The sequence below is a fragment of the Lysinibacillus sp. NPDC093190 genome (assembly GCF_050280425.1).
Taxonomy (GTDB): Bacteria; Bacillota; Bacilli; order Bacillales_A; family Planococcaceae; genus Lysinibacillus.
Window position 1 is genome coordinate 1 of sequence record NZ_JBNNVG010000038.1, and the last position, 44205, is coordinate 44205.

30 protein-coding genes and 1 pseudogene are annotated in these 44205 nt (G+C 31.8%); 16 read left to right on the forward strand and 15 right to left on the reverse strand.

The features are described from left to right. Positions 1-682 precede the first annotated feature (682 nt). Positions 683-1393 carry a CPBP family intramembrane glutamic endopeptidase gene (locus ACQKOF_RS21965; protein ID WP_427561720.1) on the forward strand — a complete coding sequence of 237 codons (711 nt, stop codon included), beginning with the start codon at positions 683-685 and terminating at the stop codon, positions 1391-1393. A gap of 535 nt (positions 1394-1928) precedes the next feature. Next, positions 1929-5327, forward strand: a complete 3399-nt coding sequence (locus ACQKOF_RS21970; protein WP_427561723.1) for a S8 family peptidase — start codon at positions 1929-1931, stop codon at positions 5325-5327. Positions 5328-6967: 1640 nt separating this feature from the next. On the opposite strand, the gene ACQKOF_RS21975 is transcribed toward ACQKOF_RS21970, so the two are convergent. Continuing rightward, positions 6968-7096, reverse strand: coding sequence for a hypothetical protein (locus ACQKOF_RS21975; protein ID WP_427561726.1), 129 nt, complete (start codon positions 7094-7096; stop codon positions 6968-6970). Positions 7097-7196: 100 nt separating this feature from the next. Between ACQKOF_RS21975 and ACQKOF_RS21980 the strand changes: the two genes are divergently transcribed. From ACQKOF_RS21980 to ACQKOF_RS21995, 4 genes are all read left to right on the forward strand, one after another. Then, positions 7197-7898 (forward strand): response regulator transcription factor, encoded by a 702-nt coding sequence (locus ACQKOF_RS21980; RefSeq protein ID WP_427561728.1) that lies wholly within the window; start codon positions 7197-7199, stop codon positions 7896-7898. Then, complete coding sequence (locus ACQKOF_RS21985) at positions 7895-9535, forward strand: sensor histidine kinase (protein WP_427561731.1); 1641 nt, start codon at positions 7895-7897, stop codon at positions 9533-9535. Before ACQKOF_RS21980 ends, ACQKOF_RS21985 begins: the two co-directional genes overlap by 4 nt. Before the next feature lie 515 nt (positions 9536-10050). Next, positions 10051-10317 (forward strand): hypothetical protein, encoded by a 267-nt coding sequence (locus ACQKOF_RS21990; RefSeq protein WP_427561734.1) that lies wholly within the window; start codon positions 10051-10053, stop codon positions 10315-10317. Positions 10318-10392: 75 nt separating this feature from the next. After that, complete coding sequence (locus tag ACQKOF_RS21995; RefSeq protein WP_427561736.1) at positions 10393-10551, forward strand: hypothetical protein; 159 nt, start codon at positions 10393-10395, stop codon at positions 10549-10551. A 146-nt stretch (positions 10552-10697) separates the two neighbouring features. Here ACQKOF_RS21995 and ACQKOF_RS22000 read toward each other — a convergent pair whose 3' ends face one another. The 8 genes and pseudogenes from ACQKOF_RS22000 to ACQKOF_RS22035 form a co-directional block, all read right to left on the reverse strand. Continuing rightward, positions 10698-10835, reverse strand: a complete 138-nt coding sequence (locus ACQKOF_RS22000; protein WP_427561739.1) for a hypothetical protein — start codon at positions 10833-10835, stop codon at positions 10698-10700. A 202-nt stretch (positions 10836-11037) separates the two neighbouring features. Beyond that, positions 11038-11238: pseudogene (locus ACQKOF_RS22005) on the reverse strand (IS4 family transposase); the annotation flags it as partial. 108 nt (positions 11239-11346) lie between these two features. Continuing rightward, entirely contained in the window at positions 11347-11514 is a 168-nt protein-coding gene (locus tag ACQKOF_RS22010) for a hypothetical protein (RefSeq protein ID WP_427561742.1), read from the reverse strand. A gap of 153 nt (positions 11515-11667) precedes the next feature. Then, positions 11668-11982, reverse strand: a complete 315-nt coding sequence (locus ACQKOF_RS22015) for a hypothetical protein (protein ID WP_427561744.1) — start codon at positions 11980-11982, stop codon at positions 11668-11670. A 65-nt stretch (positions 11983-12047) separates the two neighbouring features. Then, positions 12048-12638 (reverse strand): hypothetical protein, encoded by a 591-nt coding sequence (locus tag ACQKOF_RS22020; RefSeq protein ID WP_427561747.1) that lies wholly within the window; start codon positions 12636-12638, stop codon positions 12048-12050. Positions 12639-12651: 13 nt separating this feature from the next. After that, the gene (locus ACQKOF_RS22025) at positions 12652-13020 is read right to left on the reverse strand and encodes an RNase A-like domain-containing protein (RefSeq protein WP_427561750.1); all 369 of its coding nucleotides are present in this window, start codon (positions 13018-13020) and stop codon (positions 12652-12654) included. A gap of 69 nt (positions 13021-13089) precedes the next feature. Next, on the reverse strand, positions 13090-13620 hold the full coding sequence (locus ACQKOF_RS22030) for an RNase A-like domain-containing protein (protein ID WP_427561753.1): 531 nt from the start codon (positions 13618-13620) through the stop codon (positions 13090-13092). Positions 13621-13643: 23 nt separating this feature from the next. Continuing rightward, positions 13644-14219 carry a hypothetical protein gene (locus ACQKOF_RS22035; protein ID WP_427561756.1) on the reverse strand — a complete coding sequence of 192 codons (576 nt, stop codon included), beginning with the start codon at positions 14217-14219 and terminating at the stop codon, positions 13644-13646. Between the two features lie 903 nt (positions 14220-15122). Between ACQKOF_RS22035 and ACQKOF_RS22040 the strand changes: the two genes are divergently transcribed. Further along, positions 15123-16589 carry a DUF7309 domain-containing protein gene (locus tag ACQKOF_RS22040; protein ID WP_427561759.1) on the forward strand — a complete coding sequence of 489 codons (1467 nt, stop codon included), beginning with the start codon at positions 15123-15125 and terminating at the stop codon, positions 16587-16589. A 428-nt stretch (positions 16590-17017) separates the two neighbouring features. Here the strand turns inward: ACQKOF_RS22040 and ACQKOF_RS22045 are convergent, their stop codons facing one another. Further along, positions 17018-18301 carry an MFS transporter gene (locus ACQKOF_RS22045; RefSeq protein ID WP_427561762.1) on the reverse strand — a complete coding sequence of 428 codons (1284 nt, stop codon included), beginning with the start codon at positions 18299-18301 and terminating at the stop codon, positions 17018-17020. An 18-nt stretch (positions 18302-18319) separates the two neighbouring features. Next, a complete protein-coding gene (locus ACQKOF_RS22050; RefSeq protein ID WP_427561765.1) occupies positions 18320-18907 on the reverse strand; it encodes an ArsR/SmtB family transcription factor in 588 nt (195 codons plus the stop codon). Between the two features lie 267 nt (positions 18908-19174). On the opposite strand from ACQKOF_RS22050, the gene ACQKOF_RS22055 reads away from it, so the two are divergent. The 5 genes from ACQKOF_RS22055 (at position 19175) to ACQKOF_RS22075 (ending at position 37982) form a co-directional block, all read left to right on the forward strand. Beyond that, on the forward strand, positions 19175-22924 hold the full coding sequence (locus tag ACQKOF_RS22055; RefSeq protein ID WP_427561768.1) for an amino acid adenylation domain-containing protein: 3750 nt from the start codon (positions 19175-19177) through the stop codon (positions 22922-22924). 12 nt (positions 22925-22936) lie between these two features. Next, positions 22937-26119 (forward strand): non-ribosomal peptide synthetase, encoded by a 3183-nt coding sequence (locus tag ACQKOF_RS22060; protein ID WP_427561771.1) that lies wholly within the window; start codon positions 22937-22939, stop codon positions 26117-26119. A 12-nt stretch (positions 26120-26131) separates the two neighbouring features. Beyond that, a complete protein-coding gene (locus ACQKOF_RS22065; RefSeq protein WP_427561774.1) occupies positions 26132-29401 on the forward strand; it encodes a non-ribosomal peptide synthetase in 3270 nt (1089 codons plus the stop codon). 7 nt (positions 29402-29408) lie between these two features. After that, entirely contained in the window at positions 29409-37178 is a 7770-nt protein-coding gene (locus ACQKOF_RS22070; protein WP_427561777.1) for an amino acid adenylation domain-containing protein, read from the forward strand. Positions 37179-37247: 69 nt separating this feature from the next. After that, positions 37248-37982 (forward strand): 4'-phosphopantetheinyl transferase family protein, encoded by a 735-nt coding sequence (locus ACQKOF_RS22075; RefSeq protein WP_427561780.1) that lies wholly within the window; start codon positions 37248-37250, stop codon positions 37980-37982. Between the two features lie 358 nt (positions 37983-38340). On the opposite strand, the gene ACQKOF_RS22080 is transcribed toward ACQKOF_RS22075, so the two are convergent. From ACQKOF_RS22080 to ACQKOF_RS22090, 3 genes are all read right to left on the reverse strand, one after another. Further along, a complete protein-coding gene (locus ACQKOF_RS22080) occupies positions 38341-38781 on the reverse strand; it encodes a cell wall hydrolase (RefSeq protein WP_370042418.1) in 441 nt (146 codons plus the stop codon). A 202-nt stretch (positions 38782-38983) separates the two neighbouring features. Then, positions 38984-39301: a hypothetical protein gene (locus ACQKOF_RS22085; protein WP_427561782.1), complete on the reverse strand. Its 318-nt coding sequence runs from the start codon at positions 39299-39301 to the stop codon at positions 38984-38986. 165 nt (positions 39302-39466) lie between these two features. Further along, a complete protein-coding gene (locus ACQKOF_RS22090) occupies positions 39467-40018 on the reverse strand; it encodes an ECF transporter S component (RefSeq protein ID WP_427561785.1) in 552 nt (183 codons plus the stop codon). A gap of 191 nt (positions 40019-40209) precedes the next feature. Between ACQKOF_RS22090 and ACQKOF_RS22095 the strand changes: the two genes are divergently transcribed. The 4 genes from ACQKOF_RS22095 (at position 40210) to ACQKOF_RS22110 (ending at position 43632) form a co-directional block, all read left to right on the forward strand. Further along, positions 40210-41058: a pyridoxamine kinase gene (locus ACQKOF_RS22095; protein ID WP_427561787.1), complete on the forward strand. Its 849-nt coding sequence runs from the start codon at positions 40210-40212 to the stop codon at positions 41056-41058. A 104-nt stretch (positions 41059-41162) separates the two neighbouring features. Further along, a complete protein-coding gene (locus ACQKOF_RS22100; protein ID WP_427561790.1) occupies positions 41163-41456 on the forward strand; it encodes a hypothetical protein in 294 nt (97 codons plus the stop codon). A gap of 188 nt (positions 41457-41644) precedes the next feature. Continuing rightward, the gene (locus ACQKOF_RS22105) at positions 41645-42055 is read left to right on the forward strand and encodes a UPF0158 family protein (RefSeq protein WP_427561793.1); all 411 of its coding nucleotides are present in this window, start codon (positions 41645-41647) and stop codon (positions 42053-42055) included. A 383-nt stretch (positions 42056-42438) separates the two neighbouring features. Continuing rightward, positions 42439-43632, forward strand: coding sequence for an alpha/beta hydrolase fold domain-containing protein (locus tag ACQKOF_RS22110; RefSeq protein WP_427561795.1), 1194 nt, complete (start codon positions 42439-42441; stop codon positions 43630-43632). Positions 43633-43695: 63 nt separating this feature from the next. Here the strand turns inward: ACQKOF_RS22110 and ACQKOF_RS22115 are convergent, their stop codons facing one another. Next, complete coding sequence (locus ACQKOF_RS22115) at positions 43696-44031, reverse strand: CHY zinc finger protein (RefSeq protein ID WP_427561798.1); 336 nt, start codon at positions 44029-44031, stop codon at positions 43696-43698. Between the last annotated feature and the right edge of the window lie 174 nt (positions 44032-44205).

Here is a 44205-nt window from a genome sequence, read left to right on the forward strand (position 1 = left end):
GTTCACGTACGGTTCTGTGAGAGCCTTTGGGTGAAAGTCCTATTGGCTACTCGACTGAGAGGTCGGGAGTTAATCACTCCCTCCTACTCGATTATTTTAGGTAAGATTATACTTAAAAAAGTAAGCTTGTAATCAAATTATGTATATAAATAACTTGTCATCTCCGATACGATTGATAGATGAATCGAATGAAGGAACGTAATACAGATTATCGGATATTCTCTATCGAAAAAAGGACCGGGCGGTTTTTAGAAGACACTGAAAAAGTCGATTTATACCTAAAATTTAGGTATAAATCGACTTTTTAAATCCACGAATACAATTAATAAAAGAAACTCGTTTTATTCCCATTAATCTGTAATCTCACTATAACTCTCTTATTCAGTTTTTAAGATTTTATTAAGGAGCCCATTATTTTACTATAAGGTTATTCCAATATAGTATAGATGTGACTCACATTTAAACACTCAAGGAGGTAAAACAGTTTAAAGAACTGGGTTGCTAAAGTAGAATCTGCTGCACTAATGGTTCCTACTATTTCGGCCTTCGCTGAAGCACCGTTAGTGAAACTAGCTAGCAATAAGGATTAAACATTAAAGAATCAAAAATATGTAATCATTAAACATAGAATCCTAAAAGAATTTCTAATTATAAATACAAATATATAGAGGTGATTCTACATATGCAACCAGCTACACAACTTCCTTATGAACAGAAATACTCTATGTCATGGGGGGAATTTATTAGCTCAGTTTTATTTGCTTTTTTGGGGACTCAACTCGTTACTTTATTCCTAGCAATACCCTTAACTAATTATACAGACAGTTTAACTAATAAAAAACAAATTGCCATGTATGAATCTATGGCAAACACTGCCAGTATCGCATTACAACTAGCCATGGTGTTATTCTTCATATTTAAATTTGAACCAGCGGAAAGATTATTACTAAAATCTTTAAACTTTAAGGCGATTAAAGAATGGCGAACTTACGGATACTTACTTCTTTTTTTCACCCTAAACATTCTCAACTATATCTTGTTAAGTTCTGTATTCCAAGACGCAACAAAGCAGCAATCATCCGCACTAAACTTGGACGTTTTTAATCAATATCAAATAGTATCACTTATCAGCATTGTAATATTCACGCCTATTTTTGAAGAGCTCATTTTCCGCGGTTTTATACTTAGCTTCCTCTCCGAACGCTTTCCATTTTGGATTGCAGCAATTTTAACAAGCTTTTTCTTCGGAATTGCTCATTCATACTCACTTGGAGTAATGGTATTTACTTTCTTCATGGGACTTTTAATGGCGATTTTATGTAAAAAAACGAACTCTATTATTCCAGCTATGTTATTTCATATTATGAATAATATGTCGGCTTCATTATTTTAAGAATGGGCTGTCCCAAACGTCGGGGAAACGACTTTTGGGACAGCCTTATTCTTTTATTTGTGTTTTAAGCTTTTGAGTCTATTTAAAATACAGAGCATTAGATGTTTTATAGTGGTAAATATCGGTGGATGGATAATTAATAAGAAAAAAGCTAAACCCGCATTATCCATGCCCGGAGATGTTACGTTTGCACGGAAATCATAAATGTTTAAGTGGCTTCTATTAGCATATACATTGTCGGTTTTCTCTACATAGGTTGCTATTCCTTGGATTCCAAATTGAAAAATAAGTAAATTCTGGGGTAATATCCCAGCAAGCTGACCCACGCATAAAAACAATAATAGAAACTCGATTTATTCCCATTAATCTACTATAACTCTCATATCCAGTTTTTAAGATTTTGTTAAGGAGCCCATTATTTTACTATAAGGATATTCCAATATACTTACACTATATTGAATGAAAATCTATCATATCATTCATTCAATGTAGTACAGATGTGACTCACATTAAAACACTCAAGGAGGTAAAACAATTGAAGAACTGGGTTAAAAAATCAATTGCTTTAGTAGCAACTGCTGCACTAATGGTTCCTACTACTTCTGCCTTTGCTGAAGCACCACAAAAAACAGCGAAGAACCAAGAATTAGTGAAGCTAGCTAGCAATAAGGAACAAACATCGAAAAATCAAAAGGACTGGATTAGTAAGGATACTATTATAGTCAAACATTCAGGTCTTGATAAGAATGTACATAAACAGATTGGCTCAAAAGTGATCCGATCGATTCCTTCATTAGGATACGATGTTATCAAACTAAACAAAGGAACAACTTTAGAAAAAGCGGTTCCTTATTATGCCAAGCAAAAAGGAGTTAAAAGTGTATCCCCAAGTTACGTGTATCATTCCTTTGACACAGGAGTAGATCCAAAGAAAAAGGATATGTATCATTTGAATCTACTTCAAATTGATAAGGCCCTAGAATTAGCAGGCAACAATGAAGTAAAAGTAGCCGTTATCGATTCCGGTGTGGATTTCAAACATCCGGATTTAAAATCTCAAGTGCTTCCACCATATAATGCTGCAGCACCTGTCAATACATATTCTCCTGCTGGCCATGGAACGCACGTAGCAGGAATTATTGGCGCGGCAAAAGATAATGGTATTGGAGGACATGGGATTAATCCGAATGCTAAGATTCTTCCAATTGATGTATTCAATGGAGAAGAAATTGCCAATGATTTTGTCATTGCACAAGGCATCCTTTACGCTATTGAGCAAGGTGCTGATGTTATCAATATGAGCCTGGGCCTCTATAAAGATTCTACACTACTGAAGGAAGCTGTTCAGAAAGCAATTGAAAAAGGAGTTACCATTGTAGCTGCTGCTGGAAATGAAACGACAGATAATTACTTATTTCCTGCTTCTTACGAAGGCGTTATTGGTGTAGGTTCTACGAATGATAGAAATGAATTATCGGACTATTCAAACTACGGACCGTCAGTTGACGTAGTAGCTCCAGGGGAAGGTGTATACAGTACATTTTATGATGAGAAAAAAGGATCATCCTTTAAAGTAGATAGTGGGACATCTATGGCATCTCCTGTAGTTGCAGGTATAGCGTCTCTACTAAAATCAAAATATCCAAATTTAAAGCCTCATGAAATAGAAGCAATTCTTGAAATGACCGCAAAGGATTTAGGTAAGAAGGGCTATGATCTTACATTTGGACATGGTCTTGTCGATCCTGTAAAAGCATTGCAATTCGACTTAAATAATTTACCTAAACAGTATTCTGAAACAAAAGAAGAGCGTATGAAAAATGCAAAAGTCCTTAAAAAGAATACATTGAATACGGAAAAAGGTGAATTCAAGCAGCCGGACGAAAAGAAATGGTACAAGGTTGATTTAGAGGCAAGTCAATATGCTCAACTGACATTAAAAGGTGCAAACAAATACGATTATGCATTTGATTTGTACTTCTACCCTGAAGGTCACAACGAAGAAGTAGAACCCATTAACGTCAATGATGTTCGAGTAGGCGAGCAAGAAGGATACCTATATAAAGCAGATCAAAAGGGAACCCTTCTTATTGGAGTTAAAGATTATAATGGTGGCTATAGCACAAAGGGCGATTCTAACTACGTCTTCACAGCTCAAACGATTAAAAAATTGCCAATTGATTCATTAGATATGGAACATAAGGAGAAGATTCAAAAATTCCCATTCAGTACAGCGGGAAAAAACTATACCCTACTTTCTGAAGATCATCAAGGAGACCAAGATTATTTTACATTTACAGTAAATAAACCAACGACACTGAAATTTGATTTATCTGATATTCCAGGTGTTACAACAGCATCTTTGGAACTTTATCTAAAAGAGGACTTAGATAAAGACTTAAACGCCTATCCTATCCAAGGATCCTTCGGAACGGATAAAGGCAACGGAGTAAGCCTTGTTGTCGATGCTATTCCTAATAAAGAGTATGTAATAAGCGTAACTAATAGAAACCCTTTCAATACTCAACTTAAGATGTTCCTTAGTGGCGGCACTGAAGAAATTATAAGTGAATCCATCATTCCTTACACATTAAAAGGTGAAATCGTTACCATTCCTAAAGATGAAGATGGGTTTCCATTAAATAAAGAAGTGCTAGAAAATAACGAACAAAAGTCTCAATTACCTATAATGACTGATTTAATGAATAAGTTCTCGCCTCAAGATGGATCTGGAATTCCAGAAGACATGGATGTATTTGACGTGGATTTAATTATGGAAAAAGCGACTCGTTTTGATATTGGTAAAAATCAAAAAGCATACTTCCAAACAGAAGATGATGAAGATTACTTCTTATTTACAGCGAAAGAAGATGCCTTATATGGTTTCCAATTAAAAAAAGGTATGAACCAATCACCAGCTAGTACTTTATATGAATATGATGAGAAAACAAATGAATTTAGCCCAGTTACTTCATTAACTAATGGTTTGGGGCGTATCGATCAACTTCTTAGATCAACAAATAATGAAAATGATACAAAGCCAGTTGCATTGAAAAAGGGCAAAACCTATGTTGTAAAAGTAATAAATCTTGGTGAGCGTTCTTCTGAACCATATACGCTTAAAACAAGTAAAATAGCAGCTATTCCAGAAGCCTATAATAGAGATAATAAGACGCCAGAAGCACCTCAAATGATTCAACCGGGTATCACTTATAAAAATCATCTCATTTATCAAGAGGATATTGATTACTATTATTATAAACACCAGGGGAAAGATGAGGTCATGAGTATTCATGTTTCTTCCGTACCATTCACAAAGGAACAGCTAGATCAATTACCTAAAGAGCTTCAAAAGAACTTGGAACTTTCAGGCCGCCTTATTGAAGATACAAACGGCAATATGGGAATTGATGATAAAGAATGGGATGCAGCAATTCAGTTTGACAACTTAGATACCTCTTTTAAAGCTAAAAAGGATCACGGTTATTTTATTCTTGTTAAAGAAGCGTTTGGACAAGTATCAACTCAACCATATACTTTAACTTTGATTGATCATAAAAGAGTAGATGAAGATGCAGATTCTAAGCTAGTTAACGGTATACCGACAAAGCCAACTATACTTACGAAAAAAGACGATAAATGGGTTGCTACTCAATATTTAAATGTAGGTGTTCCATTTGGTGATAAGGACTATTTTGAATTTAACAATGACCGCAAACGCGATGTGTTCTTTTCTCTCCAAACAGAAAAAGCACTAGATGGCGTCATTCGTATTATTGACGCAAAAGGAAAAACAGTAGAGACTTTAGATCTTCACGGAGCTGGTGATGCTGAAGTAGGTACAGTCCAACTGGATGAAGGAACATACTATATTGAAGTAAGAGATTATTACGATAGAGCTAGTACACAACCATATACACTTGAAATAATATAAGATTAGGATAAAAGATAGTGTAGTAGAGGCACTATTTTAGTCCCCTAGATGATGAAAAATCTAGGGGACTTTCTTTTATAATCGAAATCAAATTGCTAAATTGAAGCGGAGATATTAAGTAACAATAAAGTTGTTTTACTTCTTTCAGCAAATATTTTTTATACCGAAAGTGTAGCGACGGGTATAGAGGTATTCACACATCTCAAATGGACCTCGCTTATTTTTTAAAAAGTAGAAAAAGCTCGCTACACAACTTCATTGGCGAAATAAAGGAAAGATTGAAAAGGACCAATTCTAGTATAGTAAATGAATGCATTATCACAAAATGAATGTAAGCAAGCCATAAGGTTTCTTACAAAAATAGTCGATTTTATTGGTCTTGCTTATGTTTTTGTCAAAGCCTCCCCTATCTATTTAATAGTCATATACCTTCTTATAAGACTTTAAAACCTCTTATTCAGCTTTTAAGGTTTTATTAAGGAGCCCATTATTTTACTATAAGGTAATTCCAATATACTTACATTATATCGAATGAATAGTACGGTTACATATTTGATAATAAAACGAGTTTCTTTTATTGATTGTATGTAAGGGTTTAGTTTACTTGGGATATTACTTGCAAATTTACTTATTTTCATTTTGGAATCATAGGAAAGTATATATTTTGAAATGTGTAGCGAGCTTTTTCTATTTGAAATAATATAAGCGATGTCCATTTGAACAGAATTTATATATCTGGATGTACAGAAGGAGGTTAATAGAATGCTGACGTATTTATATGTAGCACTTGCCGTCGTAATTGCTAACTTAATATATGCTATCTTAGTTAATATCTTTGGCAACATAAAAAGAAAAAAGAACCTCAACTAGAAAGACTCCAATGAAGTTGAACATCATAGAGGCCCTTTCGTCTAATAGCAACATAATGAATAGGGAAGTTACTTTTTGGGAAATAAAACGAGTTTCTTTTATTGATTGTATTTAGTTTACTTGGGATATTAATTTACTTATTTTCATTTTGGAATCATAGGAAAGTATATATTTTGAAATGTGTAGCGAGCTTTTTCTACTAAAAAAATAAGCAAGGTCCATTTGAACAGGTTACATATGTGGACGCACAGGGAGGATAGTAAAATGCTAACGTTTATATGTTATACATGTGCCTTTGTAATTGCTAATTTAATATTTGATATCTTAGCTAATATCTTTGGCAACATAAAAAGAAAAAAGAACCTCAACTAGAAAGAATCCAATGAAGTTGAACATCATAGGCCCTTGGTCTAATAGCAACATAATGAATAGAGAAGTTACTTTTTTGGAAATAAAACGAGTTTCTTTTATTGATTGTATTTAGTTTACTTGGGATATTACTTGCAAATTTACTTGTTTTTCATTTTGTAATCATAGGAAAGTATATTTTGAAATGTGTAGCTTTTTCTACTTTAAAAAATAAGCGATGTCCATTTGAACAGGTTTGACATATTTGGACGCACAGAAGGAGGATATTAAAATGCTGACGTTTTTATATTATACATTATATTTTACATGTGCCTTTATAATTGCTAACTTAATATATGCTATCTTAGCTAATATCTTTGGCAACATAAAAAGAAAAAAGAACCTCAACTAGAAAGACTCAATTACTTTAGCCTTTCTATCCAAAACATCGTCCCATCTACATCTATTATTTCAGCAAGTTCTCTCCCTTTAAAGATGGCAAATAAACTAACTAACCCTACGTCAATGAAGGTAACACGTTTTGTTTTCATTGCGTTTTACCTCCTTAATTGGTTATCGTATACATAGTAGTTGGTAAGGCTTATCGTAAAATAATGACTACTTTAAAGTAATCTTATAAGAGGTGATAGTATGCAAGATGCGTCAATTTTAGTGTTGGAGGATGAACGTGCAATTGCGGAAATGATTGAAATCATATTAAGAAAAGAAGGATTTTCAAACATTACACTGTGCTATACAATTCAAGAAGCAAAAAAGAAAATTAAAATGAAGGTTTTTGATTTTTATCTATTAGATATTATGCTTCCAGATGGTAGTGGTCTGGATATGTCGAATATTATTCGTGAGCAAAGTGAAGCGCCTATATTCTTTTTAACTGCAAAAAGTAGTGATGCAGATAAGCTTCGCGGTTTTATGAACGGTGCAGACGATTATATTACGAAGCCATTTAATCCACTTGAGCTCGTTGCGAGGGTAAAGGTACAGCTTACAAGACATATGAAGAAAAAGGTTGTGCCAGAAACCCGTTTATTTACATGTGATGAGTTTACATTTGATATTGATGCAGCAGAGATAACTGTAGATGGTATAAAGGAAATTATTAGTGGGCGATTATTTCACTTACTGAAGTATTTATGTGAAAACGTAGGGCAAGTATTATCAAAGGAGCAAATTTATGAGCGTGTATGGGGCGATTGTTTGTTCGATGATAATACAGTAATGGTACATATTCGAAAACTACGAGAAAAAATTGAAAAGAATCCAAGTAAACCAACTTACATTATAACTGTGAGGGGTATTGGTTATAAACTTGTTGGAGATGTTCTTTCATGAAGCCAGCTAGAAGATTAACACTTCGTTTTGTGTCTTATTTCAGCATTTTTTATTTACTAATCATTATAGGTTTTATTATTAGTTTTTTGCTTTTTTCGTTTTTTATCTATAAGAACTCCGGTGAAAATATTCATACAATGACTTACGATGAAATAAAAGATGAAATCATTGTAAAAAAAGGTGAATCCGTTGAAATTAGCGATGATTTAGTAAAGCGGGCTAAGGAGAATGCAGGGCAACTTTATTTGTTCAATCAATCGATGGACATTATTGATTACACAGGAGATACATGTGAACTATGTGGAAAGTCAGATACCGAAATAATGGCTCTTCAACGAATGGGGATGCATACGTGGGAGATTTCTAAATATTATTTGTTATTTCTCCCTATATCACCTGTCCAACCACTTTTTGAGGAATCACTACAAAATTGGAAGGCTACAGGGGAAATTTCAAACTTGGTACTCCAGCATTTACATGACAATAAGGCATCTGTTGAAATCTATAATGAGCAATGGGAATGTGTAGAAGTCATTGGTGAGCGTTATAAAAAGCTGCATAAGCCTCAGTTGCTAGAAGAAAAATACGATATTTTTGAGCAAAAAGAGTTTACAAAAAATGCTGCTTTGGAGGATGGCTCGACTCTAGTTGTACGGATGCCCAATCCATCATACAAGCCATTTGAGGATCCTTTTAATAAAGCGTTAATTGTATTTGTTTCTTCCTTCTTTGGACTTCATATTATATTGCTAATTGGGGTTATCTTTTTATCAATTAGCATTTCCCGACAGTTTGTTCGTCCTCTTGTTTATGTACTATCTCGTATTGAGCGACTTGCACAGTTTGATTACAGTGAAGTAAGAGAGAAGAAGGTACATCATCGAAAGACAGGTAAATTAAAAAGGAAATTTAAATTATTCCAGCCAGTTGATGAATCTCTCAATCACTTATCGGAACGTCTTGACTCTAATGAACGGCAAATTAAGCAAGCAGAGCAATTACGTGAGGAATGGATAACAGGCTTATCACATGATTTAAAGACACCGTTAAGCTCTATTTTTGGTTATTCAACTATGCTTGCTTCTGAAGATTATGAGTGGACAAAGGAAGAAATGCGCGTCTTTGCAACTACAATGCAGGAGAAGGCGACGTATATGGATGCTCTTATACAAGATTTAACATATACGTACCAATTAAAAAATAAAGCGATCCAGCTTGAAAAAGTGTTAATACCACTCAACATGTGGTTACCTCGATATGCAGATGAGCAGGTGTCTGTAAAGGTTTATGGTGATCTTATGCTCGAAGCTGACGAGCTTTTATTGAAGCGCATTTTAGATAATTTAATAACTAATGCTAAAAAATATACTCCTGATGGTACAAAGGTAAGTGTAGAAGCGCAAAATATCAGCAATGAAATTATGCTGACCATCGCCGATAAAGGTCCTGGAATCCCTCAGGAAGAGCTTGATAACCTCTTTGAGCGATATTATCGAGGGACTAATACTACAGACGATACAACTGGTACAGGTCTAGGATTGGCTATTACTAAACAGTTAATTGATTTGCACGATGGATCTATTAGTGTCCAATCGGGAGCAGAAGGTACAGTTTTTGTGTTGAAATTTAAACAATAAAATATTGTAGATTTGGGCAGTGCAGGTGAAGAATCATTCACTCTGTACTGCTATTTTTTTGTGAAATATCATTACTTATTTCAATCACACTCTTCACATTTAATCTAAGACTTTTTTGATGTTAATTTAATGAATAATTGTTTGAACATGCTCGTAACTAGAGAAAATTAGCAATGAAACATGTTTTTTAAAAATAATATAACATTTTTCGAGTTCTTTTTAAGCAACTACCACCAGAAGAACAAGATGCTGAAGAAATTGCAAAATGGTTATCAAACGAATCAGGTTTAACAATAACAGCTGAAGGAGAATATTTAAACTTTGGTTTAGTATCAGGTGACGAAAGTGTAGAGCAACTTGATGTAAGTGAGGTTCAAAATCCGTATATTGTATCTCGCTCGTACTCATTTACGGAAATAGCCGCATGTGTTGGAGCTCTTGGAGGACTTGTACCTGTAACAAAAATCCTCAAAATTAACAAAGTATTGAAATCTCTTGGTGGCGCTGCGAAGGTAATGGAACAAGTTCTTACAAATTATAAATATTATCGCAAAAACAAAGGGTACAGCCAATCAAAAGCTCTTAATCAAGCTCTAGAAGATTTTTCTGTAGGCAGTAAATTATCTTCAGGTTCAAAACAATTACTTTTAGATTTCTTTAATATAAATGTAATCATAGGATCTTGTGGACCTTTAATTTCATACGATAATGATAAACAAAATCTAAAAAATGAAGATGAAAACTACTTTTTTAACGAAAATGCTCTAAAAAATTTCGCTTAATAAGCACACGGGAAAAAGTGGGGATTTATTAATTCCACTTTTTTCCGATACTTAAGAGAAACAGGAGTTTAACAAATGCGGAGTTACTTACTTTACTTTTTATTACTAATAATAATTCTAATAGCAATGGTGGACACTTGGGGTGAAACCAATAAAACAATTATGTATGGAATTGCGATTATGAGTGTCATTAGCTTAATAATTATAAAATCAAAAGAAAGAAATAAAAAATAAAAAAAGCTCTAGTGCTCAGCCTTGGACTAGGAACTGAGCGCTGGGGCTTAAATAGTACTAAGAGTGCTGCATCTGCAACACACCTATAACACTCGTTTCATCACACATTGTTTTCATCTTTCAATAAAAACTTTTCAATGCATTTGTTAATCTTTTGTGAGAAGCATCTCATCAACATCTGTATTTACACCTAGTTTAAACGTATGCGTTAACCTTACGTTACCATAGTTATCTTTAGTTGCTTCTAGTTTAAAATCGTCATCCTCTAGCAATATGTGCTTCATGTACTATTCCTCCTCTTTTTACTTTCACGACGCTAAAAATAATTTATTCACAATTGATCACTACCGTCGCATGAATTTTGACCGAAATTTCAGATTTCTTTTTTCGCCTTTTTAGAGGAAAAACAAAGACATGTAAGCAGAGGTAGTAAACATCCATATTTTTACTATAACCTTTGACTAGGGCAATAGAACATAGAACCCTTTACGGGATGCTCTTTCCTTTGATTTTTCGAAGCCAAATATGTGCGGATTTCCACAAGGTCGCTTTTAGGAAACGGCTAATTTGTAAGTACGTTTGTGAACTGTTGGTAGCTAGCTGTGCCAACACGTTTAGGCAGTACACAATCATGGCTATGTACACTTGATTGTGTACTGCCTGTTCACTTTGGCCATAGAATTTTTTATTTCAATCCCATCATGAAAAGAATCATTCCGTTTTTTCTTATGTAGTTTACGGTTAACAGTGTAAGTAATCGTCGCTGTGCTTTGTTCTTCTGTGTGCTCAGATTCGTTAAAAGATAATGCGCTCATCTACGCCATTAAAGAAGGAAATTTCAGCGATAGTTGTTTTAATGATGCAGCCCGGCTCAGGAGAATTTTGTGGTGAAGTTGTTGATGAAGAGTTGTCAGTGATCGGATCTAGTGTCACAGGGACAATTGTTAGTTTGGTAGTTGACATAAAGAAGCACCTCCTCTAATTTGATACATTTATCGTACCGGAGGTGCCTGGTTGTTTATATGCGTTATTTGATTACGGGCTTACTCAATTCCAGCCTTAACTTTAAAGACCAAGATAGCTTAAATGCTGTCTTGGTTATTTTTTAATCCATGATTAAAATTTTACATAACCCTCATCGCTGTCTATGTCAAGAAAATAAAATTCCTGAACCCCATGTTCTTCCTGAAAATATTTCTTTATCATTTCTATATCTTCTCCAAAAAAAGGGTAAGGATTAGAAAAAAAAGAGATTTTATATTTTGATTCTTCATATATTTTTCCATCAAATATTTCATCGTTAAACTGAATATCAATATTATGACCACTGTAGGCTATGTCATATGTTCCATCTTCTTTCAGCCCACATTTGTCTTCAAACGGGATAAACTTAATTTTATAAGTTCTTTCATTTATAGTTAGTGTTTCCATGTTACGTTAACTCCTTGTTACTCGAATTAAAAACCTTCTCAGTTTTTAATTGGTTGAATTAATAATTATTGAGATAATTTTTCAAACATTTCTTGAATAAAAGAATCTCTGTATTCAGATTCTAAAATATAGACTCCTTTGTCATTGGCTATTTTCAGTAATTCTTTCTTTTTAGTTTCATCATTCTCGCTAAATGTTTTTTCTACATATTGCAAATCCTGCTTGAAATGTTGAATAAATGTATCTCCTTCTCTTTGAATATCAATAGCAATAAGGTCAAAAGATAAAAACATATTCGTTGGAATAATAATTGTATCAAACGTATAAGTTAGAGCTTTCAAAGGAACATAAGAAATGTCTTTTTTATATTCATATTTTTCGATAATAGGTAAAATCTCATTCACTAGTCTTTGTATTGCTCTAACATCAAATACTTGGGTATATTCCAAGTATTTGATATTAATAATATCTTGTATTTTATCATATTGATTTTGATTTAATAGTTGTTTAAGATATAGGATTTCTTCTTTGAATTTTAAGCGTTCTTTTCTAGATAGTTTCCTATGATCAATAACCGCATCTTCAAGTTGTTCCCACTCAACCTGTGGGGCAAAATAGACTTGTAAAAAATACTTAGTTTCATCAAGCTTTTCCATTCCGATAACTCCCTTATTGATTGTATTCTATTAATGGTGCTGTGAAAATAATGTAAAATCCTTCTTCAGAAAATCCTGATTTCTCTAAAAGGATATAACTTTTTGTTAGATCCGTATACTTTTGCTTTGTGCGCTGTGAAATACCGTAGCCAATAGGATATTCATGGTTTGATTCTAATCTAATACGTCTACGTGCTTCACTAGAGTCTTCCCATAGCCATTGAGCAATTTCTTGGCTATTCCTATTCAGTATTTCATTGACAACTCGGATCGCCATATCTCTGTTATAAAAGCAAGTAATATCATTAAAAGAAAGTCTTATTTTTCTTTCTAATTCTTCATTTGGCAAATCATAAAACATTATATCTCTTTTTGATTGCATTCTTTCAACCCCTTTAAAAGCTTATAAAAATTATGTTAATAAACCATAAACAAAACTTCAAGATTTTAATTATTTAACATATGGATATGCTGTTTTTACAATAAAACCATATTCATTACTATCATCTTTCTTTAGTACTACTATCCCTGTATCAAGTTTGTCAGATCTTTTATATTCATTCTTTTGTTTATTAAATTTGTATCCATATCCTAAAGGGGTTTTAGATTTGTGTTTTCTAGAAGTAAAATCATCTTTTTTGTCTGATTTTAACCATTTAGCAATATGATCAGCTTCGTCATCTAGAACATTATTAACAAATTCTTGCATGACTTTATGATTTGTAAATTTACTAGCCCCCGTTTTGTCTTTGGTTTTAGATCGGGCTTGTAATGCTTCATCAGTAATATTCATATGAGTAGCTAGTGTGTGTCCACGATCGTTACCTTTACCTTCAGATGAGTTAATAAGTTTTTTCGTATCATCTACACTCATTTTTTTGATTTTTTCAGCTGATGTTTTCACTAAAGCATCTTTTAATTTTTTTGAAGTTTTTTCATTTATACCAAATTTGTCTATAATTACATTAGCAAATTTGCTCAACTTTTTAAAACTTGGTCCAGGAACTAAGTCACTAAAGCCAATGCAATATCTGTAACCTTTGATTTAGGGTCTACGATTGTCTTATAAACATTATAAATGTCTTTTGCAGTACCGACTCCAGGGATAAAATCAGTTACAATATCAAAAACAGTTCCTGCAATATCCCAATATTTATCTTTTGAAGATTTAGCCACAAATAATTCTCTTGATTTCCCTGAAATTTCCACGGTATCTAACGATGCTGTTCTCACACCGTCCATACTATTGAGATTGTTAAGTGTAATCACTGAACTACCAAGGCTAGAGGAATCAACACTATAAAAAATTTGATAACCAGTATCTGATCTAATATTAGTTGGATTGTTCGAAATTGAATTAGATTGTCTGTTAGTAATTTGTGATCTTACACCATTTTCTAGTGCAGATTTTGATTTAGTTATAACTTGTTTAGGATTTTGTTTACTACCTTTAGAAGAATTACTAGTGTTTGAGTTTGATTTTTTTTCTAAGGCAATGTTCCTCATGACTTTTGCCATTTTGTTTGTGTCAATACCATATGTACTAATTTTTTTACTAGGACCGGGAATACTTCGAACCATATACAAAACCACCTATAATTTATTTTTTTACAATTTTATTGCAAAAATTAGTATATGTTACCAGAGTTGGTTAGCAAATTATTTTTGTGTATATAATTTTGTATATTAAGCAGATTTATTCTCTTTTGGGTACAAATGTTAAGAAATAAGAATATAGAAACTTTTGAGAAAATATGTAATTATATGACAAGTATAAGGACTTTTGGATATGGGTTAGAAATAAATAAGGAGTCTAATAGTGTGAAATTCTCTGTTAGACATCGTGACAAAGGATTTATTATTGATTTAATGAATAGGAATTTAAACCTTACATAATAATTGGTAGATAGTTCGTTGGTGCATAAATCCTAGGGATGAAAATACTTACATTTAAAATTGGATGTAAAATTCCAAAAAAGAATGCACATTATGATGCAATTATGCAACTACAACAATCGGGATGAATTAAAGCCGACGCAAAAAGGAAACTTCAATCTAATGATAGGGAATTGTTGGATTTTCATAAGAACGAAATAATAGAAAAGGAAATAGAATTCGAGTACGAGGATGAGTGGCTTTTTTAAAATACTATTAAATGACGAACAAAAATTCACAAAAACACCTTTCTATGTAATTTTTATAATCACAATAAAGCGCTGTTACTAGACAACTTAGGGTGTTTTTCACAAATTACACTGCAAGTATTGAGACGTGTAACAATTGATGAGGAATAGATCTAGAAGTATTGCACAACGGATAGGTTGTTAGTAAAGTGAATAGAAAGTGGTTCACTTTGAGTATAGCTACAAAGTAGAAATATTTAATGAAGAGATGGAGTAAGCGATTATTGCACATGTGGTGAATTTAAATTAAGCAGTAGCTTCATTAGCATCACTTGAACAAGTAGAAGAAGGAGGTTAAACAATGATACAGTTGCATATTGAAAGTAAGAAAAACCCAGAGATTTATCGAAAGTTAGTATTACCGAAGAACAGTAGTTTTTCCTTGCTAGATGAAATAATAATACTAAGCTTTGATTTAGATGGGGCGGACTATTTTAATTTTGAAATGGTTAAAAAAGATGGACGGGTATCTAAAGAAAAGATTTGTTTTTTACCTAAAAATGATACGGATTTAGATACAGATGAAGAGTTGGTTGACGAATGGCTTCGACAATCCGGTGATGAAGCCATTGCACATATAATTGATAATAGTGAATCGTTTGTTATTCGATTAGAGAGCAATGAGGATTTACCGACGAACTCTGAAACTCTTTTATGTATTGCGGGAGCAGGTAATATTCATACGGGTAAAATGGACAAGATTGATTTGGAGGAAATTAATGAACGGATAAGGGAGGATGAAGAGGCAAATAGTTTACTAGAAAACCTAGAGCCAGATTATCTTACTTTATTGGAGCTTACAAATTACCTGAAAAAGCTAAAGCCATGGCAATATTTTAGTGATGATGAAGTTGTAGGCATTCATTTTGCAGATGTAGATTACAAAGTACTTGTTTCTGTTATGGGAGCTGGTGGTGAAGAGTTTGGGTTAATGATTTTTGACATGGAGCTTGGCTATAATAGCTTAGAAAAAATTCTTTTTGAGAAAAATTTATCGAGCGATTTTTCCTATGGTTTAAATGCTTTAACTGTGAATTTTGTTGATAGAGAAGAATTAGATACAGCAGATTATCTGCTAATTAAAGATTATGGGCTGTCGTATAGAGGGAAGAAGAACTGGATTCAATTCCGTAGCTATCTGGAGGGAACGCATCCTGAAAGACCAAATTATCTTGAGGTAGAGCTTTTAATTGATGTTGTAAGTAGGATGATTAATCTTACAGAAGCTCGGAAGGATGGCTGGGAATATCCACAGCTAGCTGCACATCAATATCCAACGTTTAAAGTGCAAATGGATGGTGAGTTACAAGAAATCTATATTTTGCAAATAAATATGTCAAAGCCAACGTATGAGTGTTACGAGGAAATTTCGATGTTTGAAAAAGCAAAATATAAGAAAAAGCCTAAAAGCGCGTTACAAGTAGAATATGATGTATTTTACATGCCTTTTGGTGTAGAAATGGAAGAAACGGACCGCACTGTTTATCCGATTGCTGGTATACTTGTTGAACGAGGAAGCAATATGGTTATTGAACACGAGTTGTTCCCTATGCCTAAAACGCCACCAATTGCACAAGGCTTGTTATGGGCATTTTTACAAGGCTTAGAGGTAAGACCAAGTAAAATATTTGTCTCTAAGGAGTTAAGACCGATGCTTCAACCACTAGCAAAAGTTCTAGGGGTGGAACTTGTAGAAAGTGAACTTCCTGGCATTCGAGAAGTGAAAGAATTTATGAAAACCATGCCAATGGATTTATTTGAAGAATAGTGATTAGACTACACATTTCTGTGATTTTAGCATACATTCGATGCAAATCTTGTAAGTAATTAACACTTATAAAGTGGAGGGAATTTAAACCAGTTCGCCAACCACCCAAAACCCCACGGAAATTATTGACTTTTCGATGGGATTTTAAAAAATGAAAAAAGATTTATTAGAACTCCAATCTGAAAGTTTGAAAAAATAATTATCTATTTTAAAGAGATAATTACAAAGCTCAATAGATTTGGTAGGGATGACCAATACTATTGAGCTTTTTATATTCAGGGAATTTCTTTATTTTCATAGAACGATATTCTACATATATACAAAGGTAAAGTATAGATATTGAAATTGACAATTTTGGTGTTGAGAATATTATGCTGCCGTTTTCTCTGTGAATAGAGATTCTAATATGTGAAGAATTTAACCAAATATTAGTCATAATCCTTAATTGTTTTTGATTTGAGTATATACAGCATTGATATGATCCAAATTAAAATTCCGCAAAACAACATCATATGCGAAATTGAAAAGTTTATGAATAGTGATAATGAAACAAATGCATAGGATAATGGGACTAATCCATTAGATGAAGCATTGACAATACTCATCACACGCCCTATTTTATCTTCGTGGCTTTTCTCTTGAATTGATGTTATTAATAAAACATTAATCACCGAGGAAAAAATCCCCATTATTAATAATAAAATTACGCCTTGCCATACAGAGTTAATCTGACCTAATGTAGCTAAGGCTATGCCAAGAAGGCTAATCAGAATAAGTATGACTAACCCTTTTCTTTTAGTAAGGTTTAAGGTGCCAATTAATAAAGCACCTAACAACATTCCAATTTCATATGATCCCTGAAGAATGCTAAGGTCGATAGCTTCGCCAAATAGAACATTATTAACTAGAAGAGGTATGCCAATTAGCAAAGGACCAAAAAAGAAAAAATTAACAATTATTAAAATAACGATCAAATTTTTCAAAAAAGGCATGTTCCAAACATATTTAAAGCCTTCTTTTAACTCTTCTTTAGTAGAGGTGTGGTGTTTATTATTTATATTTATTTCTGGTTGTTTTTCTCTAATAAATGATGAAAATATAAATGTTATAAATAGGAAAACGGCTACTATTAAAAAAAGAACTTTGAAGGAAGCAGAAAGTGTTATTATTAGCCCACCAATCATAGGGCCTGAAAACATTGCAATTTGATTAGAACCCTGAATGAACGAATTAGCTCTTGTGAGTAAACTTTTTGAAACTACTATAGGTAAAAGAGAGGAATTAGCTGGAGAAAAGAAAGCATCTACGCATCCAAAGAGTACTGCAAAACAAATTAATGGCCATATTTGTAACCAGCTTAATTGTAAAAATAATATCATCATAAGCACTAAAATACATCTTGTTAAACTTGAAAATAACATAATCCTCGAACGTTTTATTCTGTCTGCCCATACTCCACCAATTGTCATTAAAAATATTCTAGGAATCATTGTAACCATCAATACAATCCCTAATACAGCCTCTTGTTTTAATTCCCTTACGATGTACCATTGTTCTGCAAAAAGATAAGTTGATAGCGCAAGAAAAGAAAAAGTACTTGAAAGCCAGAGAAAAAGGAAAGATCTATTAAGAAGTAAATGTTCATTTGGATTTACAGGCTCTTTAAGTTTTACTAATTTTTTAGGGATTAATGATATACCTTTACTTTCCATACTAACACCTCTATAATTCTATGATTTTTCAGAAAAAGCAAACTCGTCAATTTTAAAGGCTGTAATCATGACATAATAATTATTATTTTTTTCAGCTATTTCGTTATCCGTTACAAGCTCATCTACCAATTCTCTATACTTCTTTGTAAATTCCAAAAATTTTTCCTTAGTTACTGAAACCTCACTTTGTAATGATAAACTATCCCAGTCTTCAACTTCTGAAGAATTGATTTCAAATGATGAATTAGGAGCTGTTAATACTCGAGTTTTCGCTCGATTTAATACTTCTAAATAGGATTGTCGAGTAGCTTCTTGCGATTCTACGAAATTCAATAGATGATCTGCTGGAATAAAGCCTCTTGCAACCGCCTGGTAATATTTAAGAAGGTTCCCCCCTTGTTCGACTTTTTTCACTAATTTAATAAAATTATGTTTTTCAAGTTCGCGTAAATGATATAGGATTTTTGCACGCGTTAAATTTAATTCTTCAGCCAGTTGGTGACATGTATAAGGTCTCTCTACTAAATACATAAGTATTTTTGTGCGTAGGGGGTCACTTATTGCTTTTAATTGTTCATATGTTTGGATTATTTTTATAGTTTTCATCAAAAAACCCCTTTTTAACCAGTTAATTTTATTTAACCATACTACCAAAAAAAAGTAATTATGTAAATATGAGTATTTGTATTTTGTAATATTCTAAATTTTGATAGTCAAATGAATTTGTAAATTTTGGTAACGTCCAGATTGACAAATGTAAAAATATGTATCATATTAGAGTTGTACTAAATGTATTTTACTATTAAATCTAGTTTTTTGTTGTATTTATGTTTATTATTACCATTTATTCTATTTTGAAAAGGAGAGAAAATTTTGAATAAAATTTTAAATGAGTTTCAATTCCCGGAATTCTCTGTTAACTTTATTTCTGATTTTAAATCAAAAGAGAAAATTTTAATAAGTAAGGGGGAAGTGGATGATAAAGTAATTCTAACTGCTTGGATTGCTTTGATTTACAGATATACAAAACAAAAGGATATAGTTATTGTATGCGAAAATGAAAACAACGTTACTGAATTTTCATTAATAAAAATAACTATCGAAAAGTGTATGGCGATTAAGGATATTTTTAATAAAATAACTAGTGATTCAATGAATAATAAAACGGACATATCTAAAGAGAACTTTCTAAAAGAAATGGAAAAGGAAGAAAGTTATTTTGTAGGGTTCTTCCAAAAGGAACACTTGATACAAGCGAAAAGATTCTGTTATTTAACTTATGAAGAACCGTATTTATATAGTAATTTTATTAGAGATGAATATGCAAAACAAATATCAAGTCATTTGACTGAGTTGATAAAAAATTTTGAGATTAATAATAGTATTCAGATAGAAAAAGTAGACTTTTTGACAGAAGAAGAACGTAACGATATTTTTATTAAATTTAATAACACTTACAAGAATTATGAAAAAGCATGCATTCATTCTTTATTTGAAAAACAGGCTGCGAAAACACCTAATCTGATTGCTGCAAAATACGAAGGAGAAACATTAACATATAAAGAACTAAATGAAAAGTCTAATCAGCTGGCAAGATATCTTAAAAAAAATGGGGTTGGGATAGGTGATTTTGTTGCGATAAGTCTTGATAGATCGCTTGAAATGATTATAGGTCTACTTTCTATATTAAAAGCCGGAGCTGTCTATGTACCCGTTGATCCTAGTCTACCAGAAACTAAAATTAACTATATATTAGATGATACAAAAGCTTCAATCATTTTAATAAATAAAACGTGGAATTATAACTGTTTAGAGATTGATGCTCTATGTATTGACACTATAAATTACAGCGATGAGTCCATCTCCAATCTTGATTTACTAATAAATAGTGAAGATTTGATGTATGTTATTTACACATCAGGCTCTACTGGAAATCCTAAAGGAGTAATGGTTCAACATGGTGCGGTGGCGAACAGGTTAATATGGATGGGGGAATATTATGGGTTTAATTCTAAAGATATTATTTTACAAAAAACTCCATTCAGTTTTGATGTTTCAGTTTGGGAATTATTTTTACCTTTAATAGCTGGGGCAAGAGTTGTCTTTTCAAAGCCTGAAGGTCATAAAGATAGCCAATATTTAATAAGTACGATTAAAACGGAAGCTGTTACAACTGTACATTTTGTGCCCTCTATGCTGAATGCTTTTTTAGAAAACGAAGAAGTGGGAACGTGTATTACTTTAAAGAGAGTTTTTTGTAGTGGAGAGGAATTAACAAAAAATCAACAAAGAAAATTCCATCAACTGCTAAATAGTGAACTCCATAATCTTTATGGACCTACTGAAGCAGCTATAGATGTAACTCATTGGACTTGTCATAGTAACGATCATTATAACTATGTGCCTATTGGTAACCCAATAAGCAACATGCAAACTTTAATTTTAAATTCAGAGCTTACTCCAGAACCAAAAGGTGTAACAGGAGAGCTTTACTTAGCTGGTGTTGGATTAGCAAAAGGATACTTAAACAAACAAGAACTTACTGCTAAATCTTTTATCGAAAATCCATTCCCTGTTATATCGTCTAAGAAATTATATAAAACAGGAGACTTAGCTCGGGTAACTCTAGAAAATCATATAGAATATATCGGGAGAAATGATAGACAAGTTAAGATAAGAGGAAATCGAATTGAGTTAACAGAAATTGAAATGGCTCTAAGAAATATTTCTGATATTCAAGATGCTGTAGTTATGACAAAAGAGAGTAATAGTGGGAAAAAATTAGTTGCTCACATATTAAAAAACAAAAAAGCTCACTTGAATTCTGACTTTATTAGAGATCAATTAAAACAGTCTCTTGCTCAATATATGATCCCTTCTCTTTTCAATATTTTAGATGAATGGCCTAAAACCCATAATGGCAAATTAGACAGGAAAAAATTGATGAATTCTAGTCCTGCCTTTAATGAACAGCACATGGAAAAATGTTCTGAGACACTTTCAAAAAATGAAGTCCTTTGTCATATATGGAGTGAAGTATTAGACATACCAAAAGTAAATATAGATGATGATTTCTTTGAATTGGGCGGAGATTCTATTTTGGCTTTGCTTATTGTCGCCAAGGCTAAAAAAGAAGAAATTCACCTTGAATTGAATGATTTACTAGAGAAAAGAACTATAAAAAATATAGACACTAGCAAAAAAACAATAAACTTTGAGATTAGTCAAAATCAAATTACTGGGGAAATATTTAAAACGCCAATTCAAAATTGGTTCTTTAATAAGGATTTGAAAATACCAGAGCATTGGAATATGTCCTTAATATTGGATACGCCGACTCATATAAACATTGAAGTATTAGAGAAATCTATACAGAAAATTATACATCATCATGATGTTCTTCGAGCTAGGTTTTACAAACGAAAAAATGAGTACATTCCAAAAATAGAAGAAAATATTGATTTGTTATTTGAAGTAAAAGATTATGTGAAATTAACTATTAATGAGCAAAACGCAGAAATACAAAAGGATATAATTGAAGTTCAATCTAGTCTAAATTTGGAACAAAATTTACTAAAAGCATTATTTATAAAATTATCACCCACTCAGTCTAATAAATTAGTGTTGGTATTTCACCATTTAATTATGGACGGAGTATCTTGGAGAATTTTCATAGAAGATTTAACTCAAGTTTATAATCAATTAATTAATGATCAAGAAGTTGTCTTACCAGAAAAAACAACGTCATACAAAGAATGGGCTAAGAAACAACAAGACTTTTTCCACGAGCAAAAATTGAATATAGATAAATACTATTGGACTGAAAAGTTTGTTGCTAACGAAATGCATATTCCATTAACTCCTAATGAAGGAACGGAGAAACGAGCTGAAGTACTAGTAAAATTAAGTCCTATCGCCACTCGTAAACTTTTAAAAGATTCATTAAGGACGGGGCAATTTAAAATAAACGAAATATTATTAACACCTTTATATTTGGCTTTAAATAGTTGGAATGAAGATAACCATTTTCTTATAGATTTAGAGGGACATGGAAGGGAAAATATCGATGGTACTGTCGATTTATCTAGAACGATTGGCTGGTTTACAAGCATTTTCCCTGTTAGTTTTACAATAAATAATTTAGAAAATAAATCGAATATTGATGTATTAACCATAATAAGTGACAAGTTAAACGAAATACCACATAAAGGTGTGGGATTCGGTATTTTAAGAGATTTCTCAGATGAATATACGCAGTCACTGATTAAGACCCTAGCTAAACCGAAAATTAAATTTAATTATTTAGGACAATTTGATAATCAGAACAATAAATCAATTTTCAAAATTAATAACGATTTTTCTTTAAATGATACAAGTGTAATTGAAAATAGTGACTATATTTTAGATGTAGTGGCCAAGGTTATTAATGGGTGTTTGGAAGTTAGCTTTGAATATTACGAACATAATCTTGAGAAAAGTATAATTGAAAACATTGCGAATGGTTATCTGACTGAACTTAACAAATTATTATATGATTTGTCAAAAAAACAAGAAATAGAGAAAATAAAAGATTCTAATTTAAAAGAAGAAGACTTAAATAAAATTTATAGTTTATATAAATAGAGGAGTGTTTTCATGGAAAATATAGAATCAATATCAAAATTGTCTTCAGTTCAAGAAGGCATGCTATTTCATACTATTTATGAACCCGAAAAAAAATATTATATCGTGCAAAAAATACTTGATTTTGAGGGGAAGTTAAAGATAAATGCATTAAAAGAAAGTATTATCGCGGTTCAAGAAAAACATGATATTTTAAGGAGTACCTTTGAATGGGATAGACTTTCAGAACCTTTAAGAATTACTCATAAAAAAATTAAGATATCTTGGAAAGAGCACTTTTTAAAAGAAGAGATGAATAATAATTCAATAGAAGAAATTCTCAATAATGACATATCTGAAATTTCAGACTTGAGTAAAGAACCACCCCTAAGATGGTCACTTATTCATTTGAATGAAAATAAATATAAATTAGTTTTTACTCATCATCATATTATTTTAGATGGTTGGAGTTTAGAATTGCTATTTGAAGAAATAATGGAAATCTATAACCTTTTGAAAAAAGACAGAAAATTAAATAATATCATTGGAGAATCTTTTAATGAATATGTTGATTGGTTAAATCAAAAAGACTTATTAGCAGATGAACTTTTTTGGAAAGAAAATTTACGAGGATTTGATACTCCAACTCCTATTCAATTCTTTTATAATCATGAAACAAGAGAAAATGTTGGGAAAAATGAAAAAGTATTAACGGTAAGCAAAGAGTTAGTTGAACGTATAGAAAACGTTGGTAAAAAGAATCACCTCTCCGTTAATTCAATTCTTCAAGGAGCATGGGGGTTATTACTTCATAATTATACTAGTGCTGAAGAAGTGGTTTTTGGTTCAACTTTTTCTGGAAGATCCGCTGACTTAGATGGATTTGAACATAGAATTGGTATGTTTATAAACACATTACCAATTAGGGTCGATTTCAAGACACAAAGAACAATCGAATATTTAAAGAATATTCAAAGTTTATCACATAGTATTCAACAGCATCAGCATATATCGCCAATATCCTTAAAACAACTTAGTGAAATAAATCAAAAAGAGAATATGTTTAATAGCATATTGGTTTTTGAAAAATATCCCAAACTGTCTAAAGGAAACTGGGAGGATCTAATAATTCTAAATGATGAGATAAGAGAAAACTCTCATTATCCAATATCAATGATTGTTACTCCTGACAAAGATAATAATTGGTATTTAAAAATTAAGTATGATAGTTACTATCTATCAGATCAGAATGCTCAACGACTATTACAACATTATCAAACGCTAATACTTAATATAATCAGTAATCTTGATAAAAATTTAGAAGAATGTAGTTATATGTCTAATGACGAATTACTTTATATTATAAATGAATTGAGTAGAGGAAAAGATAGTAAAAAAGATATCAAACACATTTATGAGCTTTTTAAGGAGAACGTATATAAAAAACCTAATGCATACTCAGTGGTTGATGGGAATTCACAGTATACCTATAAACAGCTATTTGATAAAACAAATACTATTACGGCTTCGCTAAAGGAAAAAGGGATAAACTCTGGAGATGTGATAGGTATTTATATGGACAGGGAAATAAATTTACTAAGTTGTATATTTGCCATATGGAAATTAGGGGCATCCTTTGTTCCAATTGATACTGTTCTAGGAAAGGAAAGAATTCGTTACATTTTAGAAGATGCCCAAATACAGACAGTAATAATAGGTGATAACGGTTTATATGAAGATTTATCAGATATAAATGTCCATATCTATTCTATTAATGAATTATTATCAACAGAAATAATTAATGAGAGTAATGAAAATGAAAAAATAACGCTGCAAAATATGGCTTATACAATTTATACCTCAGGATCTACAGGACAACCAAAAGGAGTGATGATTAGTCACGAAAATTTTGGTAACTATATACAACATGCAGTTATTGATTATTTTAACGAAGGAGAAGGTGCTATTCTCCATAGTTCCATAGGGTTTGATTTAACTCTTACAAGTCTTCTAGTTCCTTTAGCTCAAGGGAAAACAGTATTCATTAGTCCATCTAAAGAAATTAATAATTTAAGCAAACAAATCAATATTAGAAAAGTAAGTTTCACTAAATTAACACCTTCACATCTAAAAATGCTCGAGTACGACCTAGATATTAACGAAGTATCCCATTATTGTGATAAATGGATTTTAGGTGGAGAGGCTTTAACTTACGAAACTATTAAACCATGGTTGCAAGCTTCTTCAAAGACTACGTTCATTAATGAGTATGGCCCTACTGAGGCGACCGTTGGATGCACTACTTATGAAGTGAAAAAAGACTACAGTAATCGACAAGATAGCATAATACCAATTGGAAAACCTATTAATAATACACAAGTTTATATACTGAATAACTATATGCGTCCTGTTCCTGTAGGGGTATTAGGGGAGATATACATTGCAGGTAAAGGAGTTGCCAAAGGGTATCTAAATAAGCCCCAACTCACTAAAGAGAAATTTCTAGATAACCCATTTTCTAATGATAACCAAAAAATATATAAAACGGGTGATGTTGGTTATTATTTAGATGATGGGAATATGGTTTATGTTGGGAGAAATGATGATCAAATAAAAATTAGGGGACATAGAATTGAACCTATAGAGATAGAGAAAATACTTGTTGAATTTGCAGGAATGAGCGAAGCAAAAGTTATTTCTTCAAAAGACAATTTAAATAGTGAACGCTTGATAGCATACGTTGTTGATAAGAGTACTGATAAATCTGGAAATCTAAAAAATATTTTAAGAAAACATCTTCCAGAGTACATGGTACCAAGTAAAATTATTCGTTTAGAATCGTTACCACTAACAGTAAATCTAAAAGTAGATATAAAAAAATTACCAGACCCTAACTGGAATTATGAAGAATCTGAAGTGGCTTCTGCAACAACAGCATTGGAAGAAAATGTATTAAAAATATGGAGAAGCGTACTTGATATTGAATATATCGGAGTGCAAGATGATTTTTTTGATATAGGTGGTCACTCTTTATTAGCTATAAAAGTTATTGCTGCATTGAGAGAACAATTAAATATTAACTTAAAGGTGAGTGATATATTTAAATATCCAACTATTTCAAAACTGTCAATGTATATTGAAAATTCTGAATACAGAGAGTCTGAGTGTGAAAATACAAGTATTAAACTTATACGTAAAAAAAGAGTTAAGAGATAGGGGGAATATTAATTGGATAATATAGTGTCATCTAACTTACCTTATATACCTAATGAGGAAGAGTATATTGCTAAAGCGTCATTTTCTCAGCAAAGAATGTGGTTTCTTAATCAAACATTTGAGCAAAAAGAGGCATATCATATTCCTTTTGTAATTAAATTACCAAATGATTTTAGAAAAGATTATTTAGAAAAAGCATTTAATGACATTATTTTACGCCATGATATCTTTAGGACTACATTTGAAATAGATAATGAAGAGTTAATTCAAGTAGTTCGTCCTTACTCTTATTATAATATCGAAACAGTGGAATACTTAGATATTAACAATAAAAATATGGAATCCATAGTATTTGACTTCTCAAATATAGAATTTGATTTAGAAAATGGTCCATGCTTTAGAGCAAAAATAGTTAATCTTAGCGATGGACAAAAAATTATGATTTTAGTTTTTCATCATATTATTTTTGATGGACATTCTTTGAAAATATTTTATAAGGAACTTTTAAAAAGATATGAAGCGTTATTAAATTGTCAGCTACCACCATTTTACGAGCTAAAAATACAATATGGGGATTACTCAGAATGGCAAAATGAATGGATTACTTCCGCTGATGCTCAGCGGCAAATGGAATTTTGGAAAAGTAAAAGCAATATTATTGGCACAGAAATAAAGCTCCCTACTACCTTAGAAAAAAAATCGAATGATGGAGTAGTAAAGAAAAAGATTTCAAATGAAATTTTGGATGATATTGACTTATTTTGCAGAGGTATTGGTATTACGCGATATATGTTTATGCTTACTTCATTCATTGTTCTTATTCAACGATATACTAGAAATGAAAATATGGTTGTTGGGATGCCTATAGCTAATCGGGATAAATTAGAGATAGAGGAACTAATAGGCTTATTATTAAATACAACTGTTTTACACGTTCAAATTGATGAGGGAATGACTTTTGAAGAGATATTGAAGATTGTCAAAAATAATTTAATAGAAGTATATGATAATTCGAACATTCCATTCGAAAAAATTATGGAATATTCAAAAAATAAAGAGTTATCGAAAGAAAATCCGTTTGATATTTTTATTAATTATGAGATGACTGATATAGAAAGCAATCAAGAGTTTGAATTAATTCAATTTGATGAGACTAATGCAAAATTTCCGATTTCTTTTTACATTGAAGATGGTGTAAATGACATGAAATTAAGAATTTCTTATCAATCTAATAAGTATTCAGACAGCATGATCGGAATTTTGTTACAGCAACTTGAAAATTTAATAAAAGATTTTTTAAAAAATCCAAATATGAAAATATATGAATATCGCTTAGTAAGTGAAGAAGATAAAAATGTATTACCTGATCCTACAGTGAAAATACAGGAACCTTGTCAAAAACTATTACCCCAATTATTACATGAAACTTTTAAACAAAACAGTGATTATATAGCTATTAGTCAAGGAGATAAACAATGGACTTATAGCACATTATACGAAAACGTTTCATTTATACAATCGGAAATTGCTGCCTCTAAATTAAAAAAAGGTACAGTTATCGGGGTATTTGGAGAAAGATCAATGGAATATATATGTACTATGCTAGCAATTATGTGTTCAGGTATGGTATTTGTTCCTATTGATAAAAAACTGCCAATCAAAAAAAGAGAGGAAATTTTCTCTCAGATTGATATTAAAAATATTTTCTATACAAATGACAGTTATAAAATTAGTGGGGAAACTTTCCATCACGAATTTACTGCAAAGGAAATTATCCAAAGAAATTCACATAATAAGAATCTAAATAAGGGAAAACTAGAATACTTATTCGATATAAATCCAGAGGATGTTGCCTATATCTATTTTACCTCAGGTACCACAGGTAAACCGAAGGGGATAATTGGAAAGCACAAAAGTTTAGCACACTTTTTAAACTGGCAAGTTACAGAATTTAATGTGAAAAGAGGTGATAGAGCCGCACAGTTAACTAATGTTTCTTTTGATGTTTTTTTAAGAGACAGTTTATTACCTTTAGTCTCTGGCGGAGAATTATGTATCCCTGATGATATTAATAATATGAGTGGGGAATACTTAATAAACTGGCTTATAGAAAATAAAATTACTATCATTCATTCGGTCCCCTCACTTGCTAATTCTTGGATACCCAAAAATGAAACATATGATTTAAAAGATTTAAGATTAATATTTTTTGCAGGTGAACCATTAACTAACCAAATAATTTATACACTAAGAAATAACCATTCCTATTCAGGGGAAATAATAAATTTTTATGGTCCTTCAGAAACTACCTTAGCTAAAAGCTTTTATAAAGTTCCTATTGTTACAAAACATGCTGTTCAACCTATTGGGTTTCCTATAAAAAACACTCAATTATTAATATTAAAAAATAGACAATTAATGTGTGGTATTGGGGAAATTGGAGAAATCGTAATTAGAACACCTTTTCTTACTAAAGGATACATTGATAAAGAAGCTTTTAAATTAAATCCTCATACTAGTCATGAAGACGATTATATATATTATACAGGAGATTTAGGTAGATATAACCAAGACGGATCTATTGAAATTTTAGGAAGAATCGATGATCAAATAAAGATTAATGGAATTAGAGTTGAACTTGCAGAAATAACAAATATAATCATGGGCCACCCTGTAATAGATGAAGCAATCGTAATTAAAAAAGAGAAAAAATCCAGAAATTATTTAGTGGCGTATTTTGTGAAAAATTCAAATGTATCAATTTCAGAAATAAAAGATTATTGTAGAAAATACTTGTCAACCTCTTTAATACCGTCAGTGTTTATTGAGTTAGATAAATTACCATTAAATAAAAATGGAAAAATTGATAAGAGTTTGTTACCAGAGCCTAAAGAAATCGATTCTAATACACAAAACTATATTCCTCCTATAACTTTTAATGAAAATAAATTGTGTAATATATTGGAATCTATTCTGTCAGTAAACGATATTGGTTTGAATGATGATTTCTTTGAACTTGGTGGTCATTCTTTATTAATTACTCAACTAATTAGTAGAATTTCAAATGAGTTTAATGTAAAGCCGACAATGAAGGATATTTTTAATAATTCTCGCATTAGTGAAATGATTTTAATCATTGAAAGTTTATTAAAGCAGCCAGAAAATCAATTGAATTCTGATTTAGATATCAATGAATACTATGAAAATAATTTTGATATAGAAGAATTATCTATTGAAGAAATGGAACTTTTGTTAGAACAAATGCTACTAAGAGAGGATTGAACCTATTATGACAAAATTAAAAAGTTTATCAGAAATAGAGAAAAAACGACTCCTAAAAAATATTATGGCTGGACAAAGTGATAATATCCAACTAGCTTCTCTGGGCCAGACACGTTTATGGTTATTGAACGAGCTGGATAATAGCTCCCAATATAATATAAATACAGCACTTCAAATAGAAGGGAAAATAGACAAAGAAGTTTTACAGTCTTCTATAACAGAAATAGTAAAACGTCATGATTCGTTAAGAACAACGTTACCGAATATTAATGGTAAACCACATCAAGTGGTTACACCTAGTGTTAAAAAAATAAGTGGGATTGATGAATATGACTACAGCAATCTAAGTATAGATTCTAATGATTATCTAAATGTTATTAAAAAAGAGGTAAATGTACCGTTTAATCTTCATGAAGGTCCTTTATTTAAAACAAAACTATTTAAATTCAAAAACAATCATTTTGTTTTGGTTTTTATAATGCATCATGCAATATCGGATGGATGGTCGACAGGTATTTTATTAAGAGATTTTATAGAAATTTATAATAAGAAAATAATTAATATTGATGCTTCATTGGATCAGTTGGATTGTAAATATACTGATTTTTCTAGATGGCAGCGTAAGGCTTTGCAACAGAGTAGTTATAAAGAAAAAATAGAATTTTGGAGAAAAAAGTTAAGTGGAGATCTACCAATTTTACAATTACCAACAGATTTTTCAAGACAGTTAAAACAGACTTATAATGGTAAGCAAATTGAATTTGTAATAGAAAAGGATACTTTTCAAAGGATTAGGAAGTATTGTCAAAACTATAATATTACTCTGTTTATGTTTTTACTCGGTGCATATAAAAGCATGCTTTATAAATATACAAATCAAGAAGATATCATAATAGGAATTCCGGTAGCTAATCGAGAAAAAACTGAGTTTGAGGAGATAATGGGCTATTTCGGCAACACAGTTGCTCTAAGATCAAAAATTCATGGAGATATGTGTTTTGAAGATATTTTAAAATTAGTTAAAGATACTAGTCTAGAGGCATTAGAAAATCAAGAAGTACCTTTTGAGAAAGTTGTAGAGATTGTAAAACCTGATAGAAATGATGCTTATCCACCAATTTTCCAATCAATGCTTGTATTACAGAATGATCCTATTAATATTGGCGAATTGAGAGACTTAAAATATGATATTTTAGACATTCATACAGATACTGCAAAATATGATATTACGTTAAATATGAGTGAGAAAAAAGGCTACTTGATAGGAAAGGTAGAGTATAATTCTGATTTATTTAAAGAAAGTAAAATTAAAACTTTTATTGATAACTACGTTAGACTTATTCAGGAGATTTTAAAAGATTCAACACAATTACTAAAATCATTCTCAATTTTAAACCAAAATGATATTAATGCCATTCAAGATAAACAGCACAATTTAACTGAATTCCCAAGAATGAAATCGGTTCAAGAAGTATTTTCAGACATAGTAAACATGTATGGTACTAGGACAGCCCTGCATTCTCAAGAAAGAACTTTAACTTATATAGAGTTGGAAGAACGAAGCAATAAATTAGCTAATTATTTAATAGAAAATGGAGCAAATCGCGGCCAGAAAATCGGAATGCTCTTAAATAGATCTAGTAATTCTATAGAAGCTATATTAGCTATCTTAAAAGTGGGATGTTGTTATGTACCTATTGATCCTGATTATCCAGAACAACGAATTAAATCTATGTTAGAAGATTCTGATGTAAATTTAGTCCTATCAGATTCAAATAGCGTAACTTATAACTCAGATGAAATATTGATAATTGATATGGATTTTAATGCTAGAGAAATAGCCTCTCAAACTTCTCAGCGCCCTAACATAAGTGTATCTGGTGAAGATATAGCTTATGTCATGTATACATCTGGCTCAACTGGTACCCCTAAAGGAGTAGAAATAACGCACAAATCAATTCTCCGACTTGTAAAAAATACTAATTATCATGATTTTTCCAAAGATGAAGTTTTTCTTTTATTTTCAACATTATCATTTGATGCATCCACATTCGAAATATTTGGTAGTTTATTGAATGGATGTAAGTTAGTAATTTTCCCACCTGAATTACCAACTTTAGATGATTTGTCTTTATTTATTAAAAATCAAAAAATTTCAACAATTTTTCTAACTGCTGGTCTATTTCAACAACTTAACGATGCTCATATAAATAATATGAAAGGCTTAAAAAAGCTTTTAACAGGTGGAGATGCCATCGCTTTAGCAGTTACAAAAAAATTTAAAGCCCTAGCTCCTGATACAATTTTGATGAATGTTTATGGACCGACAGAGAATACAACATTCTCAACATTTTATGAAGTTAGTAAAAATGAAGATTGGAATTCTCCACTTCCAATTGGGAAAGCAATTTCTAATACCACTTTATATGTTTTGGATAAGGATTTAAATTTGTTACCAGATAGGGTGCCAGGAGAACTTTATTTAGGTGGAGATGGGGTTTCGTATGGCTATTTAAAAAGAGAAGAACTAAACCAAGAAAAATTCATCAAAAATCCATTTGAAAATTCTGAAGATCCAATTCTATATAAGACGGGAGACAGAGTTCAAAGATTAGAAGATGGAAATATAGAGTTTTTAGGTAGAATAGACAACCAGGTAAAAATCCGTGGCTTTAGAGTAGAGTTAGGAGAAATAGAACATGTATTATCAAGACATAAAAATATCAAAGAAGTTGTCGTTACTATTAAACAGACTGTTAACTTAGGCAAGCAACTAATCGCTTACGTTGTTAGTGATATTACAGAGCAAACTATTAGAGAATATTTAGTTGAATCCGTTCCAAATTTCATGATTCCTTCTTATATTATTAATATTAATAAATTCCCTTTAAAAATTAATGGGAAAATTGATATAGAAGCATTACCTGAGCCGTCTATAGAATCAAAAATGAAAAATTTTAATCTTAATAATTATACCGATAAACAATTATGGTTTGCTGAAATTTGGAGTGAATATTTAGGGATAAAGAAAGAGGCTGTAGGTTTAGATAATGATTTCTTTGAACTTGGAGGAGACTCCATTCTCGCTATTCAAATTATTTCGAAAATAAATAAAGGTGGATATAAACTTTCTCCTAAACACCTCTTAGAAAATAGGACTATTAGAAAGTTAGCAAACATATCTCAACGCTATATTGGGGAAAAAATAGTACAGAGTGATTTAGCAGAGGGAGAAATAAATCTAACACCTATTCAAAAATGGTTTTTCAATCAAGATTTACCTAATAAAAATCATTTTAATATGTCCCAACTATATGAAGTAAATGTAGATGAAAAACATTTAGAAATTGCATTACAGAGAGTAATAAATAATCACGATGCTTTTAGAATTAGATTTAAAAAAACGGATGTGGGACATAAACAATATTATAAAGAAACCAAAGAAACTTTTACATTGCATTCTCTAGATATTGGTAATTTAAATAAAGATCAACAAGAAACTATTTTTGCTAAAAAGACTTTAGAATTACAAGAAGACATTGACATATACAATGGCCCTCTGATTAAATGTCTGTATTTTAAAAGAAACGCTAGAGAAAAAGATTTACTTTTTGTAACTGCACATCATTTAATAATGGATGGGATATCTTGGAGAGTATTTAAAGAAGATTTAATCAGCGAATATAACAATTCAAAAGCAGGAATGATACCAACCCTATTAAAAACTTCTACTTTTAAAAAATGGGCAGAGGACTTAAAAGAATATGCTCAGTCAGTACAGTTAAGAAAAGAAGCAGATTATTGGCTTGAAGGATTAACTGGAAAATCCGGATATATACCAACTGACTATAATAAAAGTAATACTAGAGAATCAGCGAACATAATTTCAAAAACAATGAGTGCTGACTCCACAAAATTATTATTGAATGAAGTTCATCAAACGTATAATACACAAATTAATGATATTTTAATAACAGTTCTGTCTATTGTTTTGAGAAATTGGACTAAAAACAATAATGTATTAATAAATCTAGAAGGGCATGGTAGGGAAAATCAATCAGCAAATACTGACATATCAAGGACTATAGGTTGGTTTACAAGTATTTTTCCATTAGAAGTATCAACAGAATACTTTAATAACGACTTGGGAGCTGCTGTTAAAAGCGTAAAAGAACAACTCAGAAGTATCCCACAAAAAGGTTGGAGTTATGGCTTAGCTCGGTATTTGTTGGAAGATGAAAAAATTCAAAATGCATTTAATAATCAACAGAAAGCTGAAGTTAGTTTTAATTATATGGGAAGATTTTCAAATGGGACGAATGAAAACCCTATTACTCCTTCTAAATATCATGTTAATTCGGATAGAACCAATTTAGGTTTCCGTGAACATTTAATTGAAATAAATTGTAGTGTTCAAGATAATCAGTTAATAATGAATTGGACTTACAGTGAAAACAAGCATAGTCACGAAACTATTGAAAAGATTGCTTCTCAATATATAGATATACTTGAAAAACTAATTAGTCACTGTAAAAATAAGTTGGTTTCAGAAAGTACACCATCTGACTTCCCGTTGGCTACTTTAAATCAATCAGAGTTAGAATTTATAGAAAAAAATTATTCAGGAAAGATTGAAGATATTTGGAATCCAAGCCCTATGCAAGAAGGTATGTTATATCATACTCTTTATGATGAGAAAAAATCTATGTATTATGTTCAATCTTGTAGTGAATTACATGGGAAACTTGATTCGTCATTATTTAGAGAAGCTTGGAACGTTGTTATAAATAAAAATGATATATTAAGAAGTCATTTTATTTTTGAAAATATCAAAAGGCCTTTGTTGTTAGTAAATAAAAATATTCCTTTTCACATTGAACATTATGATAGAGCAAAGTATTCAATACAAGAAAACGATGAGTTTTACAATAATTTAATAACAATTGATAGAGAAGAGAGTATAGATTTTCTACGTGCACCGCTAATGAAAATTAAGTTAGTTAAATATAATGAATATCTAACTAAAATGATTTGGGGATATCACCACGCTATAATGGACGGATGGACTTATACTCTAATAATAAATGAATTGATGGGTATTTATAAGAATCTTAAAATGGAACAGGATTATGATAAGTCGAAAAACCCATCGTATGGTAATTACCTATTATGGAGACAAGAAAAAGAAAATCAGAGTAAAAGTAAAGATTTTTGGTCTAAGGAATTAGAAGGAATTAAGGAACCAACTTTATTGAATATAGAAAAAACAAATAAGGAAGGAAATGTTTCTACTAATAATTCAATATCATTGGTACTTTCCCTAGAGGAAACTCAAAAGTTATACAATTCAGCAAAGTTGAGAAAAGTATCTTTAAATACTTTATGTTTAGGTTCTTGGGCATTTGTATTAAGTAAATACAGCAAGAACGATGATATTATTTTTGGAGTGACTGGATCTGGTAGATCAACAGAAATTATTAATAGTGAAAATATAGTTGGCCTATTTATTAACACCCTCCCTCTAAGAATAAAGGTTGAGAACGAAGCTGAAATAGGATTCTGGCTAAAATCTATTCAAAGCAAACAGTGGGAATTAAGAGAATATGAACATTCTTCACTTACTGATATAAAAGAATGGAGTAACATGGAAAAGAGTTCACCTTTATTTAATCAAATATTTGTTTTTGAAAACTATCCTTCAATTAATGAAGATATAGAACAGAAAAATGAATTATTGATGAAAAATAGATATTCTCTTGAACATACAAATTATCCTATGAGCGTAACTGTAAAGCCTGGTAAACAAATAGAATTCGAAGTTAGTTACGTGGAGAATGTATATACAGAATCCTCCGTTCGTAGAGTTTTAGAGCATTTGAAAAATACTGCCTTAGAGTTATCTAATGATGCTAATTCATCTCTTGGTGACATAAAAATACTTAGTGAAGAGGAAAAATATAAGATAATTAATGAATTCAATCACGAAATAAAATTGCCGGAAAATGAATGTAATATTATTTCAGTATTTGAAGAAGCAGCTAAACAAAATGCGAATAGCATTGCTGTAAGGGCAGGAGACCAAAGTATTAATTACCAAGATTTAGACGAGAAGGCAAACATACTAGCATATTCTTTAATAAGTAAAGGTGTTAAAAAAAATGACCTTATTGGTCTATCGATGAACAAATCTATCGATTTAATCATTGGTCTCCTAGGAATATTAAAGGCTGGGGCCGCTTATGTCCCTATAGATCCAAATTATCCGAAACAACGAATTTCTCATATGATAAATGATTCACATATTGAATTAGTAATAGCTAATGATGAAGTTATTGATAAACTGAAAATCTATCAGTGTAAAATACTTACTGTAGATGAATTAACTCAAGAAAATACATCTAATAAAGTTATGCCTTTCCCATATATAGAATCTAGTGATGTGTGTTATGTAAACTATACTTCTGGCTCTACTGGTAAACCAAAAGGTGTTATAGTCACGCATGGGAATTTGGTAAATATGTTTAATTCTTGGGAAGTTGCTTATAAATTATCTGAAACAGACGCACATTTACAAATGGCTAATTTATCATTTGATGTATTTACCGGAGATTGGGTGAGAGCTCTTTGTTCAGGTAAAAAATTAGTTTTATGTGAAATGGTTCAATTATTAGATTCTTATAGACTTTATAATTTAATGATTGAAGAAAAGGTGGATATTGCTGAATTTGTTCCAGTGGTTCTACGTACATTAATTAGTTATTTAGATAATGAAAATAAATCATTAGATTTTATGAAAGTAGTAATTTGTGGATCAGATAGTTGGTATACAAGTGAATATAATCATTTTCTAAAGTTTATGGGTACAAATACAAGATTAATAAATTCTTTCGGTTTAACTGAAGCTACAATTGATAGTTCATATTATGAAAGAAATGAGCTATTTAGTGATGAAGAGAAACTTGTTCCAATAGGAAGACCTTTTATGAACCAACAATTATTAATTCTAGATGAAAAACAAGAGTTGTTACCAATCAATGTTCCAGGTGAATTGTATATAGGAGGAGCAGGGGTATCAAAAGGGTATGTTAATAACGAAGAAATGAATAAAAGAAATTTCTTTATAAATCCATTTGACAAAAATAATGTATCATATATGTATAAAACTGGGGACATGGCAAGATTTTTAGAAGATGGGAATGTAGAATTATTAGGAAGAGCAGATAGCCAAATTAAAGTTAGAGGTTTTAGAATTGAGATAGGTGAAATAGAATTAGCACTTAAAAGACATCCTCTAATTAATAAGGCAGTAGTACTAGTTCATAAGGAATCAAAAGACAACAAAGTAATTGTAGGTTATGTAAAAGCGGACAAACAACTAAGTAAAAATGATCATAGAGATATAAAACAATTTTTAGGTGAGTATTTACCTTGGTATATGATTCCGGCGTTTATTGAGGAATTAGAGATGATACCTGTAACTCCTAATGGAAAAATAGATAAATTATCTTTACCGTCTTTAAAGGATATTAAGTCACATATGCATCCATCTTCTACACCTCCTTCAACAGAGAATGAAAAGATATTACAAAAAATTTGGGGAGAGGTCTTAGATATAGATAACCCGGGGATAGAAGAGAATTTTTATGATATAGGTGGAAATTCTTTATTGGCTATTCAGCTTACCCTTAAAATTAACAAACGTTTTAATACTAATTTTACTATTAAAGATGTATTAAGTAATCCTTCAATCATTAATTTTGCCAAACTTTTAAACTAATTTTCAAAGAAGAATCCTGACTAGCATCAGGATTCTTCTTAAATTTACATTTAAGAGGAGGAAGGAATATTGGAAATAAAGTCAGGTGAGTGTCATATTTGGCGTTTCGATTCAAATGAAGTAACACCAGATTTAATTAATATACTAAGTAAAGAAGAAAAAACGAGATATTTGAATTATAAATACATTAAGGATAAAAATAGATTTTTAAAATCGGCCGCTATGTTAAGAATATTATTATCTTTCTATACAGGAATTTCTTTAGAAAAGTTAATTATCTCAAGGAAATGTAATGAATGTGATAGGAATCATGGTAAGCCAATATTAATTAACTGTAGAGAAATTAACTTTTCATTGTCATACTCAAAGAATATAGTAGTGATTGGTATTTATAAAAACTTCGAAATAGGAGTGGATATTGAATGGATTAATAATGATTTTCCCTGCGAAGAAGTAATTCAAAGTATTTTATCTTATGAAGAACTTAAAAAACATAATGCTCTGGGTACGAATGAAAAATTAAAAAACTTCTATTTTAATTGGACTATTAAGGAGTCTCTTACAAAAGCAACAGGTCAAGGTTTAAATGAAAGCTTTAATAACATTTCAATTGAACGAGATAATAATTATGAATCAATTCAAGTCGTAAATTATCCTGGATTTAACAATGATTTTCACGACATTTCCATAAAATCGATGATATTTGAAGAAAATTATATGTTATCACTAGCAGTGTTTGATTCATTGAAGACAATAAAATTTTATAATGAGAGTGATATAAGCAAATATACCGAATTCATGTAAGTTATTTTATTAATAATTGGTATTATGGATTACATGTAACTATGTACAATATATTCTTCCCCTATAATGTCTTATTATTACTCGTATTCTATGATTTTTAAAAGTAGTCAGAGTGTCTTATAAACACTGCATTAAAGTAGATGGTGGTTCGGCTCCTGAAGTCTTCATACATAAAGTGACTGTAACTGTAGCATTAAATTTTTAAAGCTTATGAATATTGAACGGAGCTGGACTTCAATCCGAGATTTACTCTGATGAAACACATATGTCGTTTTAAAGGGAACCCCTGCTATTCAGGAAGTTCCCTCTTTATTTAAGAATAAGCCACAATAACTTTACCAAAAACGCGAATGACTACCTATCCTTGATAAACACTTTCACATGTATCTGGTGCTGGTTCATAGAAGCAATGATTTTTAAATTGACCAGTAAAAGGTTGACCGTACCATGTTGGAGGACATGGTGCGTATGGATTGAAATACCAAAGTGCGTATTTCGCTGGATGATCTCGCCAATAATCCAGAGTCAATTTTGCTAATCTTTTTTCATTAGGTCGCGCTCTTTGATAAAACATATTACCTTTTTGAACAGCTTCAAAAGAATAATTTCCTCCTTGTACCTGATAAATAACATCATTAATTGTTCTTAAATCTTTAAAGTCTGGACATTCTGCTATAACACGATTCACAATGACATTGCCAACATATAGCATTCCTTGGTTTCCTTCACCTACAGCTTCTGCTCTCATCATCCTTGCCACTAAGTCAACGTCAGAATTTATATATTTTACTCTTGGCATTTTTTCACCTCCACCATATAGTATGAAAAAAAGCCTTCATTATTGAAAATCAAATTTATTCATTCAGAAAAGGTTGAAAAGTCATTTCGAAATACTTTTGTGAAAGTGAGCTAACAATTTCCTTTAATTTAGCTTTAGATTTTGAGCATTCTATATTGAAAACGCCAAGTACAAGCAGTTATGCTTTATAACACATGATTTTTTAATGCTTTTTAACGAATGTATAAATATTTAAAATAACTCCTATAACGAACATAATTATTGAATTTAATGCAAGGATCACCGCTATAAATCCTCCTGCAAAAGCAATCCCTTCTCTTGTGTTATCTGGTTCAAAGGCTTTAGCATAACTGACCCCTAAATACACAAAGCTTCCGACTATTACTGGGATTAAAACCGCCATGCCAATTGCAGAAGCCCATATAGGGATCTTCTTATTTTTGTATAAATAGGCTGCTAAATAATCACAAACTACAATAGATAGTAATAGAACGATCCAAACGATAGCATCTCCGTTCATTCCTAACCACCCCTTAGGTTAATTCAATTTTACTCGTGGCATTTTCGCCTTAAAGATATAGTATGGAAAAAATCCTCCATTATTGCAACTTGAAATTTTAAACGAAACGCCAACAAAAAAACACGCCATCTATGCTGTCAACAAAACAGCAAGATGGCGTGTTTTTTAGAAATTCTTTTTGAAGTACGGTGTTTTTTTCATCACGATACATACGGGTATCGCGATAATTAAACCGACAACGTTTTGGATTACGTCTCCTGGAATGGATGCTAAAGGGGCAACCCAGCTTTTGAACATAATCGCTTGCCCAATATAGTAGACCGCCATCATCACAGGCATTGAAACAGCTGCTGCGAAAATGTTTAACCCAATATTGTCGCCTCTATGACCTTTAGACCAAGCGATTTTCCCGACGATGGTGCCTTGTAATGCGCGGGAGATTATTGTAGTTGGCGCCCAAATTAACCAGCCACCTACGATATCGAATAAGCCCATTCCGATTGCTCCAGCAAGTGCCCCTTTTTTAGGACCAAATAAAATTGACGTGATTAAAAGCATGGATGTCCCTAAGTGAATAAGTCCGCCTTGCCCGAATGGTAGCTTAAGATTGATGAACATTGTTGCGACGAAAACAAGTGCTGCAAGAATGGATGTAATGACCAAATCAAATGTTTTCGTGCGTGATTTTGTATAGGATTGACCTTGTATATTTTGCATCTGCATATCCTCACTATGATGAATTTTTCGATAATTTTAACTTTAGCAAAGGACTGACTATCGTAAAAGTGCCAATTTGATAAAAATATTAAAGGTCAGTTTATTTTTCTATTAGTGAGTGCATTTTCGCATCTATTTAATTATGATACGATGAAGAGAATACAAGCAGGATTAGTTAGGTGGAGAGTATGATGAAAAAAGTTGCTGTAATTCAGGATATGTCATCCTTTGGAAAGTGCTCGTTAACGGCTGCGATGCCTGTGCTGTCAGTGATGGGTGTTCAGGCGGTGCCATTACCAACTGCAATTTTGACGGCGCAAACAGGGTATTCGAGCTTTTATTGTGAGGATTTAACGTCAAAGATGGACTACTTTGTAGATGAGTGGAGCAAGCTTGGTGCGACCTTTGATGGCATTCATACAGGCTTCGTGACAGGGAAGGAGCAAATCGATAACATCTTTCGATTTTTAAACTTGTTTCATTCTAGTGAAACGACGTTGCTTGTAGATCCGGTAATGGGTGATTTGGGCGAGGTTTATAAAATGTATTCAGGCGAGTTGCTCAATCGTATGAAAGAGCTAGTGAAGAATGCAGACATTATTACGCCAAATATTACTGAATGCTGCTTGCTTACAGGTTTATCATACGAGAAGTTACAGAGCTATCAAGACGATGCAGATTATCTTCAGGCGTTAGAAGAAGCGGGTCATCAGCTACAGCAGGAAACTGGGACGAACGTCATTATTACCGGTTTAAATCCGCCTTCAGCAGAGGCGAACAAGCGTTATGTAGGCAATATGTATGTCGATGCACATCGTTCATTTTCTAGCATCCGAGAATACAACGGCGAGAGCTATTCAGGCACAGGAGATTTGTTTGCATCCGTCATTATGGGTGGCATGATGCGCGGGCAAGATTTAGTTGAGTCGATGAAGCTTGCCGAGACGTTTTTAGCAGCTTCAATTGAAGCTACATCAAAGGAGCAAATTCCGCGCGAAGCAGGCGTGAATTTTGAAAAGTTTTTACGAATGTTACTTTAGAATTCTTAGAGTTTTAATCACGTTTTGAGCATTTTGCGATAGTGCATCGGTATTCATCAGTTTATTAAGTAAATAATTAAAATTATGAATTAGGGAGGTGTATAATGAATTCAATTAGATATTACGTAGTGCAAGTAGATGAGCGCTATTACCAGGGGGAAATTGACCTTCTAACATTTACGGATGATGAAGAACAGGCCTTTGCGTTTACGGATATTGTGGCTGCAAACCAGTTGGCTAATGAGGTCAATGGAATCGTCCTGACAAGAGAAGTCAGTTATAAGGAGCTAGAAGACTTTTCAGCACAATATCTGGTTGAGTACGAAGCATTGCCAAAAGAAGAGCGTGACACGATAGAATCATTTTGTAGGGAGCTCAGTATAGGAACGTTTGAATAAATGCCGAATCGAATCTTTTCGGTTCTTTTTTATGCAGTTATCGACTGAGCTTAAGCATTCTACCCTTCTAAAACATGGCACTTTTTAATGAAATAGTGAACAGCCCGTAGCCACGATTGATGGTTGCGGGCATTTTTTGTAATATTAAGTGTGATTTGTGCGTGTAGAATTAAAATGAGGTGACGGAATTGAAACTACTAGATGAACTTGTGGATGCATTTTTAAATGGAAATGATAATAACATGTCGTATGTGTTAAATCGTCGAACGGGTGAAGTTCTTTTGGATGCACCAGAATTTATAACTGGCGAACTTGAGATTGATTGGGATGATGAGGAAGTGGCTGCGGATTTAGTGATAATTCCAAATGTTACATCGTCTGAGATGTATGATGTCATGGCCAGTTTTGCTAAAAAGCAATCAGATCCGATTACGATTCATTTAATCAACGTACTTAACGGAAAAAAACCTTTTCGAATGTTTAAGGAAAAAATTAATGAACTAGGCATCGAAAATCATTGGTACCAATTTGAACAGGATTATGCTAAGAGTAGAATGACAGAGTGGCTAGAAGAGTTTTCCGAAATGGAAGACAGTTAAGCAATAAAGAAATTTGAAAGCTATAAAGTTTCAAAATCATTTTTTGTATGTTTTTCTAAAAATTCTGAAAACTAAAGAGCGATCAGCTACAACTCTGGCATTCACGCACGTTACATACAGAATAAGGTGATTTAAACATGCAGATTCCAGGTGACCACAACGGAGTCTTTGAACAATGGAGATAGTTATTTCTATAGTTTTTATTAGCAATGTGGTACTAGTTTAACTTTGAAGTTTGTGAGATATAAAGATAATATTTGACTTTGTGCGTGAGAATGTGGTGCATCATTTTTATTAAAGTATAGATCTTTAAATGATTACTTGAAATCTTATGTATAAAAGGCAGCATAAAAATGTAGTGTAATATGGGAGGTTTTAAAAAGATGAATCAGACAACAAATTGGCGACCTAGAGGTTTTCTTCAGTGGCTGCTCACATTTCTCTCTGTGATAGTATGTTTTATTGTCATTATAGTGGCATACTATATTTTTAATCCAAGTAATATGGATAAAATAATGAGTCTGCTTGCATGGGGGGGCTCTATATTTCCGATTATTCTAGTAGTTACAACATTAATAATAATAGTTTTATTAGCTCTTTCTTTTTGGAAGAAAACCTTCATTGCTCTTACAGTTCTAATTCCTATTTTGTTATTATTAATCTTTTTAATTGTGCAGCCAATTAGTAATATGAAAAGCTATGCTAAAAGCGAGAATGTATCGGTTTCTCTTAGCTCACATTTTTTCTATAAACAAGATATCTCAACTAAGCCTAGTGAAGATGTGGTGTATGGGAAAACTACGGACGGCAATGAATTAAAACTCGATGTGTGGCCAGCAAAGAAAAAATCAGAAGATGTTTTAACACCTATCATTGTTCAAGTGCATGGGGGTGGTTGGGTAGGTGGAGATAAAGGCCAAATTCAAGACTGGAATCAGTGGATGAATGATCAAGGGTACACTGTTTTTGATGTCCAATACCGTATGCCTCCTGAAGCAGGTTGGAAAGATGAAGTAGGGGATGTTAAATCGGCGTTAGGTTGGATCGTGCAAAATGCAGATACGTATAAGATTGATCCGAACAGAATCATTTTAATGGGAGAGTCTGCTGGGGGAAATCTAGCTATGCTTGCTGCATATAGTATGGGAGATAAGCATTTACCACCATCAACGGATGTTCCGGATGTACCAATCAAGGCGGTGATTAACATGTATGGGCCGTCAGATATGACTGAGTTTTACAAGAACAATCCAAGTAAGAGTTATGTCCAAGATGTTATGAATAAGTACATTGGAGGCTCACCATCCGATTACCCTGAGCGTTATAAGATGCTTTCCCCTATAAGCTATATCCAGGGAAATATGCCACCGACTATTATGTTTTTAGGGACGGGTGATCGTATTGTTCCTGTAGAGCAGGCGAACGTATTGGATGAGAAACTGACTAAAAGCGGTGTAGCGCATGAACTTTACCTTCTTCCAAAGGTCGATCATGGCTTTGATGCAAATCCAGGTAGTTTGAGCACACAATTTGCCAAGGAGAAAGTAAAAGCATTTCTTCAAAAATATAATAAATAATCATTACGCATAGCTTCTAATAGAAAACCTTTGAAGGCATTAACCCTTCAAAGGCTATTCTATTTAGAAAGTACATGTAGGATTATTATCAGTCTCAAAGTATATATGAAAATGCTTATTGCAATTTGGATTAAAAAGAGCATTACAATGCTTACAGTTAGTGCTATTCATATATTCACGAATAGTTAATTCATTTTTACATACGCCACAAAATATTGCCTTTTTATCAAAGTCCTCTTTTTTCCATGGCTGAATTTTATGATTTGTATTTTCCTCATGACATTTATAGCAAGGATAATACTCTCCACAACATTTAAATTTAATTGAAATAGTATCTACCTTATTAGAATAGTGTTTACATCTTCCTTGATCATCAATAACATTTCCTAGAATCTTCATATTTCAAACCTCTTTTCATAAGATGATTTGTCAAATTAAGTGCAACAATTGCTCATTAAAAGCCTCGTTTGCAGTTTTTCAACCAAGACATTTTCTTGGTCGGTTGTTGATATAGTTTAATGATTCTGTTAGTTCTTCTGGTGATACTTCTTCGAAATTTGTTTGCTTAGGGAA

What these genes read in the sequence shown, in the direction of transcription:
- ACQKOF_RS21965 (WP_427561720.1), top strand. Translation starts at nt 683, where the DNA reads ATGCAACCAGCTACACAACTTCCTTATGAACAGAAATACTCTATGTCA.
- ACQKOF_RS21975 (WP_427561726.1), bottom strand. Translation starts at nt 7,096, where the DNA reads ATGAAAACAAAACGTGTTACCTTCATTGACGTAGGGTTAGTTAGTTTA.
- ACQKOF_RS21980 (WP_427561728.1), top strand. Translation starts at nt 7,197, where the DNA reads ATGCAAGATGCGTCAATTTTAGTGTTGGAGGATGAACGTGCAATTGCG.
- ACQKOF_RS21985 (WP_427561731.1), top strand. Translation starts at nt 7,895, where the DNA reads ATGAAGCCAGCTAGAAGATTAACACTTCGTTTTGTGTCTTATTTCAGC.
- ACQKOF_RS21990 (WP_427561734.1), top strand. Translation starts at nt 10,051, where the DNA reads ATGGAACAAGTTCTTACAAATTATAAATATTATCGCAAAAACAAAGGG.
- ACQKOF_RS21995 (WP_427561736.1), top strand. Translation starts at nt 10,393, where the DNA reads ATGCGGAGTTACTTACTTTACTTTTTATTACTAATAATAATTCTAATA.
- ACQKOF_RS22000 (WP_427561739.1), bottom strand. Translation starts at nt 10,835, where the DNA reads ATGAAGCACATATTGCTAGAGGATGACGATTTTAAACTAGAAGCAACT.
- ACQKOF_RS22010 (WP_427561742.1), bottom strand. Translation starts at nt 11,514, where the DNA reads ATGTCAACTACCAAACTAACAATTGTCCCTGTGACACTAGATCCGATC.
- ACQKOF_RS22015 (WP_427561744.1), bottom strand. Translation starts at nt 11,982, where the DNA reads ATGGAAACACTAACTATAAATGAAAGAACTTATAAAATTAAGTTTATC.
- ACQKOF_RS22020 (WP_427561747.1), bottom strand. Translation starts at nt 12,638, where the DNA reads ATGGAAAAGCTTGATGAAACTAAGTATTTTTTACAAGTCTATTTTGCC.
- ACQKOF_RS22025 (WP_427561750.1), bottom strand. Translation starts at nt 13,020, where the DNA reads ATGCAATCAAAAAGAGATATAATGTTTTATGATTTGCCAAATGAAGAA.
- ACQKOF_RS22035 (WP_427561756.1), bottom strand. Translation starts at nt 14,219, where the DNA reads ATGGTTCGAAGTATTCCCGGTCCTAGTAAAAAAATTAGTACATATGGT.
- ACQKOF_RS22040 (WP_427561759.1), top strand. Translation starts at nt 15,123, where the DNA reads ATGATACAGTTGCATATTGAAAGTAAGAAAAACCCAGAGATTTATCGA.
- ACQKOF_RS22045 (WP_427561762.1), bottom strand. Translation starts at nt 18,301, where the DNA reads ATGGAAAGTAAAGGTATATCATTAATCCCTAAAAAATTAGTAAAACTT.
- ACQKOF_RS22050 (WP_427561765.1), bottom strand. Translation starts at nt 18,907, where the DNA reads ATGAAAACTATAAAAATAATCCAAACATATGAACAATTAAAAGCAATA.
- ACQKOF_RS22060 (WP_427561771.1), top strand. Translation starts at nt 22,937, where the DNA reads ATGGAAAATATAGAATCAATATCAAAATTGTCTTCAGTTCAAGAAGGC.
- ACQKOF_RS22070 (WP_427561777.1), top strand. Translation starts at nt 29,409, where the DNA reads ATGACAAAATTAAAAAGTTTATCAGAAATAGAGAAAAAACGACTCCTA.
- ACQKOF_RS22080 (WP_370042418.1), bottom strand. Translation starts at nt 38,781, where the DNA reads ATGCCAAGAGTAAAATATATAAATTCTGACGTTGACTTAGTGGCAAGG.
- ACQKOF_RS22085 (WP_427561782.1), bottom strand. Translation starts at nt 39,301, where the DNA reads ATGAACGGAGATGCTATCGTTTGGATCGTTCTATTACTATCTATTGTA.
- ACQKOF_RS22090 (WP_427561785.1), bottom strand. Translation starts at nt 40,018, where the DNA reads ATGCAAAATATACAAGGTCAATCCTATACAAAATCACGCACGAAAACA.
- ACQKOF_RS22095 (WP_427561787.1), top strand. Translation starts at nt 40,210, where the DNA reads ATGAAAAAAGTTGCTGTAATTCAGGATATGTCATCCTTTGGAAAGTGC.
- ACQKOF_RS22100 (WP_427561790.1), top strand. Translation starts at nt 41,163, where the DNA reads ATGAATTCAATTAGATATTACGTAGTGCAAGTAGATGAGCGCTATTAC.
- ACQKOF_RS22110 (WP_427561795.1), top strand. Translation starts at nt 42,439, where the DNA reads ATGAATCAGACAACAAATTGGCGACCTAGAGGTTTTCTTCAGTGGCTG.
- ACQKOF_RS22115 (WP_427561798.1), bottom strand. Translation starts at nt 44,031, where the DNA reads ATGAAGATTCTAGGAAATGTTATTGATGATCAAGGAAGATGTAAACAC.